This window comes from Mycobacterium shimoidei, from assembly GCF_900417275.1.
Lineage (GTDB): Bacteria > Actinomycetota > Actinomycetes > Mycobacteriales > Mycobacteriaceae > Mycobacterium > Mycobacterium shimoidei.
Genome location: NZ_UEGW01000001.1, coordinates 3471979 through 3528944, shown reverse-complemented (window position 1 = coordinate 3528944; position 56966 = coordinate 3471979). Strand labels below are relative to the sequence as shown.

52 protein-coding genes and 3 pseudogenes (1 of these 55 running past the window's edge) are annotated in these 56966 nt (G+C 65.4%); 26 read left to right on the top strand and 29 right to left on the bottom strand.

Annotated elements, in window-relative coordinates:
- The 3 genes in view from MSP7336_RS17060 to MSP7336_RS17050 are tightly spaced (at most 28 nt apart) and all read left to right on the top strand, a layout consistent with a single transcriptional unit that may run on beyond the window.
- Positions 1-841, top strand: partial view of an amidohydrolase family protein gene (locus MSP7336_RS17060; RefSeq protein ID WP_244917487.1) — the 3' portion only. Its footprint begins 284 nt before the window's first position; only the last 841 of its 1125 coding nucleotides appear in the window; the start codon falls outside the window, past its left edge; its stop codon occupies positions 839-841.
- 28 nt (positions 842-869) lie between these two features.
- Positions 870-1712 (top strand): lysophospholipid acyltransferase family protein, encoded by an 843-nt coding sequence (locus tag MSP7336_RS17055; RefSeq protein WP_113964184.1) that lies wholly within the window; start codon positions 870-872, stop codon positions 1710-1712.
- Complete coding sequence (locus MSP7336_RS17050; RefSeq protein ID WP_113964183.1) at positions 1712-2146, top strand: SRPBCC family protein; 435 nt, start codon at positions 1712-1714, stop codon at positions 2144-2146. The genes MSP7336_RS17055 and MSP7336_RS17050 overlap by 1 nt, the downstream gene beginning before the upstream one ends.
- Here MSP7336_RS17050 and MSP7336_RS17045 read toward each other — a convergent pair.
- Positions 2143-2586, bottom strand: a complete 444-nt coding sequence (locus MSP7336_RS17045; RefSeq protein WP_113964999.1) for a limonene-1,2-epoxide hydrolase family protein — start codon at positions 2584-2586, stop codon at positions 2143-2145. The genes MSP7336_RS17050 and MSP7336_RS17045 overlap by 4 nt on opposite strands.
- Positions 2587-2817: 231 nt before the next feature.
- Between MSP7336_RS17045 and MSP7336_RS17040 the strand changes: the two genes are divergently transcribed.
- The gene (locus tag MSP7336_RS17040) at positions 2818-4581 is read left to right on the top strand and encodes a CocE/NonD family hydrolase (protein ID WP_244917557.1); all 1764 of its coding nucleotides are present in this window, start codon (positions 2818-2820) and stop codon (positions 4579-4581) included.
- A gap of 17 nt (positions 4582-4598) precedes the next feature.
- Here the strand turns inward: MSP7336_RS17040 and MSP7336_RS17035 are convergent, their stop codons facing one another.
- The 4 genes and pseudogenes from MSP7336_RS17035 to MSP7336_RS17020 form a co-directional block, all read right to left on the bottom strand.
- Entirely contained in the window at positions 4599-5915 is a 1317-nt protein-coding gene (locus MSP7336_RS17035) for a cytochrome P450 (protein WP_069396392.1), read from the bottom strand.
- Positions 5912-6742: an SDR family oxidoreductase gene (locus tag MSP7336_RS17030; protein WP_113964181.1), complete on the bottom strand. Its 831-nt coding sequence runs from the start codon at positions 6740-6742 to the stop codon at positions 5912-5914. The genes MSP7336_RS17035 and MSP7336_RS17030 overlap by 4 nt, the downstream gene beginning before the upstream one ends.
- A pseudogene (locus tag MSP7336_RS17025) lies at positions 6739-7210 on the bottom strand (SRPBCC family protein). The gene MSP7336_RS17030 and the pseudogene MSP7336_RS17025 overlap by 4 nt, the downstream one beginning before the upstream one ends.
- A gap of 37 nt (positions 7211-7247) precedes the next feature.
- Positions 7248-7614, bottom strand: a pseudogene (locus MSP7336_RS17020) (DUF6188 family protein).
- 179 nt (positions 7615-7793) lie between these two features.
- On the opposite strand from MSP7336_RS17020, the gene MSP7336_RS17015 reads away from it, so the two are divergent.
- On the top strand, positions 7794-8264 hold the full coding sequence (locus MSP7336_RS17015; RefSeq protein ID WP_069396390.1) for a hypothetical protein: 471 nt from the start codon (positions 7794-7796) through the stop codon (positions 8262-8264).
- 1 nt (position 8265) lies between these two features.
- Here the strand turns inward: MSP7336_RS17015 and MSP7336_RS17010 are convergent, their stop codons facing one another.
- Entirely contained in the window at positions 8266-8832 is a 567-nt protein-coding gene (locus MSP7336_RS17010) for a chorismate mutase (RefSeq protein WP_113964180.1), read from the bottom strand.
- A 35-nt stretch (positions 8833-8867) separates the two neighbouring features.
- Between MSP7336_RS17010 and MSP7336_RS17005 the strand changes: the two genes are divergently transcribed.
- Positions 8868-9440, top strand: a complete 573-nt coding sequence (locus tag MSP7336_RS17005) for a hypothetical protein (protein WP_181786824.1) — start codon at positions 8868-8870, stop codon at positions 9438-9440.
- A gap of 14 nt (positions 9441-9454) precedes the next feature.
- Here MSP7336_RS17005 and MSP7336_RS17000 read toward each other — a convergent pair whose 3' ends face one another.
- A complete protein-coding gene (locus tag MSP7336_RS17000) occupies positions 9455-10441 on the bottom strand; it encodes an esterase family protein (RefSeq protein ID WP_069396388.1) in 987 nt (328 codons plus the stop codon).
- 338 nt (positions 10442-10779) lie between these two features.
- Between MSP7336_RS17000 and MSP7336_RS16995 the strand changes: the two genes are divergently transcribed.
- The gene (locus MSP7336_RS16995) at positions 10780-11985 is read left to right on the top strand and encodes a DUF7159 family protein (protein ID WP_181786822.1); all 1206 of its coding nucleotides are present in this window, start codon (positions 10780-10782) and stop codon (positions 11983-11985) included.
- Between the two features lie 15 nt (positions 11986-12000).
- Here MSP7336_RS16995 and MSP7336_RS16990 read toward each other — a convergent pair whose 3' ends face one another.
- Genes MSP7336_RS16990 through MSP7336_RS16980 form a run of 3 tightly spaced genes read right to left on the bottom strand, consistent with a single transcriptional unit; the run spans position 12001 to position 14852 of the window.
- The gene (locus tag MSP7336_RS16990) at positions 12001-12573 is read right to left on the bottom strand and encodes a YceI family protein (protein ID WP_244917486.1); all 573 of its coding nucleotides are present in this window, start codon (positions 12571-12573) and stop codon (positions 12001-12003) included.
- The gene (locus MSP7336_RS16985) at positions 12570-13580 is read right to left on the bottom strand and encodes an alcohol dehydrogenase catalytic domain-containing protein (RefSeq protein ID WP_069396385.1); all 1011 of its coding nucleotides are present in this window, start codon (positions 13578-13580) and stop codon (positions 12570-12572) included. Before MSP7336_RS16985 ends, MSP7336_RS16990 begins: the two co-directional genes overlap by 4 nt.
- A 9-nt stretch (positions 13581-13589) precedes the next feature.
- Positions 13590-14852 (bottom strand): cytochrome P450, encoded by a 1263-nt coding sequence (locus MSP7336_RS16980; protein WP_113964179.1) that lies wholly within the window; start codon positions 14850-14852, stop codon positions 13590-13592.
- Positions 14853-15045: 193 nt separating this feature from the next.
- On the opposite strand from MSP7336_RS16980, the gene MSP7336_RS16975 reads away from it, so the two are divergent.
- A complete protein-coding gene (locus tag MSP7336_RS16975; RefSeq protein ID WP_069396383.1) occupies positions 15046-15495 on the top strand; it encodes a hypothetical protein in 450 nt (149 codons plus the stop codon).
- Between the two features lie 24 nt (positions 15496-15519).
- On the opposite strand, the gene MSP7336_RS16970 is transcribed toward MSP7336_RS16975, so the two are convergent.
- Positions 15520-16650: a nitronate monooxygenase gene (locus tag MSP7336_RS16970; protein WP_113964178.1), complete on the bottom strand. Its 1131-nt coding sequence runs from the start codon at positions 16648-16650 to the stop codon at positions 15520-15522.
- A 68-nt stretch (positions 16651-16718) separates the two neighbouring features.
- Between MSP7336_RS16970 and MSP7336_RS16965 the strand changes: the two genes are divergently transcribed.
- A complete protein-coding gene (locus tag MSP7336_RS16965; protein WP_113964177.1) occupies positions 16719-17792 on the top strand; it encodes an NAD(P)H-dependent amine dehydrogenase family protein in 1074 nt (357 codons plus the stop codon).
- A gap of 24 nt (positions 17793-17816) precedes the next feature.
- Positions 17817-18554 carry a glucose 1-dehydrogenase gene (locus MSP7336_RS16960; RefSeq protein ID WP_069396380.1) on the top strand — a complete coding sequence of 246 codons (738 nt, stop codon included), beginning with the start codon at positions 17817-17819 and terminating at the stop codon, positions 18552-18554.
- Positions 18555-18559: 5 nt separating this feature from the next.
- On the opposite strand, the gene MSP7336_RS16955 is transcribed toward MSP7336_RS16960, so the two are convergent.
- The 3 genes from MSP7336_RS16955 to dtd all read right to left on the bottom strand — a co-directional run bounded on the left by MSP7336_RS16955 (position 18560) and on the right by dtd (position 20865).
- The gene (locus MSP7336_RS16955; RefSeq protein ID WP_113964176.1) at positions 18560-19414 is read right to left on the bottom strand and encodes a hypothetical protein; all 855 of its coding nucleotides are present in this window, start codon (positions 19412-19414) and stop codon (positions 18560-18562) included.
- A 13-nt stretch (positions 19415-19427) separates the two neighbouring features.
- Complete coding sequence (locus MSP7336_RS16950) at positions 19428-20366, bottom strand: sensor histidine kinase (RefSeq protein ID WP_113964175.1); 939 nt, start codon at positions 20364-20366, stop codon at positions 19428-19430.
- A 67-nt stretch (positions 20367-20433) separates the two neighbouring features.
- The gene (gene dtd, locus MSP7336_RS16945) at positions 20434-20865 is read right to left on the bottom strand and encodes a D-aminoacyl-tRNA deacylase (RefSeq protein WP_113964174.1); all 432 of its coding nucleotides are present in this window, start codon (positions 20863-20865) and stop codon (positions 20434-20436) included.
- Positions 20866-20903: 38 nt separating this feature from the next.
- On the opposite strand from dtd, the gene MSP7336_RS16940 reads away from it, so the two are divergent.
- The gene (locus tag MSP7336_RS16940; RefSeq protein ID WP_069396417.1) at positions 20904-21209 is read left to right on the top strand and encodes an MTH1187 family thiamine-binding protein; all 306 of its coding nucleotides are present in this window, start codon (positions 20904-20906) and stop codon (positions 21207-21209) included.
- On the opposite strand, the gene MSP7336_RS16935 is transcribed toward MSP7336_RS16940, so the two are convergent.
- Positions 21206-21700, bottom strand: a complete 495-nt coding sequence (locus tag MSP7336_RS16935) for a macro domain-containing protein (protein ID WP_113964173.1) — start codon at positions 21698-21700, stop codon at positions 21206-21208. The genes MSP7336_RS16940 and MSP7336_RS16935 overlap by 4 nt on opposite strands.
- A gap of 18 nt (positions 21701-21718) precedes the next feature.
- Between MSP7336_RS16935 and MSP7336_RS16930 the strand changes: the two genes are divergently transcribed.
- Together MSP7336_RS16930 and MSP7336_RS16925 are read left to right on the top strand one after the other, a co-directional pair.
- Positions 21719-23005 carry a competence/damage-inducible protein A gene (locus MSP7336_RS16930; protein WP_483403567.1) on the top strand — a complete coding sequence of 429 codons (1287 nt, stop codon included), beginning with the start codon at positions 21719-21721 and terminating at the stop codon, positions 23003-23005.
- Between the two features lie 10 nt (positions 23006-23015).
- Complete coding sequence (locus tag MSP7336_RS16925) at positions 23016-24482, top strand: HNH endonuclease signature motif containing protein (protein ID WP_113964172.1); 1467 nt, start codon at positions 23016-23018, stop codon at positions 24480-24482.
- Here MSP7336_RS16925 and MSP7336_RS16920 read toward each other — a convergent pair.
- On the bottom strand, positions 24479-25777 hold the full coding sequence (locus tag MSP7336_RS16920; RefSeq protein WP_113964992.1) for an adenylate/guanylate cyclase domain-containing protein: 1299 nt from the start codon (positions 25775-25777) through the stop codon (positions 24479-24481). The genes MSP7336_RS16925 and MSP7336_RS16920 overlap by 4 nt on opposite strands.
- A gap of 93 nt (positions 25778-25870) precedes the next feature.
- Here MSP7336_RS16920 and MSP7336_RS24330 point away from each other — a divergent pair.
- The 3 genes and pseudogenes from MSP7336_RS24330 to MSP7336_RS16905 form a co-directional block, all read left to right on the top strand.
- Positions 25871-26050, top strand: a pseudogene (locus tag MSP7336_RS24330) (HNH endonuclease); the annotation flags it as partial.
- 162 nt (positions 26051-26212) lie between these two features.
- Complete coding sequence (locus MSP7336_RS16910) at positions 26213-29446, top strand: LuxR family transcriptional regulator (protein ID WP_113964171.1); 3234 nt, start codon at positions 26213-26215, stop codon at positions 29444-29446.
- A 59-nt stretch (positions 29447-29505) separates the two neighbouring features.
- Positions 29506-32808 carry a helix-turn-helix transcriptional regulator gene (locus MSP7336_RS16905; protein WP_244917485.1) on the top strand — a complete coding sequence of 1101 codons (3303 nt, stop codon included), beginning with the start codon at positions 29506-29508 and terminating at the stop codon, positions 32806-32808.
- Positions 32809-32812: 4 nt separating this feature from the next.
- Here MSP7336_RS16905 and MSP7336_RS16900 read toward each other — a convergent pair whose 3' ends face one another.
- From MSP7336_RS16900 to MSP7336_RS16885, 4 genes are all read right to left on the bottom strand, one after another.
- Complete coding sequence (locus MSP7336_RS16900; RefSeq protein ID WP_244917484.1) at positions 32813-33226, bottom strand: hypothetical protein; 414 nt, start codon at positions 33224-33226, stop codon at positions 32813-32815.
- A 64-nt stretch (positions 33227-33290) separates the two neighbouring features.
- Positions 33291-34679 (bottom strand): adenylate/guanylate cyclase domain-containing protein, encoded by a 1389-nt coding sequence (locus MSP7336_RS16895; RefSeq protein ID WP_069396371.1) that lies wholly within the window; start codon positions 34677-34679, stop codon positions 33291-33293.
- Positions 34680-34688: 9 nt separating this feature from the next.
- A complete protein-coding gene (locus tag MSP7336_RS16890) occupies positions 34689-35939 on the bottom strand; it encodes an MFS transporter (protein ID WP_113964168.1) in 1251 nt (416 codons plus the stop codon).
- Complete coding sequence (locus MSP7336_RS16885) at positions 35936-36850, bottom strand: alpha/beta fold hydrolase (protein ID WP_069396370.1); 915 nt, start codon at positions 36848-36850, stop codon at positions 35936-35938. Before MSP7336_RS16885 ends, MSP7336_RS16890 begins: the two co-directional genes overlap by 4 nt.
- A 35-nt stretch (positions 36851-36885) precedes the next feature.
- Between MSP7336_RS16885 and MSP7336_RS16880 the strand changes: the two genes are divergently transcribed.
- Positions 36886-37953: an amidohydrolase family protein gene (locus MSP7336_RS16880; protein WP_069396369.1), complete on the top strand. Its 1068-nt coding sequence runs from the start codon at positions 36886-36888 to the stop codon at positions 37951-37953.
- Between the two features lie 50 nt (positions 37954-38003).
- Here the strand turns inward: MSP7336_RS16880 and MSP7336_RS16875 are convergent, their stop codons facing one another.
- On the bottom strand, positions 38004-38786 hold the full coding sequence (locus tag MSP7336_RS16875) for an enoyl-CoA hydratase/isomerase family protein (protein WP_069396368.1): 783 nt from the start codon (positions 38784-38786) through the stop codon (positions 38004-38006).
- A 117-nt stretch (positions 38787-38903) separates the two neighbouring features.
- On the opposite strand from MSP7336_RS16875, the gene MSP7336_RS16870 reads away from it, so the two are divergent.
- Entirely contained in the window at positions 38904-39470 is a 567-nt protein-coding gene (locus MSP7336_RS16870) for a forkhead-associated protein (RefSeq protein ID WP_069396367.1), read from the top strand.
- A 4-nt stretch (positions 39471-39474) separates the two neighbouring features.
- On the opposite strand, the gene MSP7336_RS16865 is transcribed toward MSP7336_RS16870, so the two are convergent.
- From MSP7336_RS16865 to MSP7336_RS16850, 4 genes are all read right to left on the bottom strand, one after another.
- Positions 39475-40692: an acyl-CoA dehydrogenase family protein gene (locus tag MSP7336_RS16865; protein ID WP_069396414.1), complete on the bottom strand. Its 1218-nt coding sequence runs from the start codon at positions 40690-40692 to the stop codon at positions 39475-39477.
- A gap of 70 nt (positions 40693-40762) precedes the next feature.
- Positions 40763-41449 (bottom strand): alpha/beta hydrolase family protein, encoded by a 687-nt coding sequence (locus MSP7336_RS16860; protein WP_069396366.1) that lies wholly within the window; start codon positions 41447-41449, stop codon positions 40763-40765.
- A 30-nt stretch (positions 41450-41479) separates the two neighbouring features.
- Positions 41480-41941: an Rv1352/Rv1906c domain-containing protein gene (locus MSP7336_RS16855; protein ID WP_069396365.1), complete on the bottom strand. Its 462-nt coding sequence runs from the start codon at positions 41939-41941 to the stop codon at positions 41480-41482.
- Between the two features lie 56 nt (positions 41942-41997).
- Complete coding sequence (locus tag MSP7336_RS16850; RefSeq protein WP_069396364.1) at positions 41998-42456, bottom strand: STAS domain-containing protein; 459 nt, start codon at positions 42454-42456, stop codon at positions 41998-42000.
- 260 nt (positions 42457-42716) lie between these two features.
- On the opposite strand from MSP7336_RS16850, the gene MSP7336_RS16845 reads away from it, so the two are divergent.
- The 4 genes from MSP7336_RS16845 to MSP7336_RS16830 all read left to right on the top strand — a co-directional run bounded on the left by MSP7336_RS16845 (position 42717) and on the right by MSP7336_RS16830 (position 46476).
- Positions 42717-43952 carry an acyltransferase family protein gene (locus MSP7336_RS16845; RefSeq protein ID WP_181786820.1) on the top strand — a complete coding sequence of 412 codons (1236 nt, stop codon included), beginning with the start codon at positions 42717-42719 and terminating at the stop codon, positions 43950-43952.
- Positions 43953-43996: 44 nt separating this feature from the next.
- The gene (locus MSP7336_RS16840) at positions 43997-44701 is read left to right on the top strand and encodes an Rv0518 family GDSL lipase (RefSeq protein ID WP_069396362.1); all 705 of its coding nucleotides are present in this window, start codon (positions 43997-43999) and stop codon (positions 44699-44701) included.
- 95 nt (positions 44702-44796) lie between these two features.
- Positions 44797-45255, top strand: coding sequence for a hypothetical protein (locus tag MSP7336_RS23870; RefSeq protein ID WP_181786818.1), 459 nt, complete (start codon positions 44797-44799; stop codon positions 45253-45255).
- 57 nt (positions 45256-45312) lie between these two features.
- On the top strand, positions 45313-46476 hold the full coding sequence (locus tag MSP7336_RS16830) for an LLM class flavin-dependent oxidoreductase (RefSeq protein ID WP_113964166.1): 1164 nt from the start codon (positions 45313-45315) through the stop codon (positions 46474-46476).
- Here MSP7336_RS16830 and aceA read toward each other — a convergent pair.
- Positions 46473-48773 carry an isocitrate lyase ICL2 gene (gene aceA / locus MSP7336_RS16825; RefSeq protein WP_113964165.1) on the bottom strand — a complete coding sequence of 767 codons (2301 nt, stop codon included), beginning with the start codon at positions 48771-48773 and terminating at the stop codon, positions 46473-46475. The two genes, MSP7336_RS16830 and aceA, sit on opposite strands and share 4 nt — an antisense overlap.
- Before the next feature lie 123 nt (positions 48774-48896).
- Here aceA and MSP7336_RS16820 point away from each other — a divergent pair, with 123 nt between their 5' ends.
- A complete protein-coding gene (locus MSP7336_RS16820; RefSeq protein WP_113964164.1) occupies positions 48897-49925 on the top strand; it encodes an NADP-dependent oxidoreductase in 1029 nt (342 codons plus the stop codon).
- Here the strand turns inward: MSP7336_RS16820 and MSP7336_RS16815 are convergent.
- Positions 49914-50561, bottom strand: a complete 648-nt coding sequence (locus MSP7336_RS16815) for a hypothetical protein (RefSeq protein WP_113964163.1) — start codon at positions 50559-50561, stop codon at positions 49914-49916. The two genes, MSP7336_RS16820 and MSP7336_RS16815, sit on opposite strands and share 12 nt — an antisense overlap.
- Positions 50562-50564: 3 nt before the next feature.
- Entirely contained in the window at positions 50565-51068 is a 504-nt protein-coding gene (locus MSP7336_RS24325; RefSeq protein ID WP_244917483.1) for a hypothetical protein, read from the bottom strand.
- A 100-nt stretch (positions 51069-51168) separates the two neighbouring features.
- Between MSP7336_RS24325 and MSP7336_RS16805 the strand changes: the two genes are divergently transcribed.
- The 3 genes from MSP7336_RS16805 to MSP7336_RS16790 all read left to right on the top strand — a co-directional run bounded on the left by MSP7336_RS16805 (position 51169) and on the right by MSP7336_RS16790 (position 55108).
- A complete protein-coding gene (locus MSP7336_RS16805; RefSeq protein ID WP_069396355.1) occupies positions 51169-51945 on the top strand; it encodes a hypothetical protein in 777 nt (258 codons plus the stop codon).
- Positions 51946-52386: 441 nt separating this feature from the next.
- Positions 52387-54207 (top strand): fatty acyl-AMP ligase, encoded by a 1821-nt coding sequence (locus MSP7336_RS16795; protein WP_113964162.1) that lies wholly within the window; start codon positions 52387-52389, stop codon positions 54205-54207.
- Between the two features lie 91 nt (positions 54208-54298).
- On the top strand, positions 54299-55108 hold the full coding sequence (locus MSP7336_RS16790; RefSeq protein ID WP_181786998.1) for a helix-turn-helix domain-containing protein: 810 nt from the start codon (positions 54299-54301) through the stop codon (positions 55106-55108).
- A 48-nt stretch (positions 55109-55156) separates the two neighbouring features.
- Here MSP7336_RS16790 and MSP7336_RS16785 read toward each other — a convergent pair whose 3' ends face one another.
- Complete coding sequence (locus tag MSP7336_RS16785) at positions 55157-56515, bottom strand: tyrosine-type recombinase/integrase (RefSeq protein WP_113964161.1); 1359 nt, start codon at positions 56513-56515, stop codon at positions 55157-55159.
- Between the last annotated feature and the right edge of the window lie 451 nt (positions 56516-56966).

The following is a 56966-nucleotide window of genomic DNA, read 5'->3' as shown; positions in this document are numbered from 1 at the left end:
GCGCGCGGCGAAAGTCACCGATTGGCTGGTGGACACCGGCTACGCCGACGGCGTCGCCGACGTCGCGCAACTGGCCGATGTGTCCGCCGGCCGCGCCCATGAGGTGGTGCGGCTCGAGCAAGTGGCCGAGCAAGCCGCGGCCACGCCGGGCGAGTACGCGTCGGCGTTCGAGGAGATTCTGCACCGGCGCGCCGCCGGCGCCGTCGGCACCAAGTCGATCCTGGCCTATCGCGGGGGATTCGTGGGCGATCTGTCCGAGCCGTCCGCGGCCCAGGTCGCCGAGGCCGCCAGCCGCTGGCGCGACAACGGCGGTACCCGGCTCAGCGACCGAGTGCTGCTGCGCTTTGGGCTGCACCAGGCGCTGCGCGTGGGCAAGCCGCTGCAATTCCACGTCGGCTTCGGCGACCGGGACTGCGACCTGCGCAAGGCCAACCCGCTATATCTGCTCGACTTCCTCCGGCAGTCCGGCGACACCCCGATCGTGCTGCTGCACTGCTATCCCTACGAACGCGAAGCCGGCTATCTGGCGCAGGCATTCAACAACGTCTACGTCGACGGCGGGCTGTCCATCAACTATCTGGGCGCCCGGGCTGCGCCGTTCATCGGGCGGCTGCTGGAGCTGGCGCCGTTTCGCAAGATCGTTTACTCCTCGGACGGGTTCGGCCCGCCGGAGCTGCATTTCCTCGGTTCGGCGTTGTGGCGCAACGGTATCCATCGGGTGCTCAGCGGCTTCGTCGCCGAGGATGACTGGAGCGAGGCGGATGCCATCCGGGTGGTGGACCTGATCGCCCACGCCAACGCGGCGCGCATCTACCGCCTGGACGCTGTCGAGCGGGTATAAAGCCGCCCCACCACGGGTACAAACCGGTATGGCCGGCCTGGCGGATGTACTGGAGTGGACTCGCAGGCAAGTGGCGTCGCGGGTGCCCAAGGCCGATCTCGACCAGCGCGATCCCGATTACATTCGCGACCAACTGCCGGGTACCTGGCTGCTGGCGTCGCTGTACTTTCGGGCCGACGTGCGCGGCATGGATCGCATACCCGTCGACGGGCCGGTCCTGCTGGTCGGAAATCACAGCGGCGGCAACGTGCCGCCCGATACGTTCGTCTTCACGCTCGCGTTCTGCTCCTACTTCGGCGTCGAGCGGCCGTTTTACCAGCTGGCGCACAACCTGGTCGTCTCCGCGCCGCCGTTGGGCTGGCTACGGAAATTCGGCACCGTCGCCGCCAACCACGAAAACGCCCGACTCGCCCTGGAATGCGGCGCGGCACTGCTGGTCTATCCCGGCGGGGACTACGAAGTCTTCCGGCCGTCATGGGAACGACACAAAGTCGATTTCGGCGGCAGGATGGGCTATGTCCGGCTGGCTCGCGAGGCCGGCGTGCCGATCGTCCCGGTGGCCAGCGTGGGCGGCCAGGAAAGCGCGCTGTTCATCAGCCGAGGGCAATGGCTGGCCAGGCTGCTTATGACCGATAAGCTGTTGCGGCTCAAGAGCATTCCAATCTCGCTGGCCCTGCCTTGGGGTCTGAACATCAGCGACTTGGCCGGACACCTTCCGTTGCCCGCCAAGATCACGATCGAAGTGCAAGAACCGATCGAAGTCGACGACACGGATGTCCAAGACCAGGCGGTGCATGACAAAGTCATCGCCAGCCTGCAGGCCGGCGTGGATCGACTCGCCGCGCAACGGCGATTCCCGGTGATCGGCTGATGCGCGTCGAACGCCGGTGTGTGATCGACGCGGACCGCGGTGCGGTCTGGAAGATCGTGAGCGACCCGGACTGCTATCCGACGTTCATGACCAGCCTGGAGCGCTGGGAGAGCGCCAACGACCAGCCCGCCGGCGTGGGCGCCCGCTACACCGTGCACTGGAAGATCGGTTCGGTGCCGGTCGGCGGTCTGATCGAGGTCGTCGAGTTCGACGAGCGGCGCGACCTGGCCTGGGTCGGCATCACCGGAGTCAACCTGCGCGGCCGGATCCGGCTGCGCGACGGCCACGACGGCCAGACCAAGGTGACGTTCCGGCTGTCCTATCAAGCGCCCGGCGGAATCCTGGGCTACATCGCCGACCGGGTCGCGGTGCGCCAGGTGGGCCGCAACGCCGCACGCACTCTGGAGCGGCTCAAGGCGCTGGCCGAAGCTTAGACAAGCCCCGTCGCGTCGAAGATCCAGGAGTTGTCGGTGCCGGCCAGGTCCTCCAGCCAGGTGGCGGGCGCCTGGCGCAGCATCGTGCCCATATCCCAGTAGTCCTTCCACAGCGCGACTTTGCCGTCTTGCACCCGGTGCACGGTGGCGAACTGCAGCAAAGCCGTCTCGCCGGTGGGCCAGGTCCACTTCTCGGAGTGCTCGTAGATCACGTCGGATCCGTTGGCGACCAACAGGCCGTCGTAATTCTCATAACCCGCCAGTGGATCGAATGCGATCCTGATCCGCTTGACGATGTCGTCGGGACCGCGCGCGGCCAGCGTCGGCCCGACCGGCACATCCATATAGATGCAGTCGTCCGACAGAAACGTCTTCACCGCATCCCAGTCCCGATCTGACAGCGCCCGCCACAGCGCACGCACGGTGTCCTTGACGTCGATGGTCACAGCCGCTCAATATATCGACGCTTTAGAGTCAGGGGCAGCACCAGGGAGGACGTAATGGCAACAGCGCGCTGGGCCGGGTTGGCCCTGCTGGCGTTGGGGGTGGCGGCCGTCAGCCGGGCGGCGGCAAAAACGCGGACCCGGACCGAGAGCCCGTCGCCGTTCTCGCCCTGGACGCCGCCGCCCGCCCGCTACGGCCACGGCATACGGCACAACGTCGAGATCCCGATGAGCGACGGTGTCGTGCTGCGCGCCGACATTCATTACCCCACCGATCCGCAAACCGGCCAACGGGCAACCGGGCCGTTCCCCGTGCTGTTGTCGATGACGCCGTACGGCAAGAAGGCCCCGCCGCCGGCAGCCCAAATCGGTGGCGGCGCAACGCCGTACCTGATCAAGCGGGGCTACATCGAGGTGATGGTCGACGTCCGTGGGACCGGGGTTTCCGGCGGATCGTTCGAGATGTTCGGGGCTCGGCAGGCCCAAGACGGGGCGGAGCTGGTCAAGTGGGCGTCGACCCTGCCGAACGCCAACGGTCGGGTGGGCATGTTCGGCATCTCCTACCTGGCGGTCAACCAGCTGTTCACCGCGGCCGCCGTCGGGCCGGGTTCTCCGCTGAAGGCGATCTTCCCGGTGATGGCCGCCAACGACTTCTACCGTGATGCGGCGGCGATGGGCGGAGTCGTGCATCTGCGGACCGTGCGGGCCTACGGCGCGACGTATCGGCTGCTCAACGTCTTCAACCCGACGCTGGAGTTTCTCACCCGCGGCAGGCATCCGCGGCCACGCGCCGGTGGACTGGCCGCCGTCCGGCAACGCGGCCGCGACCAGCAAAGATACTTCGGCCCGCTGGTCGCCGACGCGATGAACGGCGGCGAAACGGCCTACGACGGCCCGTTTTGGGATGCCCTGCGCCCGGACTCCGTGCTGGCCGACATCGCCGCGAACGGGGTGGCCGTCTTCCTGGTCGGGGGATGGAACGACGCGTTTCAGCGCGGTGAACCACTCAACTACGCCGCGCTGCAGAACGCGCTCGCCGGACGACCGACGCACGCGCCGATGGAGCCCGGCCAGCCGATATCCGACCGTGTTCAGCTGATGATGGGGCCGTGGTACCACGTCACCACCTTCGACGGACTGCACCTGAACGCCCTGCAATTGCGCTGGTTCGACCACTGGCTCAAGGACGACGCCGAAGCGGCGATGAGCGAGTCGCCCTTCACCTTCCAGGCCATCGGAAGCTCGAAGTGGTTCCGCGGCCGCGAATACCCGGTCGGGCAAGCGACCCCCACCCGCTTCTACCTCTCGCCCGGTAGCCGGCTGACCCGCGAGCCCGGCCCGGACAGCTGCACGGTGACGCTCAACTACAAGGCTCGGGGTCCGGTGGCCGGGCGCAGCTTCGAGCAGTGGTCGCTGGGCATGTACAGCTTCTTCGCCAGCCAGCAGGGCCGGCGGATCCGCTACGACCTGGACAGCCGGCGCCTGCAGCGCGGGGCACTCACCTACACCACTGACGCGTTCACCGTACCGAGGATGGTCGTTGGGCCGATCACGCTGACGCTGCACGCGAGTGCCAACACCACCGAGACGTTGTGGGTTGCCTATCTGGACGACGTCGCGCCCGACGGCGCCAGCCGACCGCTCACGCAGGGAGCGCTGCTCGGCTCGCACCGCGAGCTGGATCCGGAACGCACCTGGTATCTGCCCGACGGCACGGTGCTGCGGCCGCATCACGTGAGCACCCGCGCCGCCGTCAAGCCGGTGGTGCCCGGCGAGGTGACCCGCTACGACGTCGAGATCTTCCCGACCGCCGCGCTGATCGCCCCGGATCACCGGTTGCGGCTCACCCTGACCACGTACGACTTTCCGAACCTGGCGCCGACCAAGCCCGCTCGCAAGGCGCTGGCCGGCGGCAGCTATCAGGTCCATCAGGGCGGGCCCAGCCCGTCGTACATCCTGGTCCCGCTGGCCGATCCCGACAGCCTGACCTGACCGCCGCGATCAGTTAGCTACCGCGCGGCCATCGATCGCGCCGGACCCAACGCCACCGGCAAGGCCGACCAGCCGTGCAGGACCCGGGTATCGCGCCGGCTTCCCGCCCCTGCCGACCGCGCCTGCGGGAAGCGTTCGAAGAACGCCCGCAATCCCACTTCACCCTCGGCGCGGGCAAGCGCCGCGCCCAAGCAGAAGTGCCGGCCGCCGGAGAAGGCGAGGTGCTTGCCGGCGTTCTCTCGCTCGATATCGAAGCGGTGCGGGTCGGGGAATACCGCCGGGTCGCGGTTGGCGGCGCCCAGGTAGAGCACCACCATCTCGCCGCGCTGGATCGGCCGCCCCGCGAGCTCGGTGTCGTTGCGCGCAATCCGTGCGGTGAGCTGAACGGGCGACTCCAACCGCAGAATCTCCTCGACCGCGTTGGGCCACAACTGCGGGCGTTGCCGCAGCGTCTGCAGGTGCTCTGGCGCATCGATCAGCATGCGGATTCCGTTGCCCAACAGATTCACCGTGGTCTCGAAACCCGCGGCCAGCACCAAACCCGCGGTTGCCCGGAGCTCGTTTTCGTCCAGATAGGTTTCCGCAGAACCGCTTTCGGCGGTTCGGATCAGCTGACTCATCAGGTCGTCGCCTGGTCTGCTTCGCAATCCTCGCAGGTGCTCGATCAGCCAGGAGTTGAACCCGGCGATCCCTTGCTGCACGCGCCGGTACTGTTGCCATGAGATCCCGAAATCCAAACTGGGCGCGGCAAGTTCGCCGAACTCCAGGATGTGGCGCCGATCCTGTTCGGGTACACCCAAGATGTCGCTGATGATTGCGACGGGAAGCTGCGAGCAGTAGCGGGCGACGATGTCGACGACGTCCGATTCACCGGCCAGTTGATCCAGCAGGGTCTGCGCGGTCTGCTCGACCCCGTCACGCAGCGCCGCCACCGCCCGGGGAGTGAACACCGACGACACGGTCTTTCGATAGCGGGTGTGCTCGGGAGGTTCGACGGCCAGCAACGACGGTGGCCGCAGCGGGTGGAGCATGTCGTCGCGGGTGCGGCTCTCCAGCCAGCGCAGCGGCGCCGGCAGGTTGGATCCGATCGAGAGCACCCGAAAGTCGTCTGATCGCAGCACCTCGTGCGTGATCGCATGGTCGGCGGTCAGATATCCGATCCGGGTTCGCGCCAGCGGACCGCGGGCCCGCACTTCCTCGTAAAAGGGCACCGGGTCCGTCTTCACGGTTGGATCGGCGATCAACCGGGCCTGCAGATCACCTCGCCGGGCACCGAAGGTGGCGGCTCCGCGGACGAACCCGTGTAGGGCAAACCAGTGCAGCTTCTGTCTCACTCACGCCAGCTTATGTCGGGCAGCATTTTGGCGATGCGGCCACGCACCAGCTCGGCGCTGATGCCCTTGAGACGGTCGATCGAGCGGATGCCGCGGGGCACATACCAGTGCAGTCGGCTCGGATGGTGATATGCCGCCCAGGCGGTTTCGGCGACGCTGCTGGCCGGCATCAACTTGAACGGGCCCCGCTTCGGTGCGCGGGCCCGAATCTGCTCGGCGGATCGCGTCGACACACCGTCCTCGGAGTGCTCGAGCGTGTTGGTGAGGATGGGCGTGTCGATCAAGCCCGGAAGCACGTCGGCCACCCGCACACCGTGGCGGCTCCATTCCACGCTGAGGGCTTCCGTCAGCCCCTTGACCGCGTGCTTGGTTGCCGAGTACACGGCGAGCCGCGGCATCCCGTAAGTCCCCGACGACGACGAGGTGGAGAACATCAGGCTGCCCGGCGCCTTCTTGAGGTAGGGCAGTGCGCCGTACGCACCGGTAAGCACCGCCTTGAAGTTGACGTCGACCACCTGCATGGCCGCGTCATAGGGCACGTCTTCGAACCAGCCTGACGCCCCGATGCCGGCGTTGTTCCACATCATGTCCAGCCCGCCGCCGGGATTGTCTGCGCAGAAGTCGGCGAGCGCGCCGTGAAGGGCCGCTTTGTCGGTGACGTCGACGTTTCGGGTCCACAGCCGGTCGTCACCCAGCTCCTCGGCCAGTGTGGCCAGGCCGTCATCGCTGCGGTCGACAGCGCCTACGCGCCAACCTTTGTGGTGGAAAAGTTTGGCGCCCTCGCGGCCCATTCCGCTGCCGGCACCGGTGATGAAAATGGATTTCACGGTGCCTCTACGACATCTTTGATCCGCTGCAGCGTCTTGGTCATATCGCGGATATTGCGGCGCTGACGCAAAAAGCCGCCGAACAGCCAGTAATACACGGTGGTCAGCGGAGACGAATTGAGCCGGAATGACTCGGTCACATCGGTGCCGTCCGCGGTGGGCGACAACTTGTAATGCCAGTTATTCACCGCTCGGTCGCCGACAAGAACCTCGAATCCGAATTCGCGGCCGGGCTCACAGGCGGTGACCCGGCACGTTGTCCAGTACACCGGCCCAATTTCATTTCGTCGGACGTGGCCGCGGAACCGGGCACCCAGCGCGGGCCCGTCAGCCCCGTCAAGCCACTCCGCCTCGAACGTCTCGGGTGAGAAACGTCCGGTATTGCGGACATCTGCGATCAGCTGCCAGATCTTGTCCGCTGGTGCTTTCATGTGAACCGTCGCCGACCCTTGCATGGATCTGATCCAAGCATGTTCGGTGTCGCGTTGGTGGACGGAGGGCGGATTCAGTCGCCGCCGTTCTCCGGCACGTCGTGGCGCACCACCCGTACCTTGCCGGGTGCCAGGCAGGCGGCGTAACCGTGGACCGTCGGCAAATTCCAAATGCAAATTCCCAGTGTCGTCCCACACGGCTTCGGTGCATGTCGCGCCGGAGAAATCAAATAGCTGCCGCTCTTCGACAGCAGGATCAATCGGGTCGATGCTAACGACTTCGCGGGGCGCGGTGGCGGTAGCCGGCAAGGTCAGGCGCAGCGGTACCGCGACGACGAGTTCATTGTCATCGTCGAAGTTCAGTACCAGACCATCGCGAAACATGATCCGCTGTATCGCACAGCCCTGCATCCAGTGGTCGATCAATTTCTGGTCAGTCATATATTTACCCTGGTCGCTATAAGGCACCTGCACAAGAGCTCGACAGGGCACCGCCATAACGCTCCGCCTTGTCTCGACGCACCAGACGCGCTAGCGTTTCGTCGTCTTCTAGCGGTCCTCCAGCATGATCAACCTGGAGTGATCACCATCGACACGGAGATCAGTGAGGCCCGAAAAGTATGAGTCGGTTCAAAGGCGATGGCGCGCTGGATGACGGTGAGGCACCAGTCATTGTCAGCTTGGTCGAGGCGGCAATGCAGATGTTCACCGCATCGATCGATGCCCTGCCAGACACCAGCGATCCCGAGTTCTCCGGACGCGCCGCCGTGATCCTCTCTGGTCTGCGCAAGTTGCAGGCGGCGCTCACCCAGGCGGCATCCCGCGGTAGATCGACGGCGTCGGTGATCGTGGCACTGAGCGGGGTTCGCAAGCAATACGACGAGCTCATGGAAATGGCCGCGGAAGCCCCCGGCGCGACGCTGGGTCAACAGTTGTACGTCACGCGGCGGCGGGCCAAACTGTCCGCGCAGGAAACCGCCAACGGCGCCGGGTTGCAGGCCGACCTTCTGGACGCCATCGAGGCCGACGAGACGCCCACCGACGAAGAGGCCGCCCGCATCAAGGAACTGATCGCCGCGCTCGGCGGCTGAACTACTGGCAATACGAGCGCGTGGCGAACCGCAGCGCCTGCTGATACGGCCCGTCGAGCCGGCGGGTATTGCTGACTTGACCCAGCGCGTCGTCGAGATGGGCGGCGCACCCCGGCGAATGCAGTACGTCCCAGCGCATCTCGATTTGAGCCAGCATCACGTTATTGAGATCGTCGATAGTGGCACGCGAGACCGACAGATCGGTGGGTGCGGCCGGTGCGCTACCCGGGTCGAGCTTCCACTGCGCAAACCGGCTGTACTCGAGCGATTCGGTCGCGTTGATCTGGTCCTGCATGACGCCGGTGACGTAGTCGGGGTCGATGCCGGCGGCGGTGGCCTTGCCGGTTAGCGTGCTGAGTTCCCGCTGCACCCGGTCCGGGTCTTCGACGGCGAGGGCGCTGTGCCATTTGAAGGCCGCAACCGGGTCGGCGAGCGCTAACCGCTGGGCGGCGGCGTCGACCAACTCCGTCAGCGGGTCGTCGGTGTCGGCTCGTCCGGGCCCCGCGGCCACCACCACGATCACGGCCGCCGCGAGGAGCGCCCCGGAAAAAGTGCGGCCGTAGTTCACGACCGGATTTCTACCAGGCCCGGTTAGCCTAGGGCGTGACCGTGTTGTCGGGCACGTGGCTTCGTTCGCCGGCCGCTCGGGCGTTGTTGGCTGTCGCGTTGTTGATTCCGCTGGTACTGGGCGGATTGTTCCTGGCGGTGAACAAATTCCATTCGTCGCCAACCGACTCCCTGGATCGGCCCGCGAATCCGGTCTCCGACGATCAGACCCAGGCGGAGGTCGTCGAACCGGCCAAAGAGTTTGTCGGCGTGGCCCGCCTGCAGAAGCCGACGGCAGGGTACCTGTTGATGTCGTGTAAGGACCGGGAGAATCCGCCGTACCAAGGTGCGGTCTACCTGACGTTCGCGGTGCCCGCAGATGCCCGCACCGACAAGTACTTCGAGGGCATCGCGACGGCCATGGTCGCTCACGGCTGGGATGAGGGCCTACCGCCCAACCAGCACGCGTTCGGCAGAACCCTGCACAAGGGAGGCGTCACCGCGATCCTGTACCGCGACGATGACTATCCGAACCTCGGAGTCGTCCGGCTCTACGGGCAGTGCCGCAACATGAACGATCACCGCAACGACACCACGGGCTGGGTCGATATCACCAGCCGGGTGCGATGAAACTCCCGAAGCGGTTAGCCGCCTCCGCCGCCGGCGCCCAGGCTGCTCTGCAGGTCGCCCTTCATGGCCTGCAACTGGGCTCCCCAGTACTCCCAGCTGTGGGTGCCGTAGGCCGGGAAGTTGAACACGGCGTTGTGGCCGCCCGCGGCGTTGTACGCCTCTTCGAACTTCTTGTTGACCCCGATCATGAAGTTGCTCTCCAGGAACGTGGCAGGCAGGTTGGCGCCGCCCAGTTCGTTCGGAGTGCCGTTACCGCAGTAGACCCAGAGCCGGGTGTTGTTGGCGACGAGTTGGCCGACGTTGACCAAGGGGTCGTTGCGGACCCAGGCCGGGTCGTTGTCCGGTCCCCACATGTCTTCCTTCTTGTAGCCGCCGGCATCACCCATCGCCAGGCCTATCCAGCCCTGACCGGTGGACGGGCTCAGGTAACCCGACAGCGAACCGGCGTAGATGAACTGACCAGGGTGGTAGATCGCCAGGTTCATTGCCGACGCGCCCGCCATGGAGATTCCGACCGCCGCGCTTCCAGTCGGCTTGACGTTCTGGGTGGAGGCCAGGTAACCGGGCAGTTCGCTGGTCAGGAAGGTCTCCCACTTGTAGGTCTGGCAGCCGGACTTGCCGCACGCGGGCCGGTACCAGTCGGTGTAGAAGCTGGACTGTCCGCCGACCGGCATCACGATCGACAGGCCGGACTGGTAGTACCACTCGAAGGCAGGGGTGTTGATGTCCCAGCCGTTGTAGTCGTCCTGAGCACGCAGGCCGTCGAGCAGGTAGACCGCCGGTGAGTTGGCGCCGCCGCTTTGGAACTGGACCTTGATGTCGCGGCCCATCGCCGCCGACGGCACCTGCAGGTATTCGACCGGCAAACCGGGCCGGGAGAATGCTCCCGCCGTGCCGGCCCCACCTACAAGACCGACTAGGCCCGGCAGTGCGGCGGCCAAAACCGCGGCGATCATCAACCGCCGCGCCCAGCCGCGCATCCTCTTGCTCACGTCTGTCATACCTGTTCCCCTTGTCGTATGCCGTCGAGCGCCCTCGGCAGAACTTACCTTGTGGTGGTCAATATGTCGATTAGAGCGCAAACATGTCGCTGTTTTGTCACGGCCGCTGGCACCTGCTCAGCAGCCATGCCAGGGCGGCGATTACCCGGCCGTGGCTACTTCTAACGCGTGTTCTACGGCGTGCACGGCCTTCAGCGTCGCCGACACCAGATCGATCGGCTGCGCGACACACGCGTAGGCTACCCGCGGTACGCCGAGGAAGACCACATTGCCCTGACCCGGCTTCTTGGTACGCGCGGCGGCGTCATCGCAGGTCAGGGCGTGATTGAGGTGCGAATTTGGAGACGGTACTAGGGCTGTCGCTGACTGACACTGCCGTTGGGTGGGTGCTCGTCGAAGGGCGCGAGGCCGACGGCGCCATCCTGGACCACGATCAATTCGAGGTCACAACCGGTGGTGGAGCACTCGCAGCGTGTACCTCGGAAGAGGTGGCCGACGCGGTGCTGCACGCCCGAACAGCTGCGGCCCAGCTCGATCAGCGGCTGCATCTGGTCGGCGTGACGTGGAGCGATGCCGCGTCCGCGGAGGCCGCGCTGCTGCTGGAGTCGTTGACGCAACGCGGCCTCAGCAACGTCGTCCCTATTCGTTCGCTCGATTCCGCTGAGCTGCTGGGGCGGGGAATCGCGCCGGTCGTGGGCTATGACCGGGCCGCGGTATGCGTGCTCGAGCGCGATTCGGCGACTGTCGTGATGGTCGACGACTCCGACGGTGACGCGCAAACCGCCGTCAAGCACTTGCCGGGCGATGCCGACCGACTCACCCAATGGCTGACCACGATGTTCGATCGGAGCGCATGGAAACCCGATGGCGTCGTGGTCGTCGCCGATGACGGACTTGATGCGTTGTCGTGGCAACTCGAGGAAGCGCTGCCGGTCCCGGTATTCACCCAAAACGGGGTGCGGTTGGCTATGGCCAGGGGCGCGGCCCTGGCAGCCGTGCACAGCACCGAGTTCGCAGACGCGCCGATGACCGAGCGTGCCGGCCCGACGCGAGCCCGGTCCGGGCGGTCGCGGTCCCCGTCTTTGGCTGGGGCGGTGGGCATGTTGGCCGCCGGTGCGGTGACGCTGGTGGCCTCGGTCTCGCTGGCCGTGAGTCCGAAGATGCTGCCCGATAAGCCAGCCCAACCGGTCCACGTTCACAAGCCAACGCCGACACCGATTGCGAAAGCGCCCGCCGCGCCGCCGGCGGTCAAGGTCGAAACTCCGCCCACCCCAGCCGCGCCGGAACCGGAGCCGGAACCCGTCGAAGAGCCGACGGTCGCTGCCGCCGTCGAACCGCAAAGCGGCATTGCCCCCGAGCCGCCGGCCGACCTGCCCGAAGCCGAACCACCACCACCGCCGCCACCGGCCGCTCCGCCGCCTCCGGAGCCTAACCCGCACCCGTTGTTGACGAAGATCCTCGAGCGCCTGCACGGTCAACCCGAAGACGTGCCGCCAGATGCACCTCCGCCACAAGGCCCGCCGCCCAATCCCGCAATACCGTAAGACCCGATGAGCGGGTCAGTTGTCCTCGGCTCTGTCCTTGGCCCGCTGCGCGGTAAACGACACTGTCACTTCGTCTTTGACTTTCACTGCGCCCATCAGCAGCGAGTACGGCTTGATACCGAAATCGGTTTGGGTGACGACGGCTTGGCATGACATCCGCCACGATTCGCCGAGATCGTCTGTGCGCAAATCGATTACCTGCTCGCGCACTTTTCCGTGAATGTGCAGCGTCCCGGTGAGACGGTAACCGCCACTGCTCGTTTCGATCGTGTCCGTGTCGAAGCTGATTTCCGGAAACTCCGCGGCGCCCAACGATCGCAGCGCGTTGGACCGCACCAAGGCCTTTTCCGGACCGGACAACGGGGTGACACCCCCTTCGCCCCGGAGCACCTCGAGCGAATTCACCTCGACGGCCAGTTCCGCGACGATCGGTTCACCCGCCGCCCACCTGACGGTGGCCCGCCAGCGCCGCATCGCGATCGTAAGGCGATGGCCCATCTTCGCGGCCCGGCCGCCGACATCGGTGTGTACCAGCAATTCGCCGTCGGCTGCGGTCAGGGTCCACACGGCTGGGTTGTCTCGGTTCACATCGTCAGGACGGTCCGGTAGCGGGCCCGGCCCTGCTCCAGGGCCTCGTATCCTTCGGCGGCCTGCGACAGCGGCAGCTCTTCGATCCATGCCCGCACACCGGACAGCACGGCGAAATGCATTGTCTCTTCAACCTCTTTGGCGGTCCCGGACGGATGGCCGACGATACTGACTGCCGGCGTGATCAGTTGCGAGGGGCTGATCGGCAGCGGCTCGGGCGTGACGCCGATCGCCACCAATTCACCTCGTGGCAACAGGCCGCCGATGGTTGCGGCCATGGCCTGCGAGTTACCGGTGGTGGCCAGCACCACCGAGACACCCCCCAGGGCTTTCAGTGCTTCGGATACATCACCGGTGGCGTCGATGTAATGGTGCGCACCCAGTTTGCGGGCATCATCGGCTTTGGCAGTGCCGCGATTGATCGCGATGGTCTCGAAACCCATTGCGCGGGCGAATTGCACACCCAGATGGCCAAGCCCGCCGACGCCGAGGATCGCCACCCGGTCACCGGGCAGTGCCTTGGTGTGACGAAGTGCGTTGTAAGTCGTGACACCGGCACAACCCATCGGGGCGGCCTCCGCGTCGGACAGCTCGGCGGGTATCCGGGCCAGCGCGGTGGCCGGCACGGTCACCGATTCGGCGTAGCCGCCGGGATATTGCCAGCTGGGAACTTTACCGTTGGCGCAGTGGATGAAGATGCCCTTTCGGCACGGGTCGCAGTGGTTGCAGTTTCCGCCGAACCATCCGACGGCCACGCGATCGCCAACCGCGAAATCTTCAACACCTTCGCCGATTTCGGCTATCGTGCCGGCGATTTCATGCCCTGGGGTCAATGGCCAGGACATGCCGGGGAAGGCGCCGGCCACAAAGTGGGCGTCGGTGCCGCAGATACCGCAGGCGCCAACGTCGATGCGCACTTCGCCGCGCGTCGGCGAGGTCGTCTCGACGTCGACGAGTTCCAGTGGCCCGCCCGCGGTTTTAACGTGGACTGCTTTGTGTGAGGGCAATGGCCTAGCCTAATGCGCCGCAGGCGATTTCGTTTTAGCGGAGGTGCGGTAGTCGACCTGCCAGTGCTTGATGCCATTGAGCCACCCTGAGCGCAACCGCTCGGGTTTGCCGACCGGCGTCAGGTCGGGAATCGTATCGGCGATCGCATTGAAGATCAGATCGATCGTCATCCGCGCCAGGTTGGCACCCATGCAGTAGTGGGCTCCGGTGCCGCCAAAACCGACGTGCGGGTTGGGATCCCGCAAAATGTTGAAGGTGAACGGATCCTCGAACACGTCCTCGTCGAAGTTGGCGGAGCGGTAGAACATCACCACCCGCTGGCCTTCCTTGATCTGCACACCGGATAGTTCGTAATCGCGCAGTGCGGTGCGTTGGAAGGAGGTCACCGGGGTGGCCCAGCGCACGATCTCGTCCGCCGCCGTGCCCGGACGCTCCTTTTTGAACAGCTCCCACTGGTCGGGGTAGTCGGCGAACGCCATCATCCCCTGGGTGATGGAGTTGCGGGTGGTCTCGTTGCCGGCGACGGCCAGCAGGATGACGAAGAACCCGAACTCGTCCTCGGACAGCTTGTGCCCGTCCACGTCGGCCTGGATGAGGGTGGTAACCAGATCCTGCCCGGGATTCTTGGCCTTTTCCGCGGCCATCTGCATGCCGTACATGATCAGTTCGACCGACGCGGTGATCGCGTCGTTGCTGGCGAACTCGGGATCCTGGTCGCCCACCATCTGATTGGACCAGTGAAAGAGCTTTTTGCGGTCTTCCTGCGGCACACCCATCAAACCGGCGATGGCCTGCAACGGCAGCTCGCAGGACACCTGTTCGACGAAGTCACCGCCACCCTCGGCAGCCGCGGCTTCGACGATGCGCTGCGCACGCTCGCGAAGCTCGTCGCGCAGGCGTTCCACGGCTCGCGGGGTGAACGCCCGCGAGACGATCTTGCGCAGCCGCGTGTGTTGCGGTGCATCCATATTGAGCAGGACAAACTTGCCGCGCTCGATCTGCTCACCAACCGTGCCGTCCTTGTACCGCGGCAGCGCGGTCTTCTTCAGGCTGGAGAAGACGTCGCTGCGCAACGAAATCTCTTTGACGTCTTTGTGTTTGGTAACGACCCAAAAGCCGCCGTCGTCGAATCCTCCTGCACCGTACGGCTGCTCGTTCCACCAGATCGGTGCGACTCGACGCAGCTCGGCCAGTTCCTCGACCGGCAGCCGCTCGGCGTAGATGTCTGGATCGGTGAAGTCGAACCCGGGTGGAAGATTCGGAGTCGGCATCGGCGCTCCTTGCAACGACCTGATTAGGTACGGACGACGAACCTGTCTCGCTCAGTAAAGCATCGGGACCGCGAAGATGGAACGGGTTCTAAACGGATTGCGGGGACCGAATTGGAACGTGTTCTCGCGGTCGCCTCGGACCAGCGCCCCAAACGCCCTCGTGGCCTGGGCGCCACTCGTTATGCTTTGGTCCATGATTCGCGTAGCACTCACCGCCGGGGCGATCGCTGGAGCAGTTGTCGGCTTGGCGCCCGCAGCAACCGCCGACTCGCAGCACTACGACGGAGACGTGCCGGGGATGAACTACGAGGCGTCGCTCGGTGCACCGTGCGACAACTACGAGCGGTTCATCTTCGGGCGGGGCCCCAGCGGCCAGGCCGAGGCCTGTCACTTCATCACCCACCAGTTCCCGGCGGCGCAATCGGGCTACTGGGTGATCTCCTACCCGCTGCGCGGAGTTCAGGAGGTCGGTGCGCCCTGCGACAATCCGCGCGGATTGGCGGCCCAATCTCCTGACGGCTATCCAATGCTGTGCACCGAACACGGCTGGCAGATCGGGCAGCTGACCGGAGGCGGTTTCCCGCTTCAAGGCGGAGGGTTCCCCTCAGACACGGGTATCACCAGCGATAACCCGAACCCGTAATACGTATCCGACGAGGACGAGCGATCAGACGCTGGCCGCCGCGTTGAGTTCGTCGAGCCGGTTGGTCGCCTCGAGGTACTCCTGTACCCAGCGCTCGATCACCGTCGACGTCTTCTCCACCTTCTTGAGCTGTCCGACGACCTGACCGACCGGATTGAACGCGACGTCGACAGTCTCGTTCGGGTACTTGTTGGTTGCCCGCACCGCGATCCCGGAGACCATGTACTGCAGGGGCATACCGAGCGGCTTCGGGTTGTCGGGCTGTTCCCACGCCTCAGTCCAGTCGTTGCGCAGCATGCGGGCCGGCTTACCGGTGAACGACCGGCTGCGAACGGTGTCCCGGCTGGAGGCCTTGGCGTACGCCGCTTGCTGAACCGGGGTGTTCGACGCTTCTTCCACCATCAGCCACTGCGAACCGGTCCATGCCCCTTGCGCACCCAACGCCAATGCCGCCGCGATCTGCTGGCCGCTGGCGATGCCTCCGGCGGCCAGCACCGGCAGCGGCGCCACCTCCTTGACGACCTGCGGCCACAACACGATCGAACCCACTTCGCCGCAGTGCCCGCCGGCCTCGCCGCCCTGGGCGATGATGATGTCCACCCCCGCGTCGGCGTGCTTGCGGGCCTGCGACGGTGAACCACACAGCGCGGCTACCTTGCGACCGGACTCGTGCACGTGCTCGATCATCTCCGCTGGTGGAGTGCCCAGCGCATTGGCGATCATCGACACCTTCGGATGCTGCAGCGCCACCTCGACCTGCGGGGTGGCCGTCGCCTCGGTCCAGCCCAGCAGCTGCAGGGCATCCTCATCGGCGTTCTCCACCGGAACGCCGTGGTCGGCGAGAATTTTCTTGGCGAAGTCCAGGTGCTCTTGCGGCACCATCTTGCGCAGCGTTTCGGCCAGCTCTTCGGCGGACAGGTGCGAGTCCATGCCCTCGTATTTGTTGGGGATCACGATGTCGACGCCATACGGGTGATCGCCGATGTTCTCGTCGATCCACTTCAGCTCGATCTCCAGCTGCTCGGGCGTGAAGCCGACCGCCCCGAGTACACCGAAACCACCGGCCTTGCTCACCGCGACCACGACATCGCGGCAGTGCGTGAAGGCGAAGATCGGAAATTCGATACCGAGCTCGTCGCATATGGGGGTATGCATGGCTGCTCCTTAAATTGAAACGTGTTCTAGTTTAGTACACGAGAGCCCATCGTTCACAGGAGACAGCCATGACGATCCGCGTCGCCCACATCGGCACCGGGAACGTTGGCCGCCTGGCCTTGAGTCAGCTCATCACCGACCCGCGGTTCGAGCTGACCGGGGTGTGCGTGTCGACTCCGGCCAAGGTCGGCAAGGATGCGGGGGAATTGGCTGGACTCGACATCGCCACCGGCGTCGCCGCGGTCAACGACCTGGACGCGCTGTTGACCACCCAGCCCGACTGCGCGGTCTACTGCGCCATGGGCGACAACCGTCCCGCCGAGGCCATTGCTGACTGCACGCGCATCCTGGCCGCCGGCATCAACATCGTCGGCTCATCACCCGGGATACTCCAGTTCCCCTGGCAACTGATGCCCGAGAAGTACATCTCACGTCTGGAAGACACAGCCCGGCAAGGTAATTCGAGCCTGTTCATCACCGGAGTCGATCCCGGATTCGCCAACGACCTGATCCCGTTCGCGTTGGCCAGCACCTGCCAGAACGTCGAGCAGGTGCGATGCATGGAGATCGCCGACTACGCCACCTACGACGGCGCGACGGTGATGTTCGACGTGATGGGCTTCGGAAAGCCGCTCGACGAGCTGCCGATCCTGCTGCAACCGGGCGTGCTGAGCATCGCGTGGGGAACAGCGATCCGGCAGCTGGCCGCCGGCCTGGGCATCGAGATCGACGAGATCACCGAAAACTACGAACGCGAACCGGCGCGCGAGGCCTTTGACATCGCCGCCGGCCATGTCCCGAAGGGCAGTGTGGCGGCCATCCGATTCGAGATCACGGGCATGGTCGACGACCGACCTGCCATCGTGATCGAACACGTGACCCGGTTGCGGGACGATCTGCGCCCCGATTGGGCGCGACCCGCCCAGCCCGGCGGCTCCTATCGCGTCGAGATCACCGGCGAACCGTCCTACGCTGTGGACATCTGCCCGACCAGCAAAAAGGGCGACCACAACCACGCTGCGATCGTGGGCGCCGCCGGGCGCATCGTGAACGCGATTCCGGCGGTGGTGGCGGCGGCGCCGGGGATTCGGACCACGCTGGACCTGCCGCTGATCACCGGGCCGCGCTGGAACAAGTTCTAGTCCACTGGGGTAGCCTGCTTCGTCATGGGGCGCGTGGACGGCAAAGTTGCACTGATCAGCGGCGGCTCACGCGGCATGGGCGCGGCTCATGCCCGGGCGCTTGTCGACGAGGGCGCCAAGGTGGTGATCGGAGACATCCTCGACGAGGAAGGCAAGGCACTTGCCGACGAGCTCGGCGACGCCGCGCGCTATGTGCACCTCGACGTCACCGAGCTCGAGCAGTGGGAGGCCGCGGCAGCCACCGCCGTCGACGAGTTCGGCAAGCTCAACGTTTTGGTCAACAACGCCGGCATCGTCGCCCTGGGCCAGATCCACAAATTCGACATGGCCAAGTGGCAGAAGGTCATCGACGTCAACCTCACCGGCACGTTTCTGGGCATGCGGGTCGCCGTCGAGCCGATGATCGCCGCGGGTGGCGGCTCGATCATCAACGTCTCGTCGATCGAAGGGCTACGGGGCGCCCAGATGGTTCACCCGTATGTTGCGTCGAAGTGGGCGGTGCGCGGGCTTTCCAAATCCGCAGCACTGGAGCTGGCGCCGCACAACATCCGGGTCAACTCGATTCATCCGGGCTTCATCCGCACCCCGATGACCAAGCACTTTCCGGACAATATGCTCAACATCCCGTTGGGCCGTCCCGCCGAATCCAGTGAGGTGTCGACGTTCGTGGTGTTCTTGGCCAGCGACGAGTCGGCCTACTCAACCGGTAGCGAATACATCATGGATGGCGGCTTGATCCTCGACGTTCCGCACAAGTTCTAACGGCGTCAGGAGCTTTCGCTTTCGAACAGGTACGAGCCGACGGTGATCACGCGGTCGCCGGCGCCCTCGTCGTGCATGACCGTGCGCACCGCAACGGTGCCGCCCGCGCCCGGAATCGCTTCTGTATCAACGCGGAACGGCCCGGCTTTACCGCGCGCGACGAACATCACGTGCGACGAGCGGCCCTGTATTCGATCGGTTCGGGCAACCTGGAGCGCTTGCTGCGCGGCCGCGGTCTCCAAGACCACGAATTGCGGCCCGATGTGCAGGGCGGCGTCCGGTGAAGCGACTTCGGCCGCCAGTTCGGGCAACGCCCAGTGCCCGTCGGTGCGGCAGCGCCCACCGAAGACCTGCCACAGCGCGGGCAAGTCGGGGGAGTCGATCACCTCAATCGGCTCGACCTCCATGCGGCCGAGTCCCTCGGGTGGTGTGCCGATGCTGATGCCCTGGCCCTCGGTCAGTGCGAGCACTCGCGTGGGTTGGTCGGCGTCGACGATGCGTGAGCGGCTGAATCCGAGCTGGCGGCCCCGTTTCACCGTCTCGGAGATCACTTCGATACGGCGTACGTCGCGGCCCGGGTCAAGAACCTGGCAGGAATGAATGACCGGGTTCGGCACCGCTTCCAGATCGGACATCCCGCCGCCCTCCGGGGAGGCGATGCTGAGCACCGCCAGCAGGATGCCGCCGCTCCCCGAGCGCATGTCGTGGCGCAGCGTGACGGTGTCGTCAACGGGACCCAGGTCCATCGAGGAATAGCGGCGGCCGATGTAGCGGTAGCTCAGCAGCCCGCCCCAGCGGCGGCGCAGTTCCGCGGCGTAGGCCTCGCGTTCGTCGGCCAGCTCGCGGATGTCTCGCAGCATGGGGCCAACCTACTCAGGCCACCTCATCCAGCCGCAGGTAGGCGCGGATCGTCGTTTCATCCGCGCCGGTATAGGCGCGAGTCAGATCGGCGATGGCATTGACCACATACAGGGCGCGGCCCCGGCCGGTGTCGCTGTCATAGGTTCGACGCCCGGCGAGGGGATCGTCGAGTCGCCCGCGGTCGCGCGCTTCGCACACCAAATAGCCGTCGTGCTGCCAAAGCGCGAGCCGGCATGGGCCAGCGGCGTACATCAGACTCGAGGTGGCCAACTCGTTGGTGATCAGTTGCAGATCCGCGGTCCGCGTCGCCGACAACCGGAACCATTGCCCATACGCGACTGCGAACGCGCGGGCACCGCTGAGATCAGCGAGGCTTCGCACCGTGTATTTGACGGCGGCGCTGTGAGTCCCCAGCGGTTGGTTGTAGTGGGCGCAGACCAGGTCGGGGTCGTAGGAGGCGCTTTGCTGCTCCGGAAAGCCGGGCCGCCACAGTACCGGGTGCGTTCTGCAGGCGTCGACGATGACGCCAGGGTGCAAATGCGCGACGTCGTATGGGCAGACCACGGTCACGTCGCGCCCGACGAACGCGTGGTTTATCAACGCTTCGTGCTGCACGCAGGCCGGGTACTCGACTTCGGAGCGGCTGGGCCAAATCGGTTCACCGACGATGCGTACTGGTTCACCGGGGTGTTTCACCACGAAGCCGCTCAGCACTTCACCGAGGATCCGTCCGGGATTGCGGCCGGCGTCAGTCATGTCGGTCATCACAACGTGGGCGGCGTGGCGTCCCAAGGTCTCGCGCAGCGCCGCCAGATTGGGTCCCGGAACGGCCACCATCACCGGGTGTCCAGCATTGATCCCGTCGACGATGAACGGCAGCAAGCTATCCAAGTATTCGACACGCGTGCGGTAGAACAACGCTGGGTGCACGAAGTTGTCTTCGGTCGCCACGCGTCGCGGATACCCGGCGCACGCTACGCTTACTCGCCCCTAGCCAATAATCAGCATGCGGCGCACGTCACACTTCGAGCAGCACGGTTACCGGGCCGTCGTTGACCAGCTCGACCTGCATGTGCGCACCGAAAACCCCGGATTGAACGTAGGCACCAAGCTGCGTGAGAGCCGCAATGAAGTCCATGATCAGCGGCTCGGCGACCGCGCTTGGCGCGGCAGCGTTCCAGGACGGTCGTCTGCCCTTGGCGGTGTCGGCATACAGGGTGAATTGGCTGATCACCAAAATCGGCGCATCGATGTCGGCGGCGGATTTCTCGTCATCGAGTATGCGTAGCTGCCAGAGCTTTTCGGCCAGCCGCCGCGCCTTCGCTTCGTCGTCGCTGTGGGTGACGCCGACGAGCGCCAGAAGTCCCTGACTCTCCGGGTGGATGGCGCCGACCACCTTGCCGTCGACAGACACGCTTGCCGACGAGACCCGTTGCACCAGAACTCGCATGGACGCGATGCTGCCATGCGATGTTTTACGCTCGAATTGTGTCGGTCCTGATCGCGTTTTCGGTTACGCCGCTTGGCGTTGGCGAGGCCGTCGGTGAGCTGGTGGCCGAAGCGGTTCGGGTGGTCCGCGATTCCGGCTTGGCGAACAAGACCGACGCGATGTTCACCCTCGTCGAGGGCGACTCTTGGGAAGAGGTGATGGCGGTGGTGCAGCGCGCCGTCGAAGCCGTCAAAGCCCGTGCTCCGCGAGTGAGCGTGGTGATCAAGGCGGATTGGCGCACCGGTGTCACCGACGCGATCACCCACAAGACCGAATCGGTGGAGCGGCACCTATCCGAAGGTTAATGCTGCGCCACCGTGCGAAAAGCCCGCTCGGCCTCGTCGCCGTGGACCGCGAACACCACCCGCTGCAGTGAGCCGGGCTGGTGCCGCCGGACCGCGCCGACCATCAACCGCGCTGCTTCATCAACCGGGAAACCGCCGACGCCGGTCCCGAATGCGACCAGTGCCAGCGAGCGGCAGCCCAACTCATCGGCCTTGCGCAGCGTCGACCGTGTCGCGTTCTCGATGATTTCCGCGGAGGTCGGCCCGCCAAGTTCCATGGTGGCCGCATGGATGACGTAGCGCGCCGGCATGTCGCCGGCCGTGGTCTCGACGGCTTCGCCGAGCCCGATCGGCGCTTTTTCGCGTGACTCCCGCTGCACCTGCGGGCCACCCGCGCGCGAGATAGCCGCCGCCACCCCACCGCCATGACGAAGTTGGGTGTTGGCCGCATTGGTGATGGCGTCGACCTCGAGCTTGGTCACGTCTGCCTGAAGCACTTCAATTTCGATCATCCCTTTAGTGTCATACCGGTGAGTGCACGTGCAGGCATTGTGGTCACCGGCACCGAGGTGTTGACCGGGCGAGTCCAAGACCGCAACGGGCCCTGGATCGCCGATCGTCTTCTGGAGCTGGGTGTCGAGCTGGCACACATCACGATCTGCGGTGACCGGGCCCGTGACATCGACGCGCAACTGCGATTCATGGCCGATCAAGGCGTGGATTTGATTGTCACCAGCGGCGGGCTGGGGCCGACCGCCGACGACCTGACGGTTGCCACCGTGGCTCAGTTCTGCGGGCGTGAGCTGGTGCTGGATGCCGAGCTGGAAGGCAAGATCGCGGCGATCCTCAAATCGCTGATGGGCCGAATCGGGGGTGCCGACTTCGACGCGGTGCGCGCGGCCAACCGCAAGCAGGCGATGATCCCGGCCGGTGCTCTGGTGCTCGACCCGGTGGGAACGGCGCCGGGTGTAGTGGTGCCGGGTAAGCCGGCCGTGCTGGTGCTTCCGGGACCCCCGCGTGAGCTGCAGCCGATGTGGCGGCGAGCGATCGAGCTGCCCGCGATTCAGGAAGCGATCGCGGGGCGAACCGTCTACCGTCAGGACACCTTGCGGATGTTCGGTCTGCCGGAATCCGGGTTGGCCGACACACTGCGAGAGGCCGAGAAGTCGCTGCCCGGCTTCGAGGCGCTGGAGATCACCACCTGCCTGCGCCGTGGCGAGGTGGAAATGGTCACCCGCTACGAGCCCTCCGCTGAAGGTGTGTACGCCAAGCTGGTCGAGGTGCTGCGCCAAAAGCATGGCGAGCAGTTGTTTTCCGAAGACGGTTCCCGGGTGGACGATCAGGTCGCGCGATTGCTGACCGGCCGCCGGATCGCGACAGCCGAGTCGTGCACCGCGGGTCTGGTGGCCGCGCGGCTCACCGAGCTCCCAGGTTCGTCCGCATATGTCGTCGGGGGAGTAGTGGCCTACGCCAACGAGGCCAAAGTCGAACTGCTGGGTGTGGATTCGGCGCTGATCGAGGCACACGGCGCGGTGTCGGAACCGGTGGCCGAAGCGATGGCCGCGGGCGCGCTGCGGCGGTTCGGTGCGGACACCGCGGTCGCGATCACCGGGATCGCCGGCCCTGGTGGGGGAACGGAGGACAAGCCGGTGGGCACCGTGTGCTTCACGGTGTCGCTGGCCGATGGCCGCTCAATGACCCGCACGATCCGGCTGCCCGGCAACCGCGCCGACATTCGGGAGCGCTCGACGACGGTGGCGATGCACCTGCTGCGGCGGATATTGAGCGATGCGCCATTTGTCGGTGGCCCACGCTAATATCGAAAGTATGTTCGATACCGACGCATCGGGCGAGGTCAGCGCCTGTTTTGCTGAGCTGGACGACGCCGGTGTGGTGGATGCGATCGCGGCCGCGGCCCGGGCGCAGAACGCGATGTGTGGGCGAGAGTTGGCGGCGGTTGGGGAACTGTATGCGCGGCGGGCGCCCGAAGACGATGTCGATCGCAGCAACTGGGCCATCGACGGGCACGAAAACGTGGTGGCCGAAGTGGCTGCCGCGTTGGGGATCAGCCGCGGCCGTGCCCGCACACGGCTGCGGTATGCGATCGCGTTGCGGGAGCGGCTGCCCCGGGTAGCCGAGGCATTCGCATCAGGGGCCATCGACTTTCGGGTGATGGCCGCCGTCGTGTCCCGCACCGAGTTGGTCGAGGATCCAGTGCTGATCGCCAAGATCGACGCCGCGATCGCCCGGCACGGGCACAAATGGATGCGGCTATCCGAGCCCAAGCTGTTTGAGCGCATCGACATGTGGGTGGTCCGTTTCGATCCGGCTGCACAGCGGCTGCCCGGAGAGCGCAACCAGGATCGGTACGTCGAGATCGGACCGGTCGAAACCGGATTGGCCGGCATCTGGGCACAGGTTCAAGTTCACGACGGCGCCGCGTTGGATCACAAGCTGGATGCATTGGCCGACACAGTGTGCCGGAACGATCCGCGCACCAAGGCGCAACGGCGCGCCGATGCGCTGGGAGCCCTGGCCGCCGGATTAGACGTAATGCGTTGCGAATGTGGGACAACGGATTGCGCTGCGGCAGCACGGATCCCGGGCACCAATGTGACGATCCATGTGTTGGCCGAGCAGGCATCGGTGAAAGGCGATTCGCAGCAGCCGGGTTTCCTGCCGGGGTTCGGGCCTGTGCCGGCACCGGTGCTGCGCAACCTGGCGGCGACCGCGAAACTCAAGCCCGTCGTGAAGCCGTCGGCGGATCCGGAAGCGGGGTATCGCCCTTCGGCGGCGTTGGCCGAGTTCGTACGGCTGCGGGATTTGACTTGCCGGTTCCCCGGCTGCGATCTACCGGCCGAACATTGCGATATCGACCATACGGTCCCGTATCCGCTCGGCCCCACGCATCCGTCGAATCTCAAGCTGCTGTGTCGCTACCACCACCTTTTGAAGACCTTCTACACCGGTTTCGGCGGGTGGGCCGATCAGCAACTACCGGACGGCACGGTGATCTGGACGGCACCTACGGGCCACACGTACACCACCACACCTGGCGGTGCCGTGTTCTTCCCGATATTGGCCGATCCCACAGGCGAATTGGTGTTGCCTGCCTCGCTCAAGTCACTCGGCGCGAACCGCGGGTTGATGATGCCCACCCGGAAACGAACCCGCGCCCAGGAGCGCGCCGCCCGTATCGCCGCTGAGCGACGCATCAATGAAGAACGCCTCGCCGCGCAGGCGGCGCGAGAGGCGGAGCGCATCGCCGCCTGCAACGATCCGCCACCCTTTTAGGCGACAGCGAACAACCGCCATTCGCCAGGGACGCCCTTGAGTTGATGATTGCCGCGGTCTTCGAATTCGAGTCCTGATCCGATCACAAGGTCACGCAGCGTGCTGGACACCAGCACGTCATTCGGATCGGCCAGGGCGCTCACCCGCGCGCCGATGTGCACGGCGATACCGCCGATGTCATCACCGCGTATCTCACACTCGCCGGTATGCAACCCGGCACGCACCTCGATGCCCAATGCCTGCACCGCGTCGCGAATTGCCATGGCGCAGCGGATCGCTCGCTGCGGTCCGTCGAACATCGCGAGGAAGCCGTCGCCCGAGGTGTTCACCTCACGACCCCTGAACCGAGTGAGTTGCGAGCGGACGACGGCGTCGTGCGCATCGAGCAGTGCATGCCAGTCACGGTCACCCATCTCGGCGGCTTGCCGCGTCGAGTCCACGATGTCGGTGAACAACACCGTGGCGAGAACTCGATCGTCGGGCACGTCGGCCTGGTGCCCAATGAGGAATTCGGCGATCTCCTGAAACGAATCCCGCCACGGTTCCACGAAGTGGAACGCGTTGCGCCCAGGTAGCTCAACATATTTCGCACCCGGTACACGTGCAGCCACGTCCTTTCCTCCGGCGGGCGGGATCACCGGGTCCTTCGCGTGGTGGAGGACGAGGGTGGGCACGCGGATTGTCGGTAGCACCGACCGCACGTCCAATTCGCTGGCGAGACGCACCACACGCGAAACCGTCCCTGGGGTGGCCGCCAGGCGTTCGTGTCGTGCCCACGCTGCTCGAATCTCTTCATTCCACGGCATATCTGGGTTGATCGTATGTTCGATCTCCCCAGTGCCCCAGGCGGCGACCGTGGCAGCCTTAACATCCTCGGACGTTGCCGTATGGGTACCCGTAAAGCCCTCTAGGACGACCAGCGCAGTGGTGCGGGACGGGTGTGTCGCCGCAAAAAGCGCCGCCTGCGCAACAGCCCCATTGACTCCGAGGAGCACCGCCTCACTGCTACCCAGATCATCGAGCACCGCCGTGATGCTGTCGGCCCATTGCTCCAACGTCGGGAGCGCGCCCGGGATGACCGGATCTGAGGCTCCCGTGCCCGGCTGGTCGAAGAAAATCAGTCGACCCAGCGATGCCATCGCCTCCACCCATCCTTGAAGCGAGGGCAGCTCTGGTAAGTGCTCGCAGCACGTGAACCAGTTCGGAACGAACACGATGTCGCGCTCGCCCGGGGAAGACGCGCGATAGGCGACGCGCAAGTCCCCGTTCATCGCATAACGCGTCTCCGAGAACACGGCGGAAGTGTAAGCCGAGCAGCAGGTCAGGCGGTGCGTATCGGCAGCGTTCATGCTGCTCACGAGCGTCACGTGAAATGTTCTTCAACAATTCGCTGCCACCACCTTTTGAAGACCTTCTACACCGGCTTCGGCGGCTGGGCCGATCAGCAACTAGCGGATGGCACGGTGATCTGGACGGCACCTACGGGTCACACGTACAGCACCACACCCGGCGGTGCCGTGTTCTTCCCGATATTGGCCGATCCCACAGGCGAATTAGTGTTGCCGGCCTCGCTCAAGTCACTCGGCGCGAGAGGCCGCCCGTATCGCCGCCTGCAACGATCCGCCGCCCTTTTAGCGCGGTTTTGCTGCGTAACGGGGTCTGGCGCTGGCTAGCATGAGCTGACGCGCGGAATACCGCCGTTGAACTGCGGCGACTGGAGCGACGTGGGCATGACCGAACTGCCCTCCGGAACGGTGACGTTGCTGCTGGCCGACGTCGAGGGTTCCACTCAGCTGTGGGAAACCCAACCCGACGACATGTCCGACGCATTCGCGCGCCTGGACCGCACCCTGTCCGAGGTCATCGGCACTCTGCACGGCGTGCGGCCAGTCGAGCAGGGTGAGGGCGACAGCTTTGTGGTGGCATTCTCCCGCGCCAGCGACGCCATCTCCTGCGCGCTCGAATTGCAGCGAGCGGCGTTGGCCCCCATCCGACTACGGATCGGCATCCACAGCGGGGAAGTGCAGCTGCGCGACGAGGGCAACTACATCGGTCCGACCATCAACCGCACCGCACGCATCCGCGACCTGGCTCACGGCGGCCAAACCGTGCTCTCCGGCGCCACCGAAGCACTCGTCGCCGACCGGCTCCCGGCGGATGCCTGGCTGACCGAGCTGGGCAGCTACCCACTGCGCGGTGTACCCCGTCCCGAACGCGTGCTGCAGCTCTGCCACCCGGACATCCGGAACGAATTCCCGCCGCTACGCACAGCCAAATCGATCGCCACCCATAATCTTCCGGCACAGCTGAGCAGCTTTGTCGGGCGCAACGATCAGATCCGGCAGTTGATCGACACCCTCACGCACAACCGGTTGGTCACATTGACGGGCGCCGGAGGCGTGGGCAAAACCCGCCTGGCGATACAAGTTGCATCCCAGGCGGGACCCGATTTCGACGACGGCGTGTTCTATGTCGATCTGGCACCGATCACCGATCCGGCCCTGGTCCCCGTCGCCACGGCCCGCGCGCTGGGTCTGCGCGACGAGCCAGGCCGCTCCACGGTCGAATCCGTCACGCGGTTCATCGGCGAGCGCCACCTCCTCATGGTGGTAGACAACTGCGAACACCTCTTGGATGCCAGCGCCGAATTGACCACGGCCCTGCTGGGCGCCTGCCCGGAATTGACAGTGCTGGCCACCAGCCGGGAACCCATCGCCGTTGCCGGCGAGGTGAGCTGGCGGGTGCCGTCGCTGTCGCTGGAGGAAGAGGCCATTGAACTTTTCGTCGACCGCGCCCGCCATGCCCGCCCGGACTGGGATGCTCCCGACGACAAGGCGGGCACTGTCGCCGAAATCTGTCACCGACTAGACGGTGTGCCGCTGGCGATCGAACTGGCAGCGGCGCGGGTGCGTTCACTGTCGCTGGACGAGATCCTCGACGGTCTGCACGACCGATTCCGGCTACTGACCGGTGGTGCGCGCACCGCCGTACAGCGCCAGCAGACGCTGCGCGCATCGGTGGATTGGTCACACGCACTGCTCACCGACCCCGAACGGGTGCTGTTCCGCCGGCTCTCGGTGTTCATGGGCAGCTTTGACCTGGCTGCCGCCGAAGTCGTCGCGTCTGACGGTGGTCTCGAACGCCATCAAGTGCTGGATTTACTCACCTTGCTTGTCGACAAATCCCTCGTCGCAGCCGAATATGCCAGCGGGCCAACGCGATACCGCCTACTCGAGATGGTCCGCCAATACGCGCTGGAAAAGCTCGGCGAGTCCGGCGAGGCCGAAGAGGTCCGAACGCGGCACCGCGACCACTACACAGCGCTGGCCGCCCGGGTGGAGGCGCCGCCGGTGACCGAACTGGATCGTCGTGTCGGGTGGGCCGAAACCGAGATCGACAATCTACGCGCCGCGTTCACCTGGAGCCTCGAGTGCTCGGAGCTCGAACGCGCATTGCAGCTGGCATCGGGGCTGCATCCGTTCTGGCTGACGACGGGCCGCTTTTTGGAGGGGCTCAGCTGGTTTGACGCCGTCCTCTCCGACTCTGACCTTGCACCCGCGGTGCGGACGCGGGCCATGGTGGACCGGGCGGCTATCGACGCGTATTCCGGCGCGGAAAGCAAGGATCTTGCCGAACAGTCGCTGACCATGGCCCGTGAATTGGGCGACCCGGCGTTGACGGTTCGGGCGCTCACGGCGTGCGGCGGACTGTCGATATATGAGCCGGCGGTCGCCCGGCAGTACCTGGACGAAGGGATCGCGCTAGCGCGGGAATTGGGCGACGACTGGAGGTTGATTCAGCTGCTCAACTGGCGCGCGTTCGGCGGGAACGCGTCGGGTGAGCTGCACGAGCCGCTCATCGCGGCCGAAGACGGCTGCACCCTCGCCCAGGCAATCGGCGATCACTTTCACGCGCGGCTGTGCCGCATGTGGCGAGGGTTGGCCCGGGCCTGTCTGGGCGAACTGGCCGACGGCATTCCAGAGTTGCGTGCCGTGCTTGCAGAGGCGGAGACAGCTCACGATTCTGTTACCCGGGCACTCTGCCTCATCTGCCTAGCCTTCCCACTCACCCACGCAGGTGAACTGAGCGAGGCACGAGCCGCGGCCGAGCGCGCCATTGAAGCCGGGACGGCGCTCGGCGGATTTTACTTGGATACGGCATATGCATCCGCGGGACTCGCCGCGTTCGCCGCTGGCGATGCGCCGGCGGCCCGAGAGGCAAGCGAAGCGGCCTGGCAGCACAGAAATCCTGCCCGCGAAGCACTTGTCATCAGCATCGCCCCGCTCGCCGAGTCAGCCGCGGCGTGCGGCGATCTCAGCGCGGCTCGGCGCTGGGCCGACCAGGCCGTATCGATAACCCGGCAATGGCACTTGCTCAATACGCGTGCCAGACGCATGCACGTGACCATCGCGCAAGGGGAATTCCAACAGGCTGAACGCGACGCCTACGACGCGCTGGCACTGTCCAGTGAGCTGCGAGCGCACCTATTTACGCCGGATCTGCTGGAATGTCTCGCCGTGCTGGCCGTCGAAAGCGGCAACCATCGCGAAGCTGCCCGCCTTGTCGGGGCCGCCGATGCGATTCGGCAGCGCACCGGCGCAGTGCGGTTCAAGATCTACGACGGCGGCTATGAGTCCCGCCTCGCAGACATCCGTAACGCTCTGGGAGAAAACGATTTTGAGGCGGCACACGCTGAGGGATTCGCTTTATCGACAGATGAGGCGATCGCGTATGCTTTGCGCGGCCGTGGTGAACGCAAACGGCCGTCTAACGGGTGGGCCTCGCTGACCCCAACCGAACTCGACGTGGTGCGCCTGGTCAGCGAAGGGCTTCCCAACAAAGACATCGCCGCCCGGCTTTTCGTCTCACCGCGCACGGTGCAGACCCACCTCACGCACGTCTACACGAAACTCGGCCTGACCTCGCGCGTCCAGCTCGCGCAGGAAGCAGCCCGCCACCACTGAGACGGATATACGCGGTTTCGCTGATGTTTTGCTCTACTGGCGACCGCATGCTGGCTAGCATGATCGAACGCGCGGACGCACCGCCCGTGAACTGGAGCGACGTGGGCATAAACGAGCTGCCCTCGGGAACAGTGACGTTGCTGCTGGCCGACGTCGAGGGCTCGACGCAGCTCTGGGAAACCCAACCCGACGACATGTCCGACGCATTCACGCGCTTGGATCACGCCCTCACCGAAGTCATCGCCGCCCACGACGGGGTGCGGCCCGTCGAGCAAGGCGAAGGCGACAGCTTCGTCGTCGCGTTCCCCCGCGCCAGCGACGCAATAGCTTGCGCCCTGGCCCTGCAGCGAGCGCCGCTCGCGCCGATCCGGCTGCGCATCGGCGTGCACAGCGGAGAAATCCAGCTGCGCGACGAAGCCAACTACATCGGTCCGACCATCAACCGCACCGCACGCATCCGCGACCTGGCTCACGGCGGCCAAACCGTGCTCTCCGGCGCCACCGAAGCGCTGGCGGCCGACCGACTTCCGGCGGATGTATGGCTGACTGAGCTGGGCAGCTACCCACTGCGCGGTGTGGCCCGGCCCGAACGCGTGCTGCAGCTCTGCCACCCCGATCTGCGCAACGAGTTTCCGCCGCTACGGTCATCCAGCACCGTTGCCGTGCAGCAACTTCCGGTCCAACTCACCACCTTCATCGGACGAGTAGCAGAGATCAAAAAGGTGCGGGGGGTACTGACCGACAACCGACTCGTCACCTTGACCGGTGCCGGCGGCGCGGGCAAGACACGTCTGGCGGTGCAAGTCGCCGCACAGATGGCCAATGAATTCGGCGATGGCGTCTGGTACGTCGATCTGGCTGCGATCACCAACCCCGATGTGGTTCCCGTCGCGACGGCGCGAGCGCTGGGTCTTCCCGATCAGCCGGGCCGCTCGACGATGGACACCCTCACCCGCACGATCGGCGACAAGCAGATACTCGTGGTTTTGGACAACTGCGAGCACCTGCTCGACGTAACCGCAGCGCTGACAATGGATCTGCTTGGCGCTTGCCCCAACCTGAGTTTCCTGGCCACCAGCCGTGAGCCGATCGCCGTGGACGGCGAGGTGATCTGGCGGGTGCCATCACTGTCGCTGGATGACGAGGCCATCGACCTGTTTGTCGACCGGGCCCGCCGAGCGCGCCCCGATTTCGCCATCAACGACGACAGCCGCGCGACCATGGAAGAAATCTGCCGCCGCCTCGACGGCATGCCGTTGGCAATCGAACTCGCCGCGGCGCAAGTACGCGCCTTGTCGCTCGACGAAATCCTCGCGGGCCTGCACGATCGCTTCCGCCTACTGGCCGGCGGTGCACGCCGATCGGTACGTCGTCAGCAGACGCTGCATGCCTCAGTCGACTGGTCGCACGCACTGCTGACCGACCCCGAACGAGTCCTGTTCCGGCGGCTGGCCGCCTTCATGGGCGGCTTCGACCTCGACGCCGCACGGGCGGTGGCGAGCGGAGGCCCCGTCCAAAGTCACCATATTTTGGATCAGCTCACCCTATTGGTCGACAAGTCACTTGTGGTCGCCGAAAACACAACGGGCCGAACGCGATACCGGTTGCTGGAGATGGTCCGGCAATACGCTTTGGAAAAGCTCTCGGAATCCGGCGAAGCCGATGCGGTGCGCGCCCGACACCGCGACCACTACACGGCAATGGGCGCCCTGCTCGACAATCCGACACGGCATAACCATCAGCAGCTGCTCGAGCAAGCCGAATCCGAAATCGACAACTTGCGCGCAGCGTTCGGATGGAGCCGGGAAAACTCCGATACCGCAATGGCCTTGCAACTCGCCTCATCGCTACAGCCATTGTGGCTTGCCCGAGGCCGCATCCAAGAAGGGCTGGCCTGGTTGGATGCGGCACTCGCTGACCAATGCGCCGCCGACGGAGACGATGTATCCGCGGCGCGTGCACGGGCTCTCGCTGAGAAGGCGCTGCTCAATTCATGGGCCATTTACACCTTCAGCATTGCGGACGCCGAAGAGGCCCTGACCGCCGCGCGCCGACTCGAGGACCCAAGACTGCTCTGTCGGGCGCTCACCGCACGTGGCGCCATGGCCACGTTTGACGCCGAGCAGGCTCTTTCCTACTTCAGTGAGGCGATCGAGTTGGCCCGCAATTTGGACGACCGGTGGACACTGAGCCACATCCTTGGCCTGCAGGCGTATGCGGGGTTTATGGCGGGGGATCCGCGTGGCTCGCACGCCGCCGCCGAGGAAGGACGCGAGATCTCTGATGCTATCGGCGACCGGTTCGGCTCACGGTTCAGTCGCTGCTGGGGCCTCGCGGCATCCCAAATGATGCTGGGCCAACTGGCCGCCGCCGCCACACAGTGCGACAAGCTTGTCGCCGAAGCAGATGCCGACGGGGACTTGCTCAATAGGTACTTCGGCCTCATCCACCAGGTCCACGCCTTGGCGTACCTGGGCAGGACTGCCGAAGCGCGCGCCACTGCCGATGCCGCCATCGAGACCGGGGCGGAGCTCGGCCCCGCACTTGAAGGGATTGGCTATCTGGCGGTGGCCATCGCAGCTTTGGCCGCGGGCGACGTAGCAGAAGCAGCCGAGGCAAACAAGACGTCCTGGCAGCGAGTCGGGATGCAAGCTGAGGCGTCGGCGATACAACTGTGGCGCCGGGCGGAGGCTGCGCTGGCAGCTAACGACCTTATTGAGGCGCGTGGCTGGGCGGACGAAGCCGTCTCGGGCACCAAAGGTTGCCAGCGGATGCTTGCGCTGGCAACACGCGCTCACGTCGCAACAGCCGAAGGGGCACTGCGAGATGCAGAGCGCGACGCCCGCAACGTGCTCGAGATAGCGGTCGGCGTCGAAAGTCAAATAGTCGTGCCCGATATGTTCGAATTGCTCGCCGCGTTGTCAGCCGATGCCGGCAGTCATATCGAAGCAGCGCGGCTCCTCGGCGCAGCCGATGCGATCCGAAATCGCACTGGCGCAGTCCGCTTCAAGGTTCACGACGCCCGTTTCGAAGCTGCACTCACGACCGTTCGTAACGCATTGGGGCAGCCCGACTTTGATGCTGCCTGGGCTGAGGGCAACGCGTTGTCCACCGAAGAAGCGATCGCCTATGCCCTGCGCGGTCACGGCGAACGAAAACGGCCGTCAAACGGCTGGGCCGCGCTGACTCCCACCGAACTCGACGTGGTCCGTCTGGTCAGCGAAGGACTTCCGAACAAAGACATCGCCGCTCGGCTATTCGTGTCACCGCGCACCGTGCAGACCCACCTCACGCACGTCTACACCAAACTCCGCCTGACCTCACGAGTCCAACTCGCACAGGAGGCGGCTCAGCACACGTGATCGACTAGACCACCGCGCCGCGCACAACCCACAGGGCCAAGAAAGCGAACATGAAGCCCAGGCACAGCAGGTGATCCCGGGCGACGGACCGGGCCAGCCGTGTCTGGTCGGCCGGACTGCCAACGCGGTTACCCAGGCGAATCGCGTTGGGCACGGTACGTATCAGCGCCAAAAGAATTGGTGCGCCCGCGAGGACCGCGGAGACGGCTATCACCCAACCCGGCTCACGCCTGCGCACAGCCCAGAATCCTAAGGCTCCCAGCAGGATTGCCATGACGATCATAATCAGGCGACCCATTGGCTGCGAGGTTGTCGTTGCGCGATGGTAGTAGCCTGCGATCGAGGCGAGCACCGGCTCGGGTAGTTCTTCGCGCGCATTTCGGTGGCCGAATACCTGTGCGTCGAAGATGAAATCCATCCAGAGGACGGCAAGCAGAAACCCACTGCAGGCGGTCAGCAACAGTGGCGCGGCACGCATCGCATCACCGCCTGATCGTCGCCTCGTCACGCACCAGGGCGCACAGCAGCCAAGGGCCGGGTACGCCTTTGAGCTCATGCATGCCGCGCTCGACGAACTTCCGCCGCGAGCCGGCGACGATGTCGCGCACCGTCGAGGTCATCAGCACCTCGCTCGGGCGAGCAAGCGCCGCGACACGCGCACAGATGTGCACAGCCAGACCGGCCACATCTTCTTTTGCAGCCCCCCGCACCTCGACCTCACCGGCGTGAAGTCCCACCCGAACCTCGATTCCGAGCACCCGCACGGCATCGACAATGGCCTGCGCACACGCGATCGCGGCGCTGGGACTGGTGAACGTTGCTATGAATCCGTCACCGGCGGTGTTGATTTCGCGTCCTCCGAACCGCTCGAGCTCGTGGCGGACGAAAGTGTCGTGGTTGTCCAGTACATCGCGCCACCGAGCGTCGCCGAGGGCGGCGGCATGCTTGGTGGAGCCCACGATGTCGGTGAATATGATTGTGGTGAGGACACGTTCGGCTTCGTAACCGCCCCGCACGCCGGTGATGAATTCCTCGATCTCGTCGAGCATCGGTGCGGTGTCGCCGACCCAGTACAGGGCATCCGTGCCAGGCAACTCCACATAGCGCGAACCCGCGATGTGCTCGGCGAGATAGCGGCCGTGCTCGGCCGGGACGAATCTCAGGTTGGACCGGTGCAAGATCAGCGTCGGCACGCTGATACGAGCGAGGGTGTCCCGTACATCGGACTCAGCCACGATCTTGCTGACGGCGCGCGCCGTGCTCGGTGACGCGGCGCGATTACCGGCGAGATCCCACCAGCCCCGGAATGCGTCATCGCCGGCGATGCTCGGAGCGACAATGCCCAGGATGTCGAATCCCTTTTCGACCGCATCCGGCTCGATCCCGATGGTCCAGAACCGACCGACGACGCTCGTTTGCGAGCCAACCTGATAATCGGGCGCCCACAGCAAGCGCGCCGCGCCGTTGACGATCACGAGGCTGCGCACCCGCTCCGGATACTCGGCGGCCAGCACGAGTCCGATCATCGCGTTGTAACTCGGCGCGAAGACCGAGGCCTGCTCGCATCCGATTGCGTCCATCACCGCGATGGCATCCTCGGCCCAGAACCGCGGACCCAGCACATCCGGGGCGAGAATGCGCGACGACAAACCCATTCCGCGCAGGTCGAAACGGATCACCCGGCTGAACGACGCCAGGCGCCGATGGAACCGGTACATCGAAGGCTCGGCGTCGATGGTGTCGATTGGGATGGACGGGCCCGACAGCACGAGCAGATCAGTCGGGCCATCGCCGAAGACCTGGTAGGCGATGTCCACCTTGAGCTCGCCGTCGCCGGATTCCGCGTAGCGGGTTCGCGGAGCTTGCGCCACCGCCTCAGGTTAATTCAGGTCGAAGGTCTCCCGGGTGCCGAACCTGATGCCGGTCGCGTCGGTGCCCAGCGTGGTCAGCAGCGCTACCGCAACCAGGACCGGCGTGATCGTGGCGGCCAACGCGAAGGGATAGCCGTGGGAATCGGCCAGGTGCTCTTGGATAGGCAGGTTGAACGCCGCCAGCAGATTGCCCAGCTGATACGTCACGCCCGGGTAGAAACCACGGATGGCATCCGGCGACATCTCGGTGAGATGCGCGGGGATGACACCCCAGGCGCCCTGCACCACGACCTGCATCAAAAATGCGCCGAGACACAGCATCGCGGCGGCGCGCGAGTACGCGAACAGCGGCACGATCGGCAGCCCCAGGACTGCGCAGAAGATGATGGTGTAGCGGCGACCAAACCGTTGCGAGAGCGTGCCGAAGATCAGCCCGCCCACGATGGCGCCGACGTTGTAAACAACCACGATGGACTTGGCCGTCGCGGCGGAGAGGCCGGCGCCTTGGTTGTGGGTGGCCGCGAGGAACGTCGGGTACACGTCCTGGGTGCCGTGGCTCATCCAGTTGAACGCGGTCATCAGCAGCACCAGGTAGACGAACCGGCGCACGACTCTTGCGTCGGCCAACACATCGCGAATCCTGGTGCGTGTCAAGCGCATACGATCCTGAGTCACCTCCCACACCTCGGATTCGCGCACCCGGTACCGGATGATCAGGCTGATCAGGGCGGGGATGATGGACAGGCCGAACAACCAGCGCCACGACAGCCCAAGCCAATTCATCACCAACAGCGACGCCAGGGTTGCGAGCAGATAACCCAACGCGTAGCCCTCCTGCAGCAGACCCGAGAAGAATCCGCGGCGGCCGACCGGAACCTTCTCCATCGCAAGTGCAGCTCCCAGACCCCACTCGCCGCCCATACCGATGCCGTACAACAGCCGCAGAATCACCAAGACGGTGAAGTTGGGTGCGAATGCGCACAAGAAACCGACCAGCGAATAGAACGCCACGTCCACCATCAGCGGCAGCCGTCGTCCTACCCGGTCGGCCCACAGCCCGAACAGCAACGCGCCTACCGGGCGCATCATCAAGGCGGCCGTGGTGAGGAACGCGACTTCGGTTTTGGTGCGGTGGAAGGTTTCCGCGATATCGGCGTAGACCAGCACGACCAGGAAGTAATCGAAGGCATCCATCGTCCAGCCGAGCAGCGCCGCGAGAAATGAGTTTCGCTGGTCGGCGGTGAGCCGTTGTCGGGTCACTTCTGCTCGGTGCGGTCCCAGACCTCGATCATGGTCCGCAGAATCTCCTCGGCGCGGCCCAGGCCGGCAAGATGGCTCTCCCCGGGTATCGGGTGCAGCTCTGCGTCGGGGAGCCGGTCGACCACGTGCTGACCATGGGCGAATGGCACGATGTGGTCGCGATCGCCATGCCACCAGTGCACGGGCACCTTGACCTGATCGAGCCGGAAACCCCAGTCGCGAGCGAAGACCACCACATCGGCGAACGGGGCGGCCAGTTGTTTGCGGCTGCCGTTGAGCAGGTCGTCGAGGAACATCGCCTTGAACTCGGGCCGCACCAGCAGCCGCCGGTCGCCTTCGGGCGATACATGTGCGTAGACGTACAGCGCCGGTTCGGCCACCGGGCGGATCAGCCGGATGAAACCGATCGCCGCCATCCGGATCGGCCAGCCGGCCACCGTGAGCAAGGGTGCCGCCCGCGAGCCCAGGGCCATCACCCCGCCGCCGATAGCGTCGGGGCCGCGCGTCGGCGCGACGCCGCCGAGTACCCCGGCCGCCACCACCCGATCCGGCATGGCCGCGGCACATCCCAAGGTGTAGGGACCGCCCCCGGACAGGCCGACGACCGCCATCTTGTCGATGCCCAGGGTGTCGGCCATGGTGCGCAAGTCTTCGGCAAACGCCACGACCGTGCCGTACTGGTAGGGGGTGGAGGAGCCGATGCCGGGCCGGTCGATGCCGATCAGCCGGATGTGGTTTTGCTCGGCGTAGACGCGCGCCTCGGTGGGGATTTGCCGGCGCGCGCCCGGGGTGCCGTGTAACCAGAACACGGCACGGCCCTGCGGGTCGCCGAACTCTGCGAATCCGAGCTGGCGATCATCGCCGACGGCGATGTTGCCCTCCAGCTTGGGCCGGGCGATAGCGATAACCATGCGCAGAGTGTTTCACGACCTATTACGGTGCGAGCATGCGCATCATCGACGCCGACGGCCACGTCGCCGAGAACGCCACGCTTGGTGTCGAGGCGATGAAGCGCTGGCCGCAGCATGTCATCCCGAGCACCGACGGCCGACCCCGGTTCATGATCGAGGGACGCCGTTACCCGGAAGACAGCGGGCCGGGCGCCGGCGTGCCGCCCGAACATGGTCTGAGTCCGGCGGCCAGACAGAACTGCTCGTCCGCAGAAGGCGTTCTGACCGACGCCGATCGCGACCACATCGACACCATGGTGCTGTATCCGAGCTTGGGGCTGTGCGTGCCAACGCTCGAGGATCCCGAATTCGCCGCGGGGTTCGCCCGGCTCTACAACGAATGGGTCGCCGACTACTGCGCGCCGACGGGTGGGCGACTGCGCGGCGTTGCGGTGACACCGATCGAACACGGGCAGATCGCGATCGACATCATGCGTGAGGCGAAGGAGCTGGGACTGGCCGCCACCCTGGTGCCGCCGGCGCTGAAAACCCGCAACCTGGACCATCCCGACCTCGACCCGTTCTACGCTGCGGCGGCCGACCTGGAGATGCCGTTGGGCATTCACGGGGTGCCGGGCTTTCATCTGCCGAAGATCGGGGTCGACCGGTTCACCAACTACATCCAGGTGCACTGCATCAGCTTTCCGTTCGATCAGATGACGGCGATGACCGCAATGGTCTCCGGGGGCGTCTTCGACCGGCATCCGACGCTGCGGGTGGCGTTTCTGGAGGCCGGCGTGGGCTGGGTGCCGTTCTTCATCGACCGGCTGCACGAGCATTACGAGAAACGCGGCGATTGGATCGAGGGCGGCTGGCAACGCGATCCGCAGGAATACCTACAGGCCGGCAACATCTGGGTGACCTGCGAGCCGGAGGAACCGATCCTGCCGGGCGTCATCGATGTGCTCGGCGCAGACTTCATCATGTTCGCCAGCGACTACCCGCATTGGGACGGCGACTGGCCGCAGAGCACCGCGCACCTGCGGGTCCGTCCCGACATCAGCGACGAGGCGCGGTCCAAGATCGCCGGGTTGAACGCCCAGCGCTTCTACGGGTTCAATTGACGCGTGGCGACCCGCTGCGCCCGGCTACGCCGCGCTTGCGATCGCCACAACTAGCGCGCCTGCCAGTTCGGCGGTCGCTTCTCAGCAAAGGCCCGTGGGCCTTCTTTGGCGTCTTCGGTCTCGAAAATCCGGTTGCTGTGCCGGGTTTCGTTGTCGTAGGCGGCTTCGAGGTCTAGCGCCAGTCCCTCGACGGCCGACTGCTTGGTAGCTGCCACGGCGAGCGGGGCGTTGGCGGCGATACGCCGCGCGTAGTCGTAGGCCGTGGCCATCAACTGGTCGGGGGAGACGATCTTGTTGATCAGGCCCATGGCCAGAGCGCGCTCGGCGTCGACCATGTCGGCGGTCAGCAGCAACTCCATCGCGTGCGCGTACGGGACTTGGCGGGGCAGCCGCACCGTGGTGCCGCCGCCGGCAAACAGACCGCGCTTGGGTTCCATCACCGCGAATCGCGCGTCGGGGACGGCGACGCGAATGTCGGTGTTGGTCAACATCTCGAATCCACCGGCGACGCACGTACCGTTGACGGCGGCGACGATCGGTTTGTGCACTGGAAACCGATGCAAGACAGCATGAATCCCGTGAACTTTGTCCCAGCCGTCGGGCCGCGGCAGCTCACCGGTCAGCTCCGGGATGAACGTTTTGAGGTCGGCTCCGGTGCAAAAGTCGCGACCGACACCCGTGACGACGGCAACCCAGGCGTCGGGATCGTCGCGGAACGTGGCCCAGGCCTGAGCGAGGTCACGGAAGTGAGCCATGTCCAGCGAGTTACGCGTCTCGGGACGATTGATCGTGATCGTGGCGATGTGTGCGTCGTGCACGTAGTCGATGCTCACCGCGCGAGTGTAGGACCTGCGACCGGGTAACCCAGCCGGCCTATTGTCATCTGCCGGCTTCCAGATACTCTTTTCCGTGCACTTGAACGGACGGGCACCGAGCAGAATTGAGAGGTCATGGGCGAATTCGATCCCAACGAAGGCGAAGCGCAGGTCATTGTCACTCTTGCCGACGCGGCAATGCACATGTACCGGGCTGCCATTGACTCCTTGCCATTTCCCGAGGACAAGAAGTTTCAGAAGCGCGCTGAGGTAGTGCTTTCCGGTCTGCGCAAGCTACGCGCGGGCTTGGCGGAGGCAGCAACGAAGAGCCGGTCCACACCCACGGTTATCGCCGCACTGACTGACGTGCGGCGCCGCTACGACGACCTGATGGAACGCGCCGCCTCGGCCCCCGGCTCGACCCTGGGCCAGCAGCTCTATACCGCGCGTATCCGGGCCAAGCTGTCGGCTGAGGAAGCGGCCAGGGGTGTCGGACTTCGGCCCGAATTGCCGGACGAGCTCGAAGCCGGCGCCACGCCCTCGGAAGAAGAAGTGGTGAAGGTCCATCAGCTGATCGCTGCGCTTCGCGAGGTGAACGGTGACGGCGACTACCAGCCGTCGTCGCAGGCCAACGTCAACGGCTGGGACGAGGCGATGGCTCTCAACGGTGCCGGGCAGGAGGCTGACGTCGAGACGCACTAGTGCGTCAGCGGATCGGCAGGCCCGTCAACGCCCTGCCGATGACAAGCCGCTGGATTTCGCTGGTGCCCTCGAAGATGGTGAAAATCTTGGCATCTCGATGCATCCGCTCGACCGGGTATTCGCGGGTGTAGCCGTTGCCGCCAAGAATCTGGATGGCTTCGTCGGTGACATAGACCGCGGTCTCGCTCGCGAACAGCTTGGCCATGGAGCCCTCAGCTGAACTGAACGGCTTGTTGTTGCGCTGCATCCAGCCGGCCCGCCACACCAACATGCGCGACGCGTCGATGCGACTCTTCATGTCGGCCAGCTTGAATGCGATGGCCTGAAATTCGGCGATCTTCTTGCCGAATTGCTCGCGCTGGCAAGCGTATTGCAGTGCGTACTCGTAGGCGGCGCGTGCGATCCCCAGCGCCATCGCACCGACGACGGGACGGGTGCGTTCGAACGTCATCATCGCCGCCTGGCTTGCGGTGCGCTGGCCGGACCGGATTTTGGCAAGGCGCTGCTCGAAACGCTCTCGGCCACCCAGTATCAGCTCGCCCGGGATGCGGACGTCGTCGAGCACCACCTCGGCGGTGTGCGATGCCCGAATGCCGTGCTTTTTGAACTTCTGTCCCTGCGACAACCCCGGGGTTCCGGGCGGCACGATGAACGACGCCTGTCCCCGGGTGCCCAGCTCCGGATCGACCGAGGCCACCACCACGTGCACGTTGGCGATACCGCCGTTGGTGGCCCAGGTCTTGGTGCCGTTGAGCACCCACTCATCGGCGGCTTCGTCGTAGACCGCCCGGGTGCGTACCGCGCCCACATCCGATCCCGCGCCGGGTTCAGAGGAACAGAACGCGGCCAGCTTCGGCTCGTCGGGGGTGCCGAACATCTGCGGCAGCCACTCGCCGAGCTGCTCGGGGGTACCGTTTGCGGCCAGGGCGGCGGCCGCGAGCCCGGTCGCCAGCACCGACAGCGCTATGCCGGCATCGCCCCAGAACATCTCCTCGAACACGACCAACATGCCCAAGCCGCTGGCTTCCGCGGCCATCTGGACAAACAGGTCGGGCGTGTAGAGGCCGACCTTCGCGGCTTCCTGGATGATCGGCCACGGTGTTTCTTCCCGCTCATCCCATTCGGCCGCGGCCGGCCGGATGACATCTTCGGCGAACTCGTGGACCCAGTCTCGAACGTGCACAACCTCTTCGGGCACTTCCATCGAGAACGTCGCGTCCATCAGCACTCCTATCAACTGCTGCGGCGCGATGCGCGCCGCGGTGCATACAGTAAACGTTTGTACACTGAAGTTACAAACGGGGAGTGCGCTGACCGGTCGCGCCGATATGCGCGGCCACCTCGGCCGCGATCGCCAGCGTGGTGTCATCTTGGCCGGCCGAATAGCGGTCGGCGACAGCGTCGTACACCGCGCCCGCGATCGACCCGTGATCGGCTGCCAGCTCGACCAACTGCACCGGCCAACCGTTCTGCTCGAGCGCCGAGGCGAACTCGCGGCTCCACGCCACCGGAACGGCGTCGTCAGAAACGCCGTGCAGCAGGGTGAACGGCGACCGGTTCGCTTCCCGGGACAGCCCGATCGCCGGCGGTTTCCCGGTGATCGGATCAGGCGCCCGGAACGCACCGGCCAGGCAAACGGTGTGGGCGAAACCGACGCCGTAGCGGCTCGCCTGCACCGTCAGCCCAGCGGCGGCCGCGCCGCCCAACGACCAGCCGACAAGCACGATCTGGTCGGGATCTTCGGTGTGCCGGCGGGCGAAGTCCACCGACCGCAGCAACTCGGCGCGACCACCGTCGTCGGCGTGGGAATCCCAGTCGGGCGCCAGTACGGCCATCCCGTAACCGGCGATCAGCTCGCCGAGCGGACGGACGGCGGCGCGGGCGTTGCTCTGCTGTCCGTGCCACAACAGCACGGTTTGAGCGCCGCGATCACCGAAGACATCGACCAAGCGGCCGGGCGCGTACTCGACGGTTTCCATGCCGCCAGTCTGCCCGCCGCGAGGCCGTCGCTAACGGCCGTGCGGGTTGAGCAGAGCGTTCAGGATGTCGAGCTGTGTTTTGGCTTCGGCCGGCGGTCTGCCCGGGTCGGGAGTGGCCGAATCGGTTTTCTGCCACGGCTGGCAGCCGTCTGTCTTGAATGCCTTGTCGGTCGGCTCGATCTGCACGACCTGCGGCTTCTTGGTCATCGCGTTGTCGATGATCGGATTGTCGTCGCCACCGCCGATGCGTTTCCAATAGCACGCGCCGGTGCCGGCCGGACCCGCCGAGCTGTATACACCCGGCACGATGTCGGTGCCCACCACGAAATTGCCGTCGTGATCTATCACCGTCTTGGGCTGGGCCGCCGGCGTCGGCGGCGGTCCGGGCGGCGGACCCGGCGGCGCCGGGGGATCGGCGCTGGCAGCTGCCAGATTCCAGCCCGCGAGAAGCGTCGCAAGCGTCGCGGCGGCAAGCGGTAATCGCTTCGACATCACGATGAGCAAGCATACCGGGGCGACCGCCGCGGTACGCGGTCCCTGACCAGGCGCTACGCCGTCTTGGTCAGCAGTGGCATCAGGAGCCGACGGCGCGCCGTGATCGCGTCGGCAAAGTCGTGCAGCGCTTCACGCACCGAGCCGGCGATCGAGAACAGATCTTCGTCGTCGGTCGTCTGCAGGACCCGACTGACTGCCGGGCTGGCCACCAACGTCCACTCCACGCCCGCGGCGCGGCAACCCTCATCGATGCGGTGCAGGAAACTCACGCCCGCCGGGGTGAAGCCGTCCACCGCGCTCAAATTCAGAACGATCGGCTGGTCGGGCAAAACAAAGTGGCTGCTGTATTCGCTGACCCGATCGACGTTTACGGCGTCGATGGCACCGCTGACCGTCACCACAATCGCCAAGTGGCGGCACTGGGCCCGAACCTGGGCGCCACCGCAGTCGAACACCGGGCTGCCGTAACGCGGCCTGAAGTACGAGACTGCCGTGTCAGTCGATTCGGTCATCGACGCCTCAATTCTCGATCACGTTGCTGAAACACACGGGCCAGGTTCAACCTTTGCCTGTTCGAGACGCTAATTGGTTACTCTAAGGTCACAGGGTGCAAGGTTTGTGACTTTGCTAAGAAACGCTTTTCAAGCGGTCCCGGCCGGCGACACCAGCTGCCGTACCCCGTTGCGGAAACAGCATTGCGACCATCGCACTGATACCCTCCGAACGCTGCCGTTTATCGGTCGCCAACCCGTCACGTTCCGGAAAGAGTGTTGTGCGCAGCGGAGACATCAAGGCCCTTACCGGTCTTCGCATCATCGCCGCGGTGTGGGTGGTGCTATTTCACTTCCGGCCGTTGTTGCGGGACGCCGCACCCGGCTTCAGCGACGCACTCGCACCGGTACTGAATTGCGGCGCACAGGGCGTCGACCTGTTTTTCATCCTCAGCGGCTTCGTGTTGACCTGGAATTACCTCAACCGGATGGGGTGGTCGTGGTCCACTCGGGCCACCTTGCATTTTCTGTGGTTGCGGCTGGCGCGAGTGTGGCCCGTCTACTTGGTGACGTTGCATCTGGCCGCGGCCTGGGTGATTTTTACCCTGCACGTCGGCCATGTGCCGTCCAAGGAGGTAAGTCAGCTCACCGCGGTCAGCTATGTGCGCCAAGTCCTGTTGGTGCAGTTGTGGTTTCAGCCGTATTTCGACGGGTCGAGCTGGGACGGACCGGCCTGGTCGATCAGCGCCGAATGGCTGGCCTACCTGTTGTTCGGCGGGCTGGTGCTGGTGATCTTCCGAATGGCGCACGCGACAAGAGCGCGCAGCCTGGTCTGGCTTGCCTTCGGGGCGTCACTGCCGCCAGTGATGCTGTTGTTGACGAGCGGACAGTTCTACACACCGTGGAGCTGGCTGCCACGCATCGTCATGCAGTTCATTGCCGGGGCATTGGTCGCTGCGGCGGTCATGAGGTTGCGCCTGACCGATCGCGCACGCCTCGCCGCCGGCTTTGTGTCACTGCTGCTGCTGGTGGCAATCGTCGGCTTGGTGTACCTGCTCGATGCGCATCCGGTTCCGGGTGTCATTGACAGCGCCGGGTTGGTCGACGTCCTGTTTGTGCCGCTGGTGATGACGCTGGCCATGGGCACCGGCAGCCTGCCCTGGTTCTTGTCGATCCGCCCGATGGTGTTCGGTGGGCAGATCTCGTTCTGCCTGTACATGGTCCACGAGCTGGTGCACACCGCCTGGTTGTGGGCTGCCGAGCAGTTCGAGCTCACCCTGCAGGGCGCTGGCGGCAAGTTGGCTGTCGCCGGTTTGCTCGCGGGGGCCACAATTTTCGCGATCCTGCTGTTCCACATCGTCGAAGAGCCCGCACGGCGCTGGATGCGGAGAATGGTCGACGTAGGAGCCACCGAGTCGCGGGTCGACCTGGGCGCTGAGCCGGTCAAGGCCAGGCTGCAGCCCATCGACGGCGCCTTGGAGCAGCGCAAAGCGTCGATTTCGGTGCGTGCGGGCTAGTTGCGGGCTAGTGATGTGTCGTAGGGCAGGTAGGGGAGGTAGCAGTGAGCCGCCTGGCGGCGTTGGTCGTCTCCACAGCCATCTCAGTGGGCTGTGTGTTCAGCGTTCTCGCGGAAAACCGCTCGTCCGCGCTGCCATATCGGGTCATCAGCCGGGGCTCCCCGATCAATCACATCGCGGTGATCGGTGACTCGTACACCACCGGTACCGATGAGGGCGGCCTGGGGTCGAAGGCCTGGACGGCTCGCGCGTGGCTGTCCCTTGCGCGCCAGGGGGTGCAGGTAGCACCCGACGTGGCGTCGGAGGGCAGGGCCGGATACGCGGTGCCCGGTGACCACAACAGCATGTTCGTTGATCTGACCGCCCGGGCGGTCCACCCCAACGATGCGTTGGTGATGTTCTTCGGCTCGCGCAACGACCAAGGCGTCGACCCCGGGTTTTTGACCGAAAAGGCCCATGAAGCCTTTCATTTGGCGCACCGAGGCGCGCCCGCGGCGCGATTGCTGGTGATCGGCCCGCCGTGGCCGACCGCTCTGCCACCACCGGCCATACTGCAAGTTCGCGACATCATCGCCGACCAGGCCCGTGAGGCCGGCGCGACATTCGTCGACCCCATCGCCGAGGGATGGTTTGTCGGCCGGCCCGACTTGATCGGCGCCGACGGTATCCACCCCACCGACGAGGGGCACGCCTACATGGCGGACAAGATCGCACCGTTGATCCGCGGGCAGTTGGGCCACCCCGCCTGAGGACCGAAGGCACGCGATAGCTCCTACCCCAAGACGGTGTGCGTTTTGCTCATGCGCAACAGGGGTATGGGCTAGAAGATGAGAGCGAGGGTCTGATGAAAACGCAACCGAGGATTGCGGTCGCGCTGTTCGGCGGTGCAGCCGCGCTTTCGCTGATAGTCGGCTGCGGGGGCGGCGAAAAAGGCGAATCGACAACCACGACGACAACCACGACGACAACCACGACCACGACAACGCCGGCGACTGAGAGCCCGGCACCTGAGCCGGCTCCCGGCGGTCCCACCGGTGGCGGCGGACCCGGCGGCGGGGGCGGCGGTGTCCCGGGCGGCCCGACCGGAGGCGGCGGACCCGGCGGCGGCTGGGGCAGCATCCCCGGTGGCCCGACCGGTGGCGGCGGACCCGGCGGCGGCAGCGGCAGCATCCCGGGCGGCCCGACCGGAGGCGGCGGACCCGGCGGCGGCTGGGGCAGCATCCCCGGTGGCCCGTCGGGCGGCGGCGGACCCGGCGGCGGCGGTGGCTGCATCCCGGGTGTGGGGTGCGGCGGCTGGCCGTGATCGAGCCCGTCATCCAATAACTAGTCCGGGGGTGGTGCGCGGGTCTAAGGTTCGGCCATGGCCAAGCTCAGATTCGGGTATTTCATCGCACCGTTCCACCGCGCCGGCACCAACCCAACGTTGGCGTTGCAGCGCGACCTGGAATTCGTCGAACATATCGACGCGCTGGGGTTCGACGAAGTCTGGATCGGCGAGCACCACTCCGCGGGCAGCGAAATCATCAGTTCCCCTGAGATTTTCATCGCTGCTGCGGCCCAACGGGCCAAGCGGATCCGGCTTGGCACGGGTGTCATCTCGCTCGCCTACCACAACCCGCTGTGGGTGGCCGACCGGCTGTTGCTGCTAGACCACCTCACGCATGGCCGGGTGATCGGGGGAGTCGGACCCGGCTCGCTGCCCACCGACTCGGCGATGATCGGGCTCAACCCGACCGACACCCGCGAGCTTCTCGAAACCAACCTCGACATCGTGGTGCGCCTGCTCGCCGGCGAGACGGTGACCGCGAAAACAGCCACCCACGAATTGTGCGATGCCCGGCTGCAACTCGCCCCGTACTCGGAGAACGGAATTCCACTGGCCGTCGCCGCCGTCGCTTCGCCGACGGGTGCGCGGCTGGCCGGTAAGCACGGTATCGGCCTGCTTTCGATCGGCGCAACGCTGACCATCGAAGGCTTCGACGCGTTGTCCTACCACTGGGGCATCGTCGAAGAACGCGCCGCGGCGTTCGGTACGCAGGTCGACCGCAGCAACTGGAGCCTGGTGGGGCCGTTCCACATCGCCGAAACCGACGAACAAGCCCGTGCCGACGTCAAATTCGGCATCGAGCCGTGGTTCCGCTACTTCCAGAAAGTGGCGGCGTTCCCGCAGATGACCATGGCGGGCGACCGGCTCGACGAGATGATCGACATCATCAACGACAACGGCGCCGGCGTGATCGGCACCCCGGAGCGGGCCCGCGAGCAGGTGCAGCGGTTATGGGATCAGTCCGGCGGGTTCGGCTGCATGCTGCAGATGGCCCACGAGTGGGCGAATCCGGCGGCAACCAAGCGCTCCGCCGAATTGTTCGCCGCCGAGGTGATGCCGCACTTCCAGGGTCAGGCACAGCCGACTCTGGATGCCGCCGCGCGGGCCAGCCAGGTGCGAGACGACCTCGCGCAGACCCAGCTTCAGGCCATCGACCACATGACCAAGAAATACCAGGGCGAAGTCAGCTCGTCCTAGCCCTCCTTGCGGATCAGACGCCACAGCGCCTCATGGTCGGGAGCCAGCAGCTCCTCGATGCGGGCATGGTTCACCTCGGCCACGATGATCTCGCCGACCTCTTGGTGAACATCGCTGAAGATCCCGTGCGACTTCATCTTTTCGGTCTGATACAGGTTGTCCTCGGTGGGGGTGACGTAGTGCACCCAGTCCGCCTTGAACCGGGTCACCAGCCACAGGTGGATCAACGTCATCAGACGCTTCTGGCGCAGCTTCTCTTCGAAGGTGTTCTGGTCGCGCACGGTCAGAATGTTGACCTCACGCCGGTCTTGGAATTGACCGAAGATGACGTTGGCCAGCTTCTCCTCGGCGTCGCTTCCTTCCCGGAAGATGACCAGCTCGAGCAGCTCGGAGCCGGCGCGCTGCGGCCGTAGCTGCACGCGGAGCTTCTCGCCGAGCTGGTAGTGCTCGCTCCACATCGCCAGCCATTCCTCCAGCAGCTTCTTCGGCACCTCGGTCTGCACGAGATGCTGGTGCTGAGTGGAGCCCTTGCCCATCGCCTTGGTGGTCGCCGTTCGCCCGGACGAGGCCAGCAGTGCGGCGTCGCTGCGCGGGCCACCGACCAAGGTTTGCGGCGTGCGGTAGGGCGATTCGATCAAGCGCAGCTGACGCTGCAGGCGGGCCAGCGCCAGCATGCCGTCCTGCCGCAGGGAGGCGGCGAACTCTTCGGCGGCGAGGCCGTCGATCTGGTGACCGCCGTAGGTGATGAAGTTGAAGACGAAGCCCATCTTGCCGAGTTCCTCGGGGAAGGCCCGCATCTCCTCATCGGTCATGCCGGTGGTGTCCCAGTTGAACGACGGGGACAGGTTGTAGGCCAACATCTTGTCGGGATACTCGGCGTGAATCGCCTCGGCGAATTGACGCGCATCGGCGAGATCGGCGGTCTTGGTCTCCATCCAGAGCAGGTCGGCAAATGGTGCCGCCGCAAGCGATTTGGCGATCGCATACGGGATACCGCCACGGACCTGGTAATAGCCTTCGGGTGTCTTCGCCAGCTCGCAGTCCCATCGCGCGTCGGCGCCCAGCTCCCTGGCCTTTTGCCGCGCGGTGTACAGCGACGCGGTCGCGGCGAACTCGCGCCACTCCTGGGAACTCATGTCGCGAGATTCGTCCTCGCTCTCCGCGAATTCGAGTACCTCGGCCACGGCCTCGCCGTATGTCATCAATCCGGCGTCGTCCTCCCAGATGTCGACGAAGCGCGCCTCGACCTTGTCGTAAAGCGCATCGAGCGACGGCGCAGAGCCGTTCTGCCAGGATGCGGCGGCCTCGGCGATCAGATCTGCAATGCCTCGCCGTTCCAGCCAAGCGTCGGCGGCGGCGTACTCGCCCTCGGGAAGCGCGTAGAGCAGGTGTCCATTGAGCTCCTTGACGCCGAGCTCGTAGAAGCGCCGCATCATCGCCAAGAAGCACGCCTTGTAGGAGGGAATCTTCACGTTGGTGGCGCCCAGCAGGAACGGCTGGTCGCGCTCGTCGGCGCGGCTGTCAATAAGGTTGCCGGCCTCGGCGTCAGTGCGCGCGACGATGATGCCGGGCACTCCCATCACATCGAGCTGGAAGCGCGCGGTGTTGAGGCGCTTGATCTGTTCGTCGGAGGGCACCAGGACCTTGCCGCCCTGGTGGCCACACTTCTTGGTGCCAGGACGCTGGTCTTCGATGTGGTAGCCCGGCACACCGGCCTCGACGAAACGGCGGATCAGATTGCGCACGTGCGGGTCGCCGCCGTGGCCGGTGTCGGCGTCGGCGATGATGAACGGCCGGAAGTCGACGGCCGGGGTGGCCGCGCGCTCGGCTTCGGTCATGCGCTGACGCAGATAGAACTGGTTGCGGTCGGCGGTCAGCAAAGCGCGAACCAGCCCGGTGGCCTCCTCGGGAACCTGACTCAGCGGGTAACTGGCCAGGTCGGGGCCTGGGTCCTCGGTGGTGGAACCCTTGGCGGAGGTGGCCCAACCGCCCAGATAGATCCCCTCGATGCCCATCCGCTTCATGGTGACGGCCTGGCCCGGCGAGTACGGCCCGAAGGTGGTGATGCACTTGCGCTCGGCGAACAGCTCGCGTAGGCGCTGGTAAAACGCGGTGGCCGCCTCCCGGGCCACCGTGTAGTCGGTCGAGATCGTGCCGCGCTGTTCTACAACCTGGGCAGCCGTGTAGAGGCGAGTGATCCCGTCGAAACGCGGGCTGTCGAAGTAGCGCTGTGTGGCAGCGACATCGTCCTCGAACGGCGTGCGGGTATCGGTATCCGCTTCGATGGTGGTAGCCATGGCTTTACGCTCCTGTCCAGCGTGATTCCCCCGACGGTGAAAGTCTATCCCCGCGGGAATTTGCTGGGATATTGATAGCCTTTGCGCCGCCGCGCCAACCGTCGATTTCGGTACGTTCGCATCGTGCCCGATCTCATGAACCGCCAGATAGTGCTTCGTCGTCGCCCAACCGAGCTGCTTCGGCCCGGCGACACCGAGCTCGTCACCTCGGCGGCGCCCGAACCCGCCGATGGCGAGGCGCTGGTCCGCAACACCTACGTGGGGATCGACGCCGCCGTGCGCACCTGGCTCAACGATCAGCCCGGCTACTTGCCGCCGGTGCAGTTGGGTGAGGTCATCCGGGCGGCCGGCATCGGCGAGGTGGTGGCCACGCGCTGCGACGCGTACTCCGTGGGCGACGTGGTAACGACGCTGTCGGGGTTCCAGGAGTACGTGATCGTTCGCGACGACGTGTTCACCACCCCGGTCCGCGAGCAGGCAGTGGATCAGTTGGCCGTGATGTCGGTGTACGGCCCGACGGGGGCCACCGCCTACTTCGGGATGACCACCATCGGCAAGCCCCAACCGGGGGAGACGGTGGTGGTCTCTGCCGCCGCGGGTGCCACCGGGTCGGTCGCCGGACAGATCGCCAAGATCGCGGGTGCGCGCGTAGTGGGCATCGCCGGCGGGCCGGAGAAGTGCCGGGTTGTGGTCGAGGACTTCGGATTCGATGCGTGCATCGACTACAAGAGCGACGACGTGCCCGCCGCGCTCAAGGCGCACTGTCCCCGAGGAGTCGACGTGTACTTCGACAATGTCGGCGGCCCGATCCTGGACGCAGTGCTGGGGCGCCTGGCGCCCAAAGCACGCGTCGTCCTGTGCGGTGTCATCTCCAGCTATCTGACCGGCGAGCACCCCGGGCCGGCGAATTACGTCAACCTGCTGGCCAAAACGGCGCTGATGCAGGGGTTCAACTCGCTCGACATGTGGGGCCAGTTCGACGAAGCGTTCGCGGACCTTCGCCGATGGGCCGACGAGGGACGGCTGGTGCACCGGCAGACCGTGTACGAAGGCATCGAGTCCTGCGTCGACGCGCTCAACGGGCTGTTCACCGGGACCAACATCGGCAAGATGCTGGTCAAGGTCAGTGAGCCCAGCGGGTCAGCCGTCTAGTTCGCCGAAGACGCCGCGCTCGATTTGTCGTTGAATTGCGGCCGGTAGCACGATCAGACCTTCGAGTTCCTTGCGGGCCAGGTCATAAGCGCGTTGACGCTCTTGTTGCGTCGCACCGGAATCCGATGCGACCCGCAAGAGACTTTGCGCACGCGTCATCCGCTGCCGCTCGTTTTCGGAGAAGTCGGTGCGCCGTCTTCGGATGGCCTCCGCTTCGGCGGCGTCGAAGGCGGCGACGTACTCCTGGACGGCGGCGAAATATTCGTTTGCGGCTTCTCGGTCGTCGAGAAGATCTTCGGCTTTGGCCGGCCGCAGGAAGTCGGCTTTCAACTTGGCCTTGTGGAAGCGCATCGTGAGCGGGTCGCGCATGTCGGTCATCAGCGGAAAGTCCAGGAGCTTGGCGGCGTCGAGTTCGTACTCCACCCAGCGCGCGTCCGTTCGGCTGTGCTCGTTGATGACGCGTTTGATCGACGCCCATTGGGTCGCGCTCGTGCCCCGACTGCGTTCAGCGGGCTCGGTGGGCGGCTCAGGCTGCTGCCGCTGATTGGCGGAAAACGCTTTGACCGCAGCGATAATCACCGTCGCCAGCGGCACGATGACGATGAGGAGCTCCGCCAGCCGGAACAGCAAGCCCATCGGTCAAAGCCACACGTAAAGCCGAGGATTGGCGGGACCGCTGTCTGTTACCTCACGCGCGAAGGAAACGGGCGTTTCGCATTCGGCCAGCTTGACGTTGATCGCCGCTGGGTCGGCATTCACGGCAGCGATGGTCCCGATGACATACCGGCGCTCGTCGGCCCACCTGATCGTGGCGCGATAGCCCAGATGCTCCGCGGAGAGGTCCTCGGGCGCGACCAAAGTAGGCTGCCCGGACGGCGGCGAGCCGCCCCTGAGCTGCTCATGCGGTGGCGCCTGCTCGGAAGCCTCGGACCATGCGCGGTCGTCTCCGAAGTACTCGACGTCGTCGCTGCTGCGTTCTATGCGGTTCAGCGCGGACTTGGTTTTCTCCGGAACGTCGGCATCGTCGACCCAGAGTCGCCACCCCTTCGGCGGCGGGGGCCACGACGGGTCCGGCGTCCAGCCGGGTGGCGGGCTCCACCCGTCGGGCGGCTTGGGCCAGTTCGGAGGGGGGTTGTAGCGCATCGACAGTCACCGCCCTGTTGTGGGTGTTGGGTCTAACCCACGATATCTGCGCTCGGACTCGCCCGGCCGGTCGCGCGGGTGCGCCATACACTGAGCCATCGTGGCCATCCTGCTTGGGTTCGCACCGTGGATCGTGTATTGGGTGCTCGTCGGCAATGTCCCCTTCGCCGCGTCCGCACTGGTCACGCTGGCAGTCGCTGTGGTGGCCGTGGTGATCGCGCGCGTTACCGCGGCGTCGGGACGCACACTCGAAATCGGCGCTGTCGGAACATTCCTGGTGCTTGCGCTTTTGAGTTTGACCGCGAACGAGTCGTTCCTGCAGCGCTGGACGCTGCCGTTGAGCTACGCCGGGCTCGTCGTCGTCGCCCTGACCGGGATGCTGACCGGCAAGCCGTTTGTGCACCAGCTCATTGATCGGCCTGCCAACGCCGCCGAAAGCGAGGCCGTCGCCCGGATGGTGATGGTGCTGACCTGGAGTTGGCTCGCGGCGTTCGCCGGCATGACGGTGTCGTCGGCAATCCCGCCGATGCTTCGTCGCGACGCCAGCCTCTTCGACACGATGGGCCCGCTGTCGTTCCTTTGCTACTGGATCGTGCCGGTCACGCTGTTCGTGCTGGCAGCGCTGGTGTCGAGGACCCTGTCGGTCCGGATGGCCGAGGCGGTCGCCAACGTCGCCCACAAAACCACGTTCGTCGCCTACAACGAGGCCACCATCGACGAGTTGTATTACCTGGCTAGTGAGCATGCCAAGCGCGAAGCCGGGCCGGGAAGGGACGTCTACGACGTCAAGGTCGGGGCCGCGGGGACTCCGCTGGTCGGAGACGACTCTCGCCAGTCCTGGCCCGCGACGTACCGGGTCCGCGAGCGGCGAAGCTAGGGTGTGCGGTCAAACATGTTGGGAAAAACGCAGAACCAGTTACAGTGATGGCCTATGACGACCCCCTCCAACCTTTGGGACGGCCGGAGGGGGAAGCACCCGCAACGCGGTAACGGGTCAGCTCGGCGGCTCAGCCGCAGACGTGCACGGCGGATAAGTCGGCGCTTCGCCGACGTCGGCGTCGGAATCGCGCCAGCACGTCTTCGGGAAATCTCAGCGGGCGCGCCCTTCGCATCGGACGAGTTCATTGATGTCAATTTCGCACTCGCCGCGACCGAGATAAAGCGCCAGCAGCGCCGCACGAAGCTGAAACACACCAAACGCCGTGCCATCCGGTGCCTGATAGTGGCGGGTCTGATCCTCGCCGCATTGAACCTCCTGTTATGCATGGCGTTCGTATTCGTCAGTCTCGCTCTCCACGAATCCCCGTTTTAAGAACGCATGGATTGCCGCTCGCGACAAGAACCGTGCGATGGCCTGCTGCAGATCGAAGATTGCCTGGATGCGCAGGGTGAAGTCGTGGTGCCCGCAGGCGCCACGCTGGTATCTCTTATCGAGCGCAATGCCGCCAACATCGGTGACCTGGTGGCGTATCGCTACCTTGACTACAACCGCTCATCCGACGGCGAGGTCGTCGCGTTGACTTGGCGCCAGTTCGCCAGCCGCGTGCAAGCCGTCGCTGCCGCCGTGCAACATGTAGCGGCTCGCGGTGATCGAGTGGCAATCCTCGCGCCCCAGGGCCTCGACTATGTCGCCGGCATGTATGCGGCGGTCAAGGCCGGAACGATCGCGGTGCCATTGTTCGCCCCGGAGCTACCCGGTCACGCCGAGCGCCTCGATACGGCCCTTCGCGATGCGACGCCCACGACGATTCTGACGACGACGCCGGCGACCGACGCCGTTCAGGCGTTCCTACACAAAATTCCAGACGCGCAGCGACCGCATGTCATCGCCATCGATCAGATACCGGACACGGCCGCCGACGATTTCAGCGGTGTCGATTTGGACCTCGACGACGTCTCACATCTGCAGTACACCTCTGGCTCGACGCGACCCCCGGTCGGAGTGGAGATCACCCATCGGGCGGTGGGTACCAACCTGATTCAGATGATCTTGTCGATCGACCTCTTGGACCGGAACACCCACGGCGTCAGTTGGTTACCGCTGTACCACGACATGGGTCTGTCGATGATCGGCTTTCCGATGGTCTACGGCGGACACTGCACCCTGATGTCACCGACGGCGTTCATCCGCAGACCGCAGCGATGGATCCGGGCACTGGCCGCCGAGTCGAAAACCGGCCGTGTGGTAACCGCCGCCCCGAACTTCGCCTACGAGTGGACCGCCCAGCGTGGCCGGCTCTCGCCGGACGAGGATGCCGACCTGAGCAATGTCGTGATGATCATCGGTTCGGAACCGGTGAGCATCGACGCCATCGAAACTTTCAACGAGGCGTTCGCACGCCACGGTCTACCGCGTACGGCATTCAAACCTTCCTACGGCATGGCAGAGGCGACGTTGTTCGTTTCGACCATCGAGCCCGATGCGCAGCCCACCGTTGCGCACCTCGACCGAGAGCAGCTGGGCGCCGGTCGCGCGGTCCGCGTGGCGGCTGATGCCCCTAACGCCGTAACACATGTGTCGTGCGGCCGGCCGGCCCGCAGTCAGTGGGGCGTGATCGTGGGTCCCGATACCCGAGAAGAACTTCCCGACGGCGAAGTCGGCGAAATCTGGTTGCACGGCAACAACATTGGCCGCGGCTATTGGGGACGTCCCGAGGAAACGCGGCTGGCATTCGGTGCCAGACTGGAATCGCGTCTGCGGGTGGGAAGCCACGCGAACGGCTTGCCCCTCGACGCCGAATGGCTGCGGACGGGGGATTTGGGCACGTATCTCGACGGGGAGCTCTACGTATTTGGCCGAATCGTCGACCTGGTGACCATCGATGGGCGCAATCACTACCCGCAAGACATCGAGGCCAGCACTGCGGACGCCTCACCGGTCGTGCGACGCGGATATGTCGCGGCCTTCTCTGTGCCCGCGAACCGGCTGGTGATCATCGCCGAGCGCGCGGCGGGTACCGCACGGACGGATCCGAGCGCGGCCATCGAGTCGATCAAAGCGACGATCGAGCATCGACACGGTCTTGCGGTGGCCGACGTGCGGTTGCTGCCTGCCGGCGCCATCCCACGCACCACCAGCGGCAAGCTGGCACGACGGGCGTGTCGCCGGGCCTATCTGACCGGCGCACTGGGCGGGTGACAGCCCAGAGCGCGCTAGCGTGGTCGACGAGATGGAACGCAGCTGGGAGTTCGTGACGGCGCCGCCGCGCAGCGCACCTGGAGTGGTGTCGATGGTGGGCTACCGTGCGCTGGACATTCCTGAAACGGTGCACCGCGGCATGCCGTCGTCGATGTTGACCTTCATCGTCAGCCTCGATGACGGGGTGGAGGCCGCAGAAAGCGCGGATGCCCTCCCAGCTGCCCGGCCCAATCCGCTGGTGCTCGGCGGTTTGCAGGTCCAGGTCAGCCATGTTCGGCAGCGTCGCGGTCAGGCCGGTGTGCAGTTGGCGGTGCACCCATTGGCATCGCGCGCCTTGTTCGGGGTGCCGAGCGCCGAGCTGCCCGTCACCGGCTTCGACGGAGTTGACGTGCTCGGTCGGCGGGCGGCCAGCCTCCCCGAGCGCGCGGCAGCTGCCCGTGATTGGTCCGAGGTGTTCGCCACCGTCGCCGACTACCTCGTGCAAGCCCGGCAGCGACGAGACGGCGCCACGGTGCGACCCGAGGTCGCCCATGCCTGGTACCTGCTAGAGCGCACTATGGGCCGAATGCCGGTGGGGGAGTTGGCCAATCGAGTTGGAGTGAGCACACGGCATCTGTCCACGCTTTTCCAGCAGGAGGTCGGCAGATCGCCCAAGACGGTGTCGAGGCTGATGCGATTCCGGCATGCGTCGACGCGGATCGCGGAGTCGGCACGCAAGTACGGTCGGGGCGACCTGGCCACGGTCGCCGTCGACACCGGCTACTGCGACCAGGCACACCTGACTCGAGAGTTCAGCCAGTTCGCCGGTGTGCCACCGCGCTCATGGCTGGCCGAAGAGTTCCGAAATATCCAAGACGGCGGGCACTCGTTCGGCATTAACGCAGGTCAAGACGAGTATTGACGGGCGTCGCTGGAGTTCACCCCGGCGTTACCCCGGCGAGCGCGCGGGCTACCCCGCCGTATCGGCCCGCCGCAGTGGCACAACGTTGCCGTTGACCGGGGCGGCTGGTGCAACAGGCTCAGGCAGCGGGTTCTCAACCTCTACGTCAGGTATGTAGTCGGCGTACGTCGTCAGTGTCAGGACGTAGCTGCTGTGCCCTAACCACTTCGACACCTGGAGGAAGTGGACGCCGTTGGTCAGCCACAACACGGCCGCAGTGTGCCGAAGGTCGTGCAGGCGAACACCATTCGTCGCCGGTAGCACCGTACCGTCGTCGGCTGCGCGTGCTGGCCGACTCGCCGGTAGGCCGATTGCTTCTAACGCGGGGCGGATGATCTTGCTCTGCAGGCCGTTGAGGTCTAGCGGGCCGCTCCACTCCAATGGCGGCTTGACGACGTGGTTACCTCGCCCTCTCCGTGGCCACAACGGCGCGGTCGGGTTGCTGGCGTCGGCGTGCGTATCCGCCAGGTACGCAGCCATTCTCGTGGCTAGCCAGGGCGGCAACGGTACGGCGCGCTTACTCGTCTTCGACTTCGGGGTGCCCGTAACCCACTGCGCTTTGCGGCGGGTCTTCGTGCGCTGCACGCGAACTGACCCGCGCGTGTTCCCGTCTGGGCCGGTGGTCAACATGAGGTCGCGGACCTCTAGCCCTTGCACTTCCGCCGCGCGTAACCCGGTGTACGCCATGAACAGCACTAGTAGCTCGTAGACCGGGTACCGCTCGCCCACCTTCGCGGCCAACGCGGCGACCTGTGGCGCGGTCAGGGGCTTGTGTTCGAAAGCGGCCTTATCGCCAACCGCGTGCTTTGCGGTCGTGCGGTCGATTGCGTCGGTTGGGACAGCGATAATCGCGTTGTGCTGGTATGCGTAACGCAGCACATGCCGCAGCACCTGCCAGACATTGCGAACACTGCGCGGGCAATGTGTCGTAACGAGGTCCGCCCGAAACTGCTCGCAGTCCATGACCGTGATCGCGCCGATTGCCTTGCCGCCGAACCGGGGTAACACCTGCGCGCGCAGTATCTTCTGATAAAGGTCATATGTGCTCTGCTTCATGTCGCCGTCCGAGACCTTGGCGTGTTGCCGCGCTAACCAGCCGTCCGCGAACTCGGCGAAGGGGCGTGCCGCTGCCTTCTTCGCGTCGGCTAGGGCGGCTGTCCCGCCTATATTGTGCTTAGCGTGGTTCAACTCGTCGCGGCGCGCCTCCGCTGCCTCCCGCGTCGGGTAGCTCTCCTGACGGGCGCGGGTCTTGCCCGGTATCGGCAGACCGTTGGCGTCCGTGGCGGTTTCGCGCCAGCAGACCTCGTACCGCTTAACGGTTTTGCCTTTGCGCTTGGTGGTCGTGTCGTGTGCCCGTATGTATGCCACGTTGCTAATCTCCTTGCGGTTGTTGTGGTTTGGGTAAGCCGCGTGTGTACTTGAATACGGTCGCCTGGCCGACGCCGTGTATGTAGGCGACGTCCGCCTGGGACCACCGGCCCTCCGCGTAGGTGGCCTGTAACCGGGCAATCTCGTCGGCGCTTAGCTTCGCAGTGCGCCCGCGCTTGTGCGGGTTGGCGGGTGTAGCGGGTTTAGGCTTTGCGGCCTGCGGCTGCTCGTCGTGCTGCCTTCGCTGTTGCGGCGGTGGGGGGTCTGTCTCTTTTTAACACCTGAGGCGGCCGGGGATAGTGGGGGGGTGGATTTCGTGGGTGGCGGCGTGATCAAAAAAAAAAAAAAAAAATGATCACATGCGGGCGTATCTGAATTAGTAAAAGTAAGTATCACTGCGAGAAATCTTCATGCAAGATCACTATAGTGATGACGTATCGCGGTGTGCTTA

Coding starts and splice junctions, on each gene's coding strand:
- MSP7336_RS16815 (WP_113964163.1), bottom strand. CDS start 50,561: ATGGGCTTGCTGTTCCGGCTGGCGGAGCTCCTCATCGTCATCGTGCCG.
- MSP7336_RS17000 (WP_069396388.1), bottom strand. CDS start 10,441: ATGACAGACGTGAGCAAGAGGATGCGCGGCTGGGCGCGGCGGTTGATG.
- MSP7336_RS16960 (WP_069396380.1), top strand. CDS start 17,817: ATGGGGCGCGTGGACGGCAAAGTTGCACTGATCAGCGGCGGCTCACGC.
- MSP7336_RS16935 (WP_113964173.1), bottom strand. CDS start 21,700: ATGATCGAAATTGAAGTGCTTCAGGCAGACGTGACCAAGCTCGAGGTC.
- MSP7336_RS16975 (WP_069396383.1), top strand. CDS start 15,046: ATGATTCGCGTAGCACTCACCGCCGGGGCGATCGCTGGAGCAGTTGTC.
- MSP7336_RS17055 (WP_113964184.1), top strand. CDS start 870: ATGGCCGGCCTGGCGGATGTACTGGAGTGGACTCGCAGGCAAGTGGCG.
- MSP7336_RS16900 (WP_244917484.1), bottom strand. CDS start 33,226: ATGGATTTCATCTTCGACGCACAGGTATTCGGCCACCGAAATGCGCGC.
- MSP7336_RS16965 (WP_113964177.1), top strand. CDS start 16,719: ATGACGATCCGCGTCGCCCACATCGGCACCGGGAACGTTGGCCGCCTG.
- MSP7336_RS16795 (WP_113964162.1), top strand. CDS start 52,387: ATGGATTGCCGCTCGCGACAAGAACCGTGCGATGGCCTGCTGCAGATC.
- MSP7336_RS23870 (WP_181786818.1), top strand. CDS start 44,797: ATGAAAACGCAACCGAGGATTGCGGTCGCGCTGTTCGGCGGTGCAGCC.
- MSP7336_RS16955 (WP_113964176.1), bottom strand. CDS start 19,414: ATGCTGCGAGACATCCGCGAGCTGGCCGACGAACGCGAGGCCTACGCC.
- MSP7336_RS16905 (WP_244917485.1), top strand. CDS start 29,506: ATGATCGAACGCGCGGACGCACCGCCCGTGAACTGGAGCGACGTGGGC.
- MSP7336_RS17040 (WP_244917557.1), top strand. CDS start 2,818: ATGAGCGACGGTGTCGTGCTGCGCGCCGACATTCATTACCCCACCGAT.
- aceA (WP_113964165.1), bottom strand. CDS start 48,773: ATGGCTACCACCATCGAAGCGGATACCGATACCCGCACGCCGTTCGAG.
- dtd (WP_113964174.1), bottom strand. CDS start 20,865: ATGCGAGTTCTGGTGCAACGGGTCTCGTCGGCAAGCGTGTCTGTCGAC.
- MSP7336_RS17015 (WP_069396390.1), top strand. CDS start 7,794: ATGAGTCGGTTCAAAGGCGATGGCGCGCTGGATGACGGTGAGGCACCA.
- MSP7336_RS16850 (WP_069396364.1), bottom strand. CDS start 42,456: ATGACCGAATCGACTGACACGGCAGTCTCGTACTTCAGGCCGCGTTAC.
- MSP7336_RS16855 (WP_069396365.1), bottom strand. CDS start 41,941: ATGTCGAAGCGATTACCGCTTGCCGCCGCGACGCTTGCGACGCTTCTC.
- MSP7336_RS16880 (WP_069396369.1), top strand. CDS start 36,886: ATGCGCATCATCGACGCCGACGGCCACGTCGCCGAGAACGCCACGCTT.
- MSP7336_RS16910 (WP_113964171.1), top strand. CDS start 26,213: ATGACCGAACTGCCCTCCGGAACGGTGACGTTGCTGCTGGCCGACGTC.
- MSP7336_RS16925 (WP_113964172.1), top strand. CDS start 23,016: ATGTTCGATACCGACGCATCGGGCGAGGTCAGCGCCTGTTTTGCTGAG.
- MSP7336_RS16790 (WP_181786998.1), top strand. CDS start 54,299: ATGGTGGGCTACCGTGCGCTGGACATTCCTGAAACGGTGCACCGCGGC.
- MSP7336_RS16830 (WP_113964166.1), top strand. CDS start 45,313: ATGGCCAAGCTCAGATTCGGGTATTTCATCGCACCGTTCCACCGCGCC.
- MSP7336_RS16865 (WP_069396414.1), bottom strand. CDS start 40,692: ATGGACGCGACGTTCTCGATGGAAGTGCCCGAAGAGGTTGTGCACGTT.
- MSP7336_RS16885 (WP_069396370.1), bottom strand. CDS start 36,850: ATGGTTATCGCTATCGCCCGGCCCAAGCTGGAGGGCAACATCGCCGTC.
- MSP7336_RS24325 (WP_244917483.1), bottom strand. CDS start 51,068: ATGCGCTACAACCCCCCTCCGAACTGGCCCAAGCCGCCCGACGGGTGG.
- MSP7336_RS17050 (WP_113964183.1), top strand. CDS start 1,712: ATGCGCGTCGAACGCCGGTGTGTGATCGACGCGGACCGCGGTGCGGTC.
- MSP7336_RS16860 (WP_069396366.1), bottom strand. CDS start 41,449: ATGGAAACCGTCGAGTACGCGCCCGGCCGCTTGGTCGATGTCTTCGGT.
- MSP7336_RS16970 (WP_113964178.1), bottom strand. CDS start 16,650: ATGCATACCCCCATATGCGACGAGCTCGGTATCGAATTTCCGATCTTC.
- MSP7336_RS16980 (WP_113964179.1), bottom strand. CDS start 14,852: ATGCCGACTCCGAATCTTCCACCCGGGTTCGACTTCACCGATCCAGAC.
- MSP7336_RS16870 (WP_069396367.1), top strand. CDS start 38,904: ATGGGCGAATTCGATCCCAACGAAGGCGAAGCGCAGGTCATTGTCACT.